This is a genomic window from Brachybacterium sp. sponge, from assembly GCF_001613775.1.
GTDB classification, from domain to species: Bacteria; Actinomycetota; Actinomycetes; order Actinomycetales; family Dermabacteraceae; genus Brachybacterium; species Brachybacterium conglomeratum.
The window spans coordinates 509936-566692 of record NZ_LRMP01000002.1 but is presented as its reverse complement, the minus strand read 5'-3'; the positions used below and the strand labels follow the sequence as shown (position 1 = coordinate 566692).

52 protein-coding genes and 1 pseudogene (2 of these 53 only partly in view) are annotated in these 56757 nt (G+C 73.7%); 28 read left to right on the top strand and 25 right to left on the bottom strand.

Features of this window, described 5'->3' with window-relative positions; translation table 11 throughout:
- The 3 genes and pseudogenes from A4A78_RS10590 to A4A78_RS18270 all read right to left on the bottom strand — a co-directional run.
- Window positions 1-381 carry the 5' portion of a VOC family protein gene (locus A4A78_RS10590; protein ID WP_062949034.1) on the bottom strand. It extends 51 nt beyond the left edge of the window, so only the first 381 of its 432 coding nucleotides appear in the window; the start codon lies at window positions 379-381; the stop codon falls past the left edge of the window.
- 10 nt (window positions 382-391) lie between these two features.
- Window positions 392-856, bottom strand: a complete 465-nt coding sequence (locus A4A78_RS17530) for a helix-turn-helix transcriptional regulator (protein WP_369816762.1) — start codon at window positions 854-856, stop codon at window positions 392-394.
- 276 nt (window positions 857-1132) lie between these two features.
- Window positions 1133-1441: pseudogene (locus A4A78_RS18270) on the bottom strand (methyltransferase domain-containing protein); the annotation flags it as partial.
- A 284-nt stretch (window positions 1442-1725) separates the two neighbouring features.
- Here A4A78_RS18270 and A4A78_RS10580 point away from each other — a divergent pair.
- Complete coding sequence (locus A4A78_RS10580; protein WP_062949032.1) at window positions 1726-2934, top strand: PLP-dependent aminotransferase family protein; 1209 nt, start codon at window positions 1726-1728, stop codon at window positions 2932-2934.
- A gap of 111 nt (window positions 2935-3045) precedes the next feature.
- Here the strand turns inward: A4A78_RS10580 and A4A78_RS10575 are convergent, their stop codons facing one another.
- From A4A78_RS10575 to A4A78_RS10565, 3 genes are read right to left on the bottom strand one after another with little or no spacing between them, the layout of a single operon-like run.
- On the bottom strand, window positions 3046-3744 hold the full coding sequence (locus tag A4A78_RS10575; RefSeq protein WP_062949030.1) for a bifunctional 2-polyprenyl-6-hydroxyphenol methylase/3-demethylubiquinol 3-O-methyltransferase UbiG: 699 nt from the start codon (window positions 3742-3744) through the stop codon (window positions 3046-3048).
- A gap of 13 nt (window positions 3745-3757) precedes the next feature.
- Complete coding sequence (locus A4A78_RS10570; protein ID WP_062949028.1) at window positions 3758-5290, bottom strand: hypothetical protein; 1533 nt, start codon at window positions 5288-5290, stop codon at window positions 3758-3760.
- The gene (locus A4A78_RS10565) at window positions 5287-5964 is read right to left on the bottom strand and encodes an ABC transporter ATP-binding protein (protein WP_062949026.1); all 678 of its coding nucleotides are present in this window, start codon (window positions 5962-5964) and stop codon (window positions 5287-5289) included. Before A4A78_RS10565 ends, A4A78_RS10570 begins: the two co-directional genes overlap by 4 nt.
- A gap of 379 nt (window positions 5965-6343) precedes the next feature.
- On the opposite strand from A4A78_RS10565, the gene A4A78_RS10560 reads away from it, so the two are divergent.
- Entirely contained in the window at window positions 6344-6880 is a 537-nt protein-coding gene (locus A4A78_RS10560) for a CarD family transcriptional regulator (protein ID WP_062949024.1), read from the top strand.
- Between the two features lie 52 nt (window positions 6881-6932).
- On the opposite strand, the gene A4A78_RS10555 is transcribed toward A4A78_RS10560, so the two are convergent.
- Both A4A78_RS10555 and A4A78_RS10550 read right to left on the bottom strand, forming a co-directional pair.
- Window positions 6933-8246, bottom strand: a complete 1314-nt coding sequence (locus A4A78_RS10555; RefSeq protein WP_231881014.1) for an MFS transporter — start codon at window positions 8244-8246, stop codon at window positions 6933-6935.
- Between the two features lie 70 nt (window positions 8247-8316).
- Window positions 8317-8988, bottom strand: a complete 672-nt coding sequence (locus A4A78_RS10550) for an SRPBCC domain-containing protein (protein WP_062949020.1) — start codon at window positions 8986-8988, stop codon at window positions 8317-8319.
- Window positions 8989-9079: 91 nt separating this feature from the next.
- On the opposite strand from A4A78_RS10550, the gene A4A78_RS10545 reads away from it, so the two are divergent.
- The 8 genes from A4A78_RS10545 to A4A78_RS10510 all read left to right on the top strand — a co-directional run bounded on the left by A4A78_RS10545 (window position 9080) and on the right by A4A78_RS10510 (window position 17140).
- A complete protein-coding gene (locus A4A78_RS10545; RefSeq protein WP_062949018.1) occupies window positions 9080-9826 on the top strand; it encodes an HAD family phosphatase in 747 nt (248 codons plus the stop codon).
- Entirely contained in the window at window positions 9823-12369 is a 2547-nt protein-coding gene (locus tag A4A78_RS10540) for a glycoside hydrolase family 65 protein (protein ID WP_062949016.1), read from the top strand. Before A4A78_RS10545 ends, A4A78_RS10540 begins: the two co-directional genes overlap by 4 nt.
- Window positions 12370-12517: 148 nt before the next feature.
- Window positions 12518-13699 (top strand): YihY/virulence factor BrkB family protein, encoded by a 1182-nt coding sequence (locus A4A78_RS10535; RefSeq protein WP_062949014.1) that lies wholly within the window; start codon window positions 12518-12520, stop codon window positions 13697-13699.
- A complete protein-coding gene (gene def / locus A4A78_RS10530) occupies window positions 13696-14262 on the top strand; it encodes a peptide deformylase (RefSeq protein WP_062949012.1) in 567 nt (188 codons plus the stop codon). Before A4A78_RS10535 ends, def begins: the two co-directional genes overlap by 4 nt.
- Window positions 14263-14400: 138 nt before the next feature.
- Window positions 14401-14826 carry a ubiquinol-cytochrome c reductase iron-sulfur subunit gene (locus A4A78_RS10525; protein ID WP_062949010.1) on the top strand — a complete coding sequence of 142 codons (426 nt, stop codon included), beginning with the start codon at window positions 14401-14403 and terminating at the stop codon, window positions 14824-14826.
- A gap of 7 nt (window positions 14827-14833) precedes the next feature.
- Window positions 14834-15649 carry a tRNA (guanosine(46)-N7)-methyltransferase TrmB gene (trmB, locus tag A4A78_RS10520; protein ID WP_062949008.1) on the top strand — a complete coding sequence of 272 codons (816 nt, stop codon included), beginning with the start codon at window positions 14834-14836 and terminating at the stop codon, window positions 15647-15649.
- 34 nt (window positions 15650-15683) lie between these two features.
- Window positions 15684-16727, top strand: a complete 1044-nt coding sequence (locus A4A78_RS10515; protein WP_062949006.1) for an LCP family protein — start codon at window positions 15684-15686, stop codon at window positions 16725-16727.
- 47 nt (window positions 16728-16774) lie between these two features.
- On the top strand, window positions 16775-17140 hold the full coding sequence (locus A4A78_RS10510; RefSeq protein WP_062949004.1) for a DUF4235 domain-containing protein: 366 nt from the start codon (window positions 16775-16777) through the stop codon (window positions 17138-17140).
- A gap of 185 nt (window positions 17141-17325) precedes the next feature.
- On the opposite strand, the gene phoU is transcribed toward A4A78_RS10510, so the two are convergent.
- Window positions 17326-18006: a phosphate signaling complex protein PhoU gene (phoU, locus tag A4A78_RS10505; RefSeq protein ID WP_062949002.1), complete on the bottom strand. Its 681-nt coding sequence runs from the start codon at window positions 18004-18006 to the stop codon at window positions 17326-17328.
- Window positions 18007-18178: 172 nt separating this feature from the next.
- Between phoU and A4A78_RS10500 the strand changes: the two genes are divergently transcribed.
- A complete protein-coding gene (locus tag A4A78_RS10500; RefSeq protein ID WP_062949000.1) occupies window positions 18179-19444 on the top strand; it encodes a cell wall metabolism sensor histidine kinase WalK in 1266 nt (421 codons plus the stop codon).
- Window position 19445: 1 nt separating this feature from the next.
- Entirely contained in the window at window positions 19446-20135 is a 690-nt protein-coding gene (locus tag A4A78_RS10495) for a response regulator transcription factor (RefSeq protein WP_010551262.1), read from the top strand.
- A gap of 90 nt (window positions 20136-20225) precedes the next feature.
- Here the strand turns inward: A4A78_RS10495 and A4A78_RS10490 are convergent, their stop codons facing one another.
- A complete protein-coding gene (locus A4A78_RS10490) occupies window positions 20226-20723 on the bottom strand; it encodes a hypothetical protein (RefSeq protein WP_062948998.1) in 498 nt (165 codons plus the stop codon).
- Window positions 20724-20999: 276 nt separating this feature from the next.
- Between A4A78_RS10490 and A4A78_RS10485 the strand changes: the two genes are divergently transcribed.
- Window positions 21000-21482, top strand: a complete 483-nt coding sequence (locus tag A4A78_RS10485) for a CarD family transcriptional regulator (RefSeq protein WP_010551260.1) — start codon at window positions 21000-21002, stop codon at window positions 21480-21482.
- 8 nt (window positions 21483-21490) lie between these two features.
- Window positions 21491-22228 carry a 2-C-methyl-D-erythritol 4-phosphate cytidylyltransferase gene (locus A4A78_RS10480; protein WP_062948996.1) on the top strand — a complete coding sequence of 246 codons (738 nt, stop codon included), beginning with the start codon at window positions 21491-21493 and terminating at the stop codon, window positions 22226-22228.
- Window positions 22229-22236: 8 nt separating this feature from the next.
- On the opposite strand, the gene A4A78_RS10475 is transcribed toward A4A78_RS10480, so the two are convergent.
- Window positions 22237-22548 carry a hypothetical protein gene (locus A4A78_RS10475; protein ID WP_053918011.1) on the bottom strand — a complete coding sequence of 104 codons (312 nt, stop codon included), beginning with the start codon at window positions 22546-22548 and terminating at the stop codon, window positions 22237-22239.
- Between the two features lie 10 nt (window positions 22549-22558).
- Window positions 22559-23335 carry a 2-C-methyl-D-erythritol 4-phosphate cytidylyltransferase gene (locus tag A4A78_RS10470; protein WP_062948994.1) on the bottom strand — a complete coding sequence of 259 codons (777 nt, stop codon included), beginning with the start codon at window positions 23333-23335 and terminating at the stop codon, window positions 22559-22561.
- Between the two features lie 162 nt (window positions 23336-23497).
- On the opposite strand from A4A78_RS10470, the gene A4A78_RS10465 reads away from it, so the two are divergent.
- The 3 genes from A4A78_RS10465 to ilvA are packed head-to-tail and all read left to right on the top strand — an operon-like array spanning window position 23498 to window position 25646.
- Complete coding sequence (locus tag A4A78_RS10465) at window positions 23498-23797, top strand: PTS sugar transporter subunit IIB (RefSeq protein WP_062948992.1); 300 nt, start codon at window positions 23498-23500, stop codon at window positions 23795-23797.
- Window positions 23794-24342, top strand: a complete 549-nt coding sequence (gene ispF / locus A4A78_RS10460; RefSeq protein WP_062948988.1) for a 2-C-methyl-D-erythritol 2,4-cyclodiphosphate synthase — start codon at window positions 23794-23796, stop codon at window positions 24340-24342. The genes A4A78_RS10465 and ispF overlap by 4 nt, the downstream gene beginning before the upstream one ends.
- A complete protein-coding gene (gene ilvA / locus A4A78_RS10455) occupies window positions 24339-25646 on the top strand; it encodes a threonine ammonia-lyase IlvA (protein WP_062948986.1) in 1308 nt (435 codons plus the stop codon). Before ispF ends, ilvA begins: the two co-directional genes overlap by 4 nt.
- A gap of 155 nt (window positions 25647-25801) precedes the next feature.
- On the opposite strand, the gene galE is transcribed toward ilvA, so the two are convergent.
- Both galE and A4A78_RS10445 read right to left on the bottom strand, forming a co-directional pair.
- Window positions 25802-26800, bottom strand: coding sequence for a UDP-glucose 4-epimerase GalE (galE, locus tag A4A78_RS10450; protein WP_062948984.1), 999 nt, complete (start codon window positions 26798-26800; stop codon window positions 25802-25804).
- A gap of 123 nt (window positions 26801-26923) precedes the next feature.
- Complete coding sequence (locus A4A78_RS10445; protein ID WP_062949833.1) at window positions 26924-28384, bottom strand: GuaB1 family IMP dehydrogenase-related protein; 1461 nt, start codon at window positions 28382-28384, stop codon at window positions 26924-26926.
- 121 nt (window positions 28385-28505) lie between these two features.
- On the opposite strand from A4A78_RS10445, the gene A4A78_RS10440 reads away from it, so the two are divergent.
- The gene (locus A4A78_RS10440) at window positions 28506-31547 is read left to right on the top strand and encodes an LCP family protein (RefSeq protein ID WP_062948982.1); all 3042 of its coding nucleotides are present in this window, start codon (window positions 28506-28508) and stop codon (window positions 31545-31547) included.
- A 121-nt stretch (window positions 31548-31668) separates the two neighbouring features.
- Here the strand turns inward: A4A78_RS10440 and A4A78_RS10435 are convergent, their stop codons facing one another.
- On the bottom strand, window positions 31669-33096 hold the full coding sequence (locus A4A78_RS10435; protein ID WP_062948980.1) for a mycothione reductase: 1428 nt from the start codon (window positions 33094-33096) through the stop codon (window positions 31669-31671).
- 352 nt (window positions 33097-33448) lie between these two features.
- Between A4A78_RS10435 and A4A78_RS10430 the strand changes: the two genes are divergently transcribed.
- The 5 genes from A4A78_RS10430 (at window position 33449) to A4A78_RS10410 (ending at window position 39687) form a co-directional block, all read left to right on the top strand.
- Window positions 33449-34318: a C40 family peptidase gene (locus A4A78_RS10430; protein ID WP_062948978.1), complete on the top strand. Its 870-nt coding sequence runs from the start codon at window positions 33449-33451 to the stop codon at window positions 34316-34318.
- Between the two features lie 260 nt (window positions 34319-34578).
- A complete protein-coding gene (locus tag A4A78_RS10425) occupies window positions 34579-36966 on the top strand; it encodes an excinuclease ABC subunit UvrA (RefSeq protein ID WP_062948976.1) in 2388 nt (795 codons plus the stop codon).
- Window positions 36967-37020: 54 nt separating this feature from the next.
- Window positions 37021-37809 carry an MBL fold metallo-hydrolase gene (locus tag A4A78_RS10420; protein WP_062948974.1) on the top strand — a complete coding sequence of 263 codons (789 nt, stop codon included), beginning with the start codon at window positions 37021-37023 and terminating at the stop codon, window positions 37807-37809.
- An 83-nt stretch (window positions 37810-37892) separates the two neighbouring features.
- Window positions 37893-38765: a putative RNA methyltransferase gene (locus tag A4A78_RS10415; protein ID WP_062948972.1), complete on the top strand. Its 873-nt coding sequence runs from the start codon at window positions 37893-37895 to the stop codon at window positions 38763-38765.
- 79 nt (window positions 38766-38844) lie between these two features.
- A complete protein-coding gene (locus A4A78_RS10410) occupies window positions 38845-39687 on the top strand; it encodes an HAD family hydrolase (protein WP_062948967.1) in 843 nt (280 codons plus the stop codon).
- Here A4A78_RS10410 and A4A78_RS10405 read toward each other — a convergent pair.
- From A4A78_RS10405 to sucC, 6 genes are all read right to left on the bottom strand, one after another.
- The gene (locus A4A78_RS10405; RefSeq protein ID WP_062948965.1) at window positions 39684-40511 is read right to left on the bottom strand and encodes a hypothetical protein; all 828 of its coding nucleotides are present in this window, start codon (window positions 40509-40511) and stop codon (window positions 39684-39686) included. The two genes, A4A78_RS10410 and A4A78_RS10405, sit on opposite strands and share 4 nt — an antisense overlap.
- A 113-nt stretch (window positions 40512-40624) precedes the next feature.
- A complete protein-coding gene (locus A4A78_RS18265) occupies window positions 40625-41578 on the bottom strand; it encodes a C40 family peptidase (RefSeq protein ID WP_062948963.1) in 954 nt (317 codons plus the stop codon).
- 189 nt (window positions 41579-41767) lie between these two features.
- A complete protein-coding gene (locus A4A78_RS10395; RefSeq protein ID WP_062948961.1) occupies window positions 41768-42487 on the bottom strand; it encodes a metal-dependent transcriptional regulator in 720 nt (239 codons plus the stop codon).
- Window positions 42488-42626: 139 nt separating this feature from the next.
- Window positions 42627-43577: a CPBP family intramembrane glutamic endopeptidase gene (locus A4A78_RS10390; RefSeq protein ID WP_062948959.1), complete on the bottom strand. Its 951-nt coding sequence runs from the start codon at window positions 43575-43577 to the stop codon at window positions 42627-42629.
- 250 nt (window positions 43578-43827) lie between these two features.
- Window positions 43828-44718, bottom strand: a complete 891-nt coding sequence (sucD, locus tag A4A78_RS10385) for a succinate--CoA ligase subunit alpha (RefSeq protein WP_062948957.1) — start codon at window positions 44716-44718, stop codon at window positions 43828-43830.
- A gap of 12 nt (window positions 44719-44730) precedes the next feature.
- Window positions 44731-45900 carry an ADP-forming succinate--CoA ligase subunit beta gene (gene sucC / locus A4A78_RS10380; RefSeq protein ID WP_010551240.1) on the bottom strand — a complete coding sequence of 390 codons (1170 nt, stop codon included), beginning with the start codon at window positions 45898-45900 and terminating at the stop codon, window positions 44731-44733.
- Between the two features lie 188 nt (window positions 45901-46088).
- Here sucC and A4A78_RS10375 point away from each other — a divergent pair, with 188 nt between their 5' ends.
- The 4 genes from A4A78_RS10375 to A4A78_RS10360 all read left to right on the top strand — a co-directional run bounded on the left by A4A78_RS10375 (window position 46089) and on the right by A4A78_RS10360 (window position 51022).
- Complete coding sequence (locus A4A78_RS10375) at window positions 46089-46412, top strand: hypothetical protein (RefSeq protein ID WP_062948955.1); 324 nt, start codon at window positions 46089-46091, stop codon at window positions 46410-46412.
- Between the two features lie 13 nt (window positions 46413-46425).
- Window positions 46426-47262 carry a hypothetical protein gene (locus A4A78_RS10370; RefSeq protein WP_062948953.1) on the top strand — a complete coding sequence of 279 codons (837 nt, stop codon included), beginning with the start codon at window positions 46426-46428 and terminating at the stop codon, window positions 47260-47262.
- Between the two features lie 389 nt (window positions 47263-47651).
- On the top strand, window positions 47652-50480 hold the full coding sequence (locus A4A78_RS10365; RefSeq protein ID WP_062948951.1) for a multicopper oxidase domain-containing protein: 2829 nt from the start codon (window positions 47652-47654) through the stop codon (window positions 50478-50480).
- Window positions 50481-50605: 125 nt separating this feature from the next.
- A complete protein-coding gene (locus A4A78_RS10360) occupies window positions 50606-51022 on the top strand; it encodes a VOC family protein (RefSeq protein WP_062948949.1) in 417 nt (138 codons plus the stop codon).
- Between the two features lie 53 nt (window positions 51023-51075).
- Here the strand turns inward: A4A78_RS10360 and A4A78_RS10355 are convergent, their stop codons facing one another.
- Window positions 51076-53883: a UvrD-helicase domain-containing protein gene (locus A4A78_RS10355; RefSeq protein ID WP_062948947.1), complete on the bottom strand. Its 2808-nt coding sequence runs from the start codon at window positions 53881-53883 to the stop codon at window positions 51076-51078.
- A gap of 151 nt (window positions 53884-54034) precedes the next feature.
- Window positions 54035-54370, bottom strand: coding sequence for a hypothetical protein (locus tag A4A78_RS10350; protein ID WP_062948945.1), 336 nt, complete (start codon window positions 54368-54370; stop codon window positions 54035-54037).
- 60 nt (window positions 54371-54430) lie between these two features.
- On the opposite strand from A4A78_RS10350, the gene A4A78_RS10345 reads away from it, so the two are divergent.
- Window positions 54431-55576, top strand: a complete 1146-nt coding sequence (locus A4A78_RS10345; protein WP_231881013.1) for a lysylphosphatidylglycerol synthase domain-containing protein — start codon at window positions 54431-54433, stop codon at window positions 55574-55576.
- A 71-nt stretch (window positions 55577-55647) separates the two neighbouring features.
- On the opposite strand, the gene A4A78_RS10340 is transcribed toward A4A78_RS10345, so the two are convergent.
- Both A4A78_RS10340 and A4A78_RS10335 read right to left on the bottom strand, forming a co-directional pair.
- Window positions 55648-56151, bottom strand: a complete 504-nt coding sequence (locus A4A78_RS10340) for a hypothetical protein (protein WP_062948941.1) — start codon at window positions 56149-56151, stop codon at window positions 55648-55650.
- Window positions 56152-56182: 31 nt separating this feature from the next.
- A protein-coding gene (locus tag A4A78_RS10335; RefSeq protein ID WP_062948939.1) for an alpha/beta hydrolase crosses the window boundary here: on the bottom strand, window positions 56183-56757 show its 3' portion. Its footprint extends 442 nt past the window's final position; the window shows 575 of its 1017 coding nt (coding positions 443-1017); its start codon lies beyond the right edge, outside the window — the gene reads right to left on this strand; its stop codon occupies window positions 56183-56185.

Below are 56757 nucleotides of genomic sequence, written 5' to 3'. Positions count from 1 at the left end.
GGCGCAGTCGCGGATCCCGTAGTCCTGGTCGACGGGCTCCTGGACGATCTCGGCCCCGGCGGCCTCGAGCGCGGCGTAGGTCGCGTCGAGGTCGGTCGCGGCGAGGTTCGCGCCGAAGTAGGCGCCCTTGGCGATCACGGAGCGCAGCGCGGCGTGCTCCTCCGCGGTGATCCCGTTGCCCTCCAGCAGGGGGTGGAGCACGAAGGCGGTGTCGGGCTGGTCGGCCGGGCCCACGGTGATCCAGCGCATCGGGCCGCCGCCGACGTCGAGGCGCACCTCGAAGCCGAGCACGTCGCGGTAGAAGGCGAGGGAGGCCTCGGGGTCGGTGTGGGGCAGGAAGCTGGAGTGGATGGCGAGGGCGGGCCTGGGCGTTGTGGTCATGGGCAGAACGCTATGACGCGGAGGTGCCGGGCGCTTCTCGATTCCTGACCGGTCTGGAGACCCGGCGGGCGATGCAGGGCGGCATCCCCTCGAGCACCTCGGCGCCCTCGCTGCGGTAGGTGCTCGGCGGCACGCCCACCAGCTCCTTGAAGCGGGTGCTGAACGTGCCGAGCGAGCTGAAGCCGACGTCCAGGCAGATGTCGGTAACGCTGCGGTCGGTGCTGCGCAGCAGCGTCATCGCCCGTTCGATGCGGCGGGTCATGAGATAGGAGTAGGGCGACTCCCCGAACTCTTCCCGGAATCGGCGGCTGAGGTGACCGGCGGAGAGATGCACCCCGGCGGCGAGAGCCTCGACGTCCAGCGGGCGGTCGTGCTCGCGGTCCATCCGGTCGCGGACCCGTCGCAGCAGCACGAGGTCGGAGGGCGTCTCCCGCGGCGCGGTGGAGGGGGCGGGGCCGTCGGGCAGCGCCCGCACGCGGAGCACGGCGGTGCTGCCGTCCTCGCCGCGCACCTGGTACACCGCCCCGAGCCGCCCGGTGGCGCGGGCGGCCGCGGCCGCGGCGCGGCACTGTCCGCGATGCAGCTCGAGGAGCAGCACGCCGCCGGGGGCGAGGTGGTCGGCGGCCCCGGCGAGCAGCGTGCGCACGTGGTCGAGCCCGTCCTCCCCGCCCAGCAGTGCGGCCCTCGGCTCGTGCTCGCGCGCCTCCCGGGGCATCAGGGCGAGACTCTCCCGCGGGACGTAGGGCGGGACCGCGGCGATCACGTCGAACCGCTCGCCCGGAGGGAGCGGCGCCCAGCCGTCGCCGTGGTGGAGGCCGGCGCCCGGCGGAAGATTCTCCCGGGCCGCGGCGAGCGCCGCGGCGTCGACGTCGGCGGCGTGGACGCGCGCGCCGGGCACGCGCCGGGCCACGAGCGCGGCGACGGGCGCGGCGCCCGCGCACATCTCGAGCACCCGCGGCGCGCGCCGGGCGCGGGCCTCCCGCACCGCCTCGGCGATCAGCAGGGCCGTGCGCCGACGCGGCACGAACACCCCGGGCGCGACCGCGAGCTGCTCCCCCATCACCTCGACCCGCCCCACCACGTGCTCGAGGAACTCCCCCGCCTCGCGCCGACGGGTCATCGCCTCGAGCTCGGCGCCGTCGCGGGCGGCCGCGCGCAGCACCTCGGCCTCCTCCTCGGCGAAGACGCTGCCCGCGCTGCGCAGCCGCGTCGCCGTCGTGCCCTGACCGCCCGGATCCATCCCCCCAGTGTCCTCGCCGCGGCCCGGCGGGGCCAGGGAGGCGAAGGGCGGATCTCACGGCGGCGCTGCCCGCTCCCGTGCAGCCTGCGTGACACGATGGGGCGATGACCGCGCCCCCGAGCTCCGCACCGTTCCGCTTCCCCGTCGCCGCGCGCTACGCGGGGATGGAGTCCTCCCCGCTCAAGGACATCTTCGCCCTCGCCGCCCGCGAGGACGTGGTCTCCTTCGCCGGCGGCATCCCGGATCCGGAGCTGTTCGCGCTCGAGGAGGTCACCGCCTGCTACGACTGGGTGCTCTCCGAGCAGGGTCATCGCGCGCTGCAGTACGGGGTCAGCGAGGGCGAGCTCGAGCTGCGCGAGCAGGCCGCGCGCCGCGTCTCGCGCGACCTCCCCACCGACACCTCGCAGATCCGCGTCACGTCCGGCTCCCAGGAGGGGCTGTTCGTCGTCGCCCAGGCCCTGCTCGAGCCGGGTGACGTGGTGCTGGTGGAGTCACCGACCTATCTCGCCGCGGTCCAGGCCTTCTCGGTGCACGGCGCGCGGATGATCGGGGTGGACACCGACGACGACGGCGTGATCCCCGAGGCGCTCGAGGAGGCGATCCGCACCCACCACCCGCGGATGGTGTACCTGATCCCCACGTTCCAGAACCCGACCGGGCGCACGATGCCGCTCGAGCGACGCCAGGCGGTCGCCGAGGTGCTGCAGCGCACGGACGTGCCGCTGATCGAGGACGATCCCTACGGCGCCCTGAGCTTCACCGGCAGCACCTGGGCGCCGATCGCGGCGCTGCCCGGCATGGGCGAGCGGACGATCCTGCTGAACTCGATGAGCAAGCTGATGAGCCCCGGCGTGCGCATCGGCTGGATGCGCGCGGAGGGCCCGGTGCTGGACACCCTCGCCGTGGCGAAGGCCGCGATCTCGATGCAGTCCTCCGTGGTGGACCAGCTGATGGTCGCCCGCTATCTCGAGACCGTGGACCTCGACGCCCACGTCGCGCGGGTCAGCGCCGTCTACCGCGAGCGGCGCGACGCGATGTCCGCGGCGATCGCCCCGGTGCTGCCGGACGGAGCGCACGTGACCCGTCCCGAGGGCGGGATGTTCCTGTGGGCCGCGCTCGGCGAGGGCTACGACGCGCAGGAGATGCTCGCCGACGCCGTCGAGGCCGGGGTCGCCTATCTGCCCGGCTGGTCCTTCTACGCCGACCATGCGGACCGCTCCACGATGCGGCTCAGCTTCGTCACCCACTCCCCCGCCGTGATCGAGGACGCCGTCGCCCGCCTCGGCGAAGTCATCGCCGCGCACCGCGCCTGAGCCGGCGCCCGGGCCGGCACCTGGGCCGACGCCCGACGGCCCGTCCTCCGACGCGCGGTGTCGCGCCGCACCGTGCGCCGGCACGTCGGGCGCGGCGACAGGGCAGAGGCGTCAGATCGGCTTCTGCCACCGCAGCGTCGAGCGGAAGCCCTCGCGCCGGTGCAGCACCGCGCCGGGGAGGATCTCACGGGCCCGCTCGCGGAGCTCCTCGTGCGACCAGGCCGGGTCCCGGACCGGGATCCTCGGCCCCGGGACGGGATCCCGCACGGGGCGCGGATGCTTCACGAACCCGATCAGCGGGTTCGACAGCACATTGCCGATGTCCCACAGCAGTCCGAGCCGCGTGCGGGGAACGGTGAGGGTGACCACGAGCAGCCGCCCGCCGGGACGCAGCAGGTCGCGGGCCCGGGTGAGGGCCGGGTCGAGCTCCATGTGATGGAGAGAGGCGATCATGGTCAGCGCGTCGTAGTGCCCTCCCGTCCCCTCGGCTCGCAGCGTCCCGGCATGCGCCTCGAATTCGCGGCGCCGGATCGTGACTCCGTCGAGGTCACGGCACCGCTCGGCGGCGACGAGCGCCATCTCGGGGTCGGGGTCGATGCCGTCGACCTGCGCGACGCGCCCGGCGAGGGCGCGCACGAGGTCGCCGCGTCCGCAGCCGACGTCGAGGACCCGCGCCGCCCCCGGCGGGAGCGAGCGCAGGATCCAGCGGTGGAAGTGGGCGTTGTGGTCCCAGGGATGGCGCGCGTTCAGGCGGTGCATAACCCGTTCCGCCCAGCGGATCACGGGGTTCGGCGTCGTGCGGATGTCCACCTCTCGCCTCCTCTCATGCCTGCAGCTCCCGCAGGCGTCGTCGGGTCAGCAGCACGAGCAGGCCGACGAGCGCGGCCGCGGCGAGGAGCACGGCCCCGGCTCCGGCGGGGAGCACGAGCAGCAGCGCCGCGGCGCCCAGCAGCGGCACGACGACCGCGTCGGCCTGCCAGGCCAGCATGACCAGCACCGACAGGTCCCCCTGAGGGGTCGGGATCGGGGTGGCGAGCGCGAGCGGCATGGTGCCCTTCGCCGCCTCCCAGGCCTGTGCGGCGAGGACCGTGGCGGCCACGGCGACGGGCAGCAGCACGGAATCGCTCGCTGCCCCACCGCCGCCGACGACGACCGCTGCGAGCGTCCCGCCGAGCGCGCCGAGCGTCACCAGCAGCAGCCCGGGCGCGGCGGAGTGGAGCAGCAGCTGCGTCCCCGCGCGCTGACCGAGCAGGGGCGGGGCGCCGAGGGTGTGCACCCCGTGACGGATCCCGTCGACGAAGGCTCCCGACCCGGTCCGCAGCGCGAGGGCGCCCAGCAGCAGCGCCGTCCAGGCCGCCGGCCCCGGCAGCAGCGGCGCCGTGCCCAAGACGGCGGCGCCGAGCAGCACCGCGAGCGCGCCGCCCGCGCACCGGTCGGGCGTGCGCAGCCAGGCGACCGCGTCCCGTCGCGCGTACAGCAGCACCGTCGGGCCCCCGCCGATCGCCCGCAGACGACGGCCCGCCGCGGGCAGGGCGCGGAAGGCGCCGGCCGCCCCGGCGAGGTCCGTCGCCGTAGCACTGGTGGTCGCGGCCTCCCAGCGCGCCGCCTGCGCGGCCAGCTCGGTCCCCCGCAGCCGACCGAGCAGGGCCGTGCACAGCGCGACGCCGGCCGCTCCCGCCGCCACGAGGCCCACCGCCCAGGCCGCGACCTGTCCGTCCGACGGCGCGACGCTCTGGGACCACATGCCGCGGGCGAGCTCCCGGACGGCCATCAGTGGGGGCGCGGCCGCGACCGCCGCTCCGAGCCCGACCAGGAGGACCAGGAGGCGCCGGGGCGCCGGCCGCAGCAGCTGTCCCGCGGACCAGGCGACTCCCCACAGCAGACCCAGCCCGACCCCGGCGAGCGCCAGGAGCGCCGACGTGCCCGGCCCCGTCCGGTCTGCCGCCATCAGCGTCGCGGCCACGAGCACGGCGGGCAGCGCGGCGGCGAGTAGCGGCAGCAGCAGCGCCCGTGCGAAGGGGCGTCGCAGCACCCGGCCGCGTGGGAGCGGTCCGCCGGCCAGGGTCGCGGTGAAGAAGGGCGGGAGCAGGGCGGGGCCCCGCACCCCGCCGAGGCCGACGAGGCCCGCAGCGACCGCGAGGGACAGCGCGAGCGCCGTGGACGGCGCCCCGGCGCTCAGCAGGAGGGCGAGCACGTCCCCTCGTGCCAGCGCCCGGCCCGCCGACAGCAGCACCGGCAGCCCGAGCACGACGGCTCCCATCGCGACGACGTAGAGCAGATAGAGCAGGTCGCCGCGGGTGCGGGCGCGGGACCGCTGCGCCCACACCTCGCGGACGGGGCCGAGGGAGGCGCTCACCACGGCTCCTCGAGCGCGAGCCGGCCGTCGGCGAGCTGCTCGACCAGGCGCGGGCTGTGGCTCGCGAGCACGATCGCGGTCCCGGCCCGGGCCCTGGCGCGCAGCGCGTCGATCACCAGATCGAGCCGGTCGGGGTCCAGGCGCTGCTCGGGCTCGTCCAGGACCAGCACGGCGCTGGGGCGGGCGAGGGCGAGCGCGAGGGAGACGAGCTGGGACTGGCCGCTGGAGAGCTCGTGGGGGAAGCGGTCCGCGAGCGGGAGGATCCGCAGCTCCTCGAGGAGCTCTCGGCCCCGCGCACGGGCGGCCGAGGCGTCGCTCCCCCAGGTCGCGCCCACGAACTGGAGGTGCTCGAGGACGGTGAGGTCCCGTGCGGTCTGTGCCGGTCCGATGAGCGCCGCGAGCGCCTCGCGGAAGACGCGGTCGCGGTCGTCGGGGCGCCTGCCCGCCACGCGCACCCGTCCGGCCGTCGGTGCGAGGAGGCCGGCGAGGACCTTCAGCAGGGTCGTCTTGCCGCTGCCGTTGGGGCCGGTGACGGCCAGGACCTCGCCCGCGTCGACGCGGCCGCTCGCCTCCAGCAGCAGCACGCTCTCCTCCCGCAGCACGCCGACCCCCTCGAAGGCCACGACCTCCGGCGGGATCGAGGGCGGCGGGGTCGTCGAGGGAGGGACCGGCATGGCCCCATTCCACCGCATCGTCCCGCCGCCCGCCCCCGACGATCGTCGGCACTCCGTCGCACCTCCGGGCAGGAGCGTCCTGAACGGAGCCGCACGGCAGCGGCCGTGCGGTCACAGCCGTCCGATCGGAGCGGCCCGGCACGGATGTGACCCACGCGGAAACGTCAGGGCCTGGATTAATTGTCAGATCCGTGAGACCATGGTGAGGCGCTGTCGTAGGCCTCGCCACCCTGTTCCTGCAGGTCGAGCGGGGCTCGAGCCGCCCCCGTTCCCCTCGAGAACCGGCCCCACAGGGCCGGTCGGAGGTCGCGGACGGCCGCCTCGACCCCACCAGGGCCGCGGTACCGCCGGCGCACAGGTCCACCGAGGAGGAACCCCCTTGTCCGTTGCCACTGCGTCCGACTCCACCGCGTCGAAGGTCGGCAAGGTGCTCACGCACCCCGTCCACGGTCCGGTGCGCATCGTCTCGACCCTGACCCGCACCGTCAGGGGCGAGCAGCGCGAGTACGTGGACCTGGAGGTCATCGGCGACGAGATGCAGATCTCCGTGCCCGCCGACGGCAAGGACGTCGTCGGTCTGCGCCCCGTGCTCGGGACGAAGGAGATCGACGAGCTGATCACCCAGCTCGGCGAGCCCATCGAGCCCCCGGCGAAGAAGGCGTCCTGGGCCCACCGCATCAAGTCCCTGCAGATGCAGCTCCAGTCCGGCCGTCTCACCGACCGCATCGAGGTCATCCGCTCGATCGTGCGCGACTCCGGCGGCACCCCGTCCTCCCTTGCCGAGCGGAACCTGCTCAAGCAGGCCATCGACCCGCTGGCGTCGGAGATTGCGATCGCCCGCTCCGTGACCCGCGAGTCGGCCGCGGAGCTGCTGCAGAGCACCGCCGAGGCCGCCCTCGTCGACGCCGCGGCCTGACCGCCGCTCCCGGCGCGCTCCCCGAGCCGCCGCACCGCCCCGCTGCCCCGTGTCAGCGCCCCCGGGTCCCCCCGGAGGGCGTGACGCGGGGCAGCGTGCGTGAGAGCCACAGTCCGCCCGCGACGCAGAGCGCCCCGGTGGCGGCGCCCGCGACGGCGACGGGGGCGAGCAGGGTGATCGCGGTGACCAACAGCGGGGCGGAGAGTCGTCCGGCACCGAGCATCGTGTTCCACCAGGAGAGATAGCGGGTGCGCCCGTGGACCGGGGAGACGTCGATCCCGAGGGTCATCACGATCCCGGAGCCGAGTCCGTTGCCGAGTCCGATCAGCAGGCTGGGCAGGAGCAGCGCGAGCACGGCGGCGGTGCCGCTCCCGCCCGCCCAGACGGTGCCGAGCAGCGCCAGCAGGAGGAATCCCGCTCCCATCACGAGCGCGCAGGGCACCGCGACCGCGGCGCGGCCGCACCTGTCCATGAGCGTCCCCGCCGGGATCACCAGCAGGATCTCGAGCGCCGCGGAGATCCCGAAGACCACCGAGATCCACACCGGGTCCAGGCCCAGCGCATCGCCCAGCAGCGGGACGATCACGGGCCGGTTCACCCGCGCCATCATCACCGGCGCGATCCCGACGCCGACGGCCACCATCCGCCGCAGCACCGCCCGGTCCAGCGCGACGCGGGCCGTGGTGCGCGGGGCTCGGCCCCGTCGGCCCTGCGCGCCGTCGGCCCGCGCCTCCCCCGGCGGGAGGAACACGGCCACCATCACGGTGCCGGCCGCGGCGGTGACCGCGAACAGCAGGAACACCCAGGCCATCGACCCGGCCGCCATCACGACCGCGCCGAGCAGCGGCCCGATGACCTCCCCCACCCGGATCACCCCGCCGAAGAGGGTCATGCCCCGCGCCCGCATCGTCGCGGGCAGGGCGGTGCCGAGATACGCCTGCCGTCCCAGCTGCCACACCTGGGTGCTCGCGGCCATCACCAGCAGCAGGACCACCAGGGCGGTCCGGTGCAGGAGGTCGCCCCCGCCGCCGAGCGCGGGCGCGATCAGCACGAAGGCCAGGAGGTTCGAGGCCATCAGCAGGCATCCCGTGATCACCAGCGCCGCGCGCGCCCCGATCCGGGAGATGAGGCGTCCGGCGGGGATCGGGCCGAGGAAGGAGGTGAGGCCGAAGATGGTCGACAGCGCCGCGGCCTGCGGGACGCTGAAGCCGAGGTCGCGCGCCAGCAGGGGGATCACCGGCATCAGCGCGGCCAGGCCCACGAACTCCAGCAGGCTCGGCGCGTAGACCGAGGGGACCAGCCCGCGCAGCACCGTCGCGGGTGAGCGCCCGTCCCTCGAGGCGGGGCCGGGGGCAGGGGTGGTCACCGCCCGAGTGTGCCACCGGGTCGTGAGCCGGGGCAAAGACCTCCCGGGGAGCGGACGCCGTCCCGCCTGCTCAGGCCTCCTGCGGGGAGGCCAGGCGGGAGCGGAGCGCCTCCGCCTCGACGCGTCGTGCGACGCCCTCGTCCACCCCGGCCGCGACCGCCTCGGCGGCCCAGCGCACGGACCAGGCGCGCAGGTAGCGACGCCCCTCCTCGCCCCGCATCCACTCGCGGGTGGGGACGGGCGCCTCGGCGAGGCAGCCGTGGCGCCAGCCGTCGGTGTGCGCGACGAGCGCGAGCAGCGCGAGCTCCCAGCCGAGCGCCACCTCGCCGGGGCCGCCCCGGTCGAAGCGCTCGCGGGGCACGAGGACGGTGTGGCGCAGCCGCAGCAGCGTCGTGCCGTCGTCCTCCGGGTCCAGCCGGATCTGGAGCGGGTCCTCCTCCCCGATCTGCTCCCACAGCAGGGAGAGGCGGTGGGGCTCCTCGACCTCGAGCACGGTCCCGCTCGCGCCGCGCGGCGCGGTGAAGCGCCCGCCCTCGTGCAGCTCGCCCCGGACGGTGCCGTACCAGGCCGCGAGCTCCTCGGGGCGGGTCAGCAGGGGCCACAGCTGCGCCGGGGCCAGGTCCAGGTTGGTGGTGAGGGTGAGCATCGCCCGCACCTGCGGGTGGCCGCCAGGGGCCTGCTCGTCGATCTCGAGCTCGCGCCGCACCGCCTCCAGGGCGGGCAGCGACTCGGTGGCAGTCATCGTCTCCTCGGAAGGTCTCGAGCCGTTCCGGGCCGGCGCACGGGCGCGGGCACGGACCCCCGAAGCGTAGCCCACAGCCGAGGCCCGTAGCATTGCCGATGTGACTTCAGCGCGAACCTTCCGACCAGCAGATCTCACGGCTCATCTCTTCGATCTCGACGGGGTCGTGACCCCGACGGCCGAGGTGCACATGCGCGCCTGGGCGACGATGTTCGAGGAGTTCCTCTCCTCCCGCGGCGTCGAGGCGCCGTACACGGAGGCGGACTACTTCGAGCACGTCGACGGCCGCCCCCGCTACGACGGCGTCCGTGCGGTCCTCGCCTCCCGCGGCCTCGAGCTGCCCGAGGGCGAGGACTCCGACCCCGGCGAGCAGAGCGCCGGGGAGGAGACCGTGCGCGGCCTCGGCAACCGCAAGAACGAGCTCGTGCTCGAGCTGCTGCGCCGCGACGGCGTGGCGCCCTATCCGGGCACCGTCGCCTATCTGGACTCGCTGGGCCAGGGAGCGCGCCTGGCGATCGTCTCCTCCTCCCGCAACGCGGAGGAGGTGCTGCGCTCGGCCGGGCTCCGGGAGCGCTTCGAGCACGTGGTCGACGGGAACGTCGCCGCCCGCGAGGGCCTGCCGGGCAAGCCCGCCCCGGACACCTTCCTCCGCGCCGCCGCGCTGCTGGGCGTCGAGCCCGCCGACGCGGTGGTCTACGAGGACGCCGTCTCCGGCGTCGCCGCCGGCGCCGCAGGGCGCTTCGGCGCCGTCGTCGGCGTGGACCGCGGAGCGGGGCGCGAGGAGCTGACCGCCGCCGGAGCTACCCTCGTCGTCGCCGATCTGGAGGAGCTGGCATGACCCGTCTGCGCTCGCTGCCCGAGGACCCCGTGGACCGCACCCGCCTGCCGGTCGACGAATGGCGCCTGGTCGAGTCACGGCCGGACGGGGACCTGGGCCTGATGGAGACTCTGTTCGCGACCGCGAACGGCTATCTCGGCATGCGCGGCACGCCCGAGGAGGGCCGGGACGCCCACAGCCACGGCACCTTCCTCAACGGCTTCCACGAGACCTGGGACATCAACCACGCCGAGTCCGCCTTCGGCTTCGCCCGCACCGGGCAGACGATGATCTCGGTGCCGGACTCCTCCACGCTCAAGCTGTACGTGGACGACGAGCCGCTGCTGCTGTCGATCGCGGACCTCGAGGAGTACGAGCGCTGGATCGACTTCCGCGAGGGCGTGCTGCGGCGCGAGCTGATCTGGCGCACGCCCGCCGGGAAGCGCGTGAAGGTCTCCACCGCGCGGATGATCTCCTTCTCCCAGCGCCACCTCGCGCTGATGACGATGCGGGTGGAGATGCTGGAGGGCTCCGCCCCGATCGCGATCTCCTCCCAGATCGTGAACCGGCAGGACTACCGCGACGACTTCGGCAAGGGCGTGGACGGCGGCCCCGTCACCGACAAGGCCGATCCGCGCCAGACCACCGCCTTCACCCACCGGGTGCTCGAGCCGATGCAGGACTGGCACAGCGAGCGGCGGATGCTGCTGGGCTACCGGGTGGCGCGCTCGGGCATGACCCTCGCCGTCGGCGCGGACCACGTGATCGAGTCCGACGCCGAGACCGAGCACCTCATGGACACCTCGGCCGACTTCGGCCGACAGGTCACCCGTGCCCATCTCGAGGAGGGCTCGGTGCTGACGGTGCGCAAGTCGGTGGCCTACCACTCCTCGCGCTCGGTGCCCCATCGCGAGCTCTTCGACCGCTGCCGCCGCACCCTGGACCGGGTGCGTCGTGACGGCTTCGAGGCGCATCTCGCGGCGCAGCGGGAGTACCTCGCGGACTTCTGGCAGAGCTCGGACGTGCAGCTGCCGGGCCAGCCCGAGGCGCAGCAGGCGACGCGCTGGTGCCTGTTCCAGCTCGCCCAGGCCACGGCCCGCTCCGACCAGTGGGGCATCCCCGCCAAGGGCGTGACCGGCTCGGGCTACGAGGGCCACTACTTCTGGGACAGCGAGATCTACGTCGTCCCCTTCCTCACCTTCACCCAGCCGCGCTGGGCCCGCAACGCGCTGCGCTTCCGCACGACCATGCTGCCCAAGGCGCGCGAGCGGGCACGGGAGCTGAACCAGCGCGGGGCCCTGTTCCCCTGGCGCACGATCAACGGCGACGAGGCCTCCGCCTACTACGCGGCCGGCACCGCGCAGTACCACATCGACGCGGACGTCTCCTACGCCTTCTGCCAGTACGCGGATGTGACCGGCGACGTCGACTTCGAGCGCCGCGACGGGGTGCAGGTGCTGGTGGAGACCGCCCGGATGTGGGCGGACCTCGGGTTCTGGCGGGTCACCGCCGCGGGCGTCTCGAGCTTCCACATCAACGGCGTGACCGGTCCGGACGAGTACACGACGGTCGTGAACAACAACCTGTTCACGAACGTGATGGCGCGCTACAACCTGCGCCGCGCGGCCCACGCCGTGCGGGACCTGCGCGCGGCCGACGAGGCAGCCTACGAGGCGCTGCGCGTCGAGCTCGAGCTGGACGAGATGGAGCTGGACCAGTGGGTGGCCTGCGCGGACGGCATGTTCGTGGCGAAGGACGACTCCCTCGGCATCCACCTCCAGGAGGACCGCTTCCTGGAGCGGGAGATCTGGGACGTGGCGAACACTCCGGAGGAGGCGTTCCCGCTGCTGCTGAACTTCCACCCGCTGGTGATCTACCGCTTCCAGGTGCTCAAGCAGGCCGATGTGGTGCTGGCCCAGTTCCTGCGCGGCAGCGAGTTCACCGCGGAGGAGAAGCGCGCCGACTTCGAGTACTACGACCCGATCACCACCGGGGACTCCTCGCTCTCCGCCGTGGTCCAGTCGATCATGGCCGCCGAGGTGGGCCATCAGGAGGCGGCGCTGGACTACTTCCGGGCCGGGCTCTTCGTGGACCTCGGGAACCTCCACGGCAACACCTCCGACGGAGTGCACATCGCCTCGGCGGGCGGGGTGTGGAACGCGCTCGTGCACGGCTTCGGCGGGATGCGCCACGACGAGGGCCGGATCAGCTTCGACCCGCGGCTGCCGGCGCAGTGGCCCGAACTCTCCTTCCCCCTGACGGTGCGCGGCTCCCGCTTCCGGGTGCGCCTGGTGCGCGAGGAGATCTCCTTCACGCTCGAGACCGGCGAGGAGATCGAGATCTCCGTGCGCGGCGAGATCGTGCGGGTGACCGCCGACGGCGTCTCCGTCCCGCTCGCGGACCAGGGCCCGCTGCTGGACGATGCGGTGCTGTCCAGGCCCGTCGGCCTGGGCGATGCCCGCGCGGACGGCTCGATCATGACCTCCTTCGTGCCGGGCGATCCCGAGGACCCGTGGGAGTACCCGGTCGCCTCCGACCCCGACGACATCGTCGACGAGGGCTGAGAGTTCATCGACGGAGGCTGACCGGCGCGTCCACGAGGGCGGGGCCCTGCGGTGCGGTGGACTAGGCTCCACAGCGCCCGCACGGCCCCCATCCCGCCGTCCCGACCTCCCGGTCCGGGACCCGACACCCCTCCGGAGCAGCTCCACGGTGACCACCTCCCGTCCGCGTCGGCCACGGCCGCAGGTCGAGCTCGCCCGACCCCGGCTGAGCATCCTGCACGTCCTGAACCGGGTGCGGATGCGGCTGCTGGACATCCAGGTGTGGGACGTGGCCGGGACGATGACCTTCTACCTGCTGCTGTCGCTGTTCCCCGGCGCGGTGGCCGTCGTGTCGATGATGTCGCTGATCGGGATCGAGTCGGAGACGCTCTCCGCGCTCTCCGGGCTGATCACCGAGATCTTCCCGACCCTGGATCCGCGTCCCTATCTCGGGGCGATCCAGGCCGTCTCCAGCACCGGCGGCGGCCTGCTGGGCCTGCTGCTGGGCACGCTCGGCTCGCTGGTCTCCGCGTCCAACGGCGTCGCCGCCTTCCACCGCGCGCTGCACAGGGTCTACGACACCCGCGAGGGGCGGCCCTTCTTGTGGTTCCGCACGATCGTGTTCGGCGAGACGGCGCTCATCACCGCGGTGGTGCTGCTCGCGATCGGCATGATCATCCTGGGCGGCGAGGCGAGCCAGCGCATCGGTGAGTTCATCGGGATCCCGCTGTTCGCCTTCCACGCCTGGAACATCGTGAAGTGGCCGGTCCTGCTGGTCATCCTGATCATCGGGGTGTCGCTGGCCTACTACCTGTTCCCCAACGTGCGACTGCCGCGCTACCGGCTGATGACGCTGGGCTCGACCCTCAGCGTGCTCACCCTGTTCGGGACCGCGCTGGTGGCCGGGCAGCTGCTCGTCTACGCGACCCGCTTCGCGGAGGTCCTCACCGCCCTCAACGGCCTGATCGCGATCCTGCTGCTGATGTGGATCGCGAACATCGTGGTGATCACCGGCGCGGCGCTGGACGCCGAGTTCCTGCGCGCCCGCCAGCTCGCCACCGGCCTGGAGGCCTGGCACAAGCTCGAGCTCGCGCCGCATGCGACCCATACCCTGGACTTCCTCGCCCGTGACGCCGACGAGGCGGAGGAGCTGGGCCGCGCGGTCGCCGAGTCCGTCCGCAGCGGGGAGCCCCTGCGCCGGGAGCGGGGCGCCTGGATCGTCGAGTCGACCAGCCTTCTCGCGGTGAACCCGCCGCGCCGTCACCGGGTCACCAGCGACCCCCTCCCCGAGGAGAGCACCGACACGGAGCGCTCCGCCGACCCGCCGAGCCAAGGAGGCTCCCCCGCATGACCGTCCGCCCGATCACCATCGCCGGCCATCGCGCGCTCTCGCAGCGCACCCGCCGCGTCCGAGAGGTCACCGACGAGCTGCGCACGCTCGTCGCGGACATGTTCGAGACGATGGACGCGGCAGGCGGCGTCGGCCTGGCCGCACCGCAGGTGGGCTCCCGCTGGCGGCTGTTCGTGTACTCCTGCCCCGACGTGAGCGACACGCTGCGACGCGGGGTGGTGCTCAACCCGGTCCTCGAGCGCTTCGGCGGGATCGCCCTGGACGAGGAGACCCTCGAGGGATGCCTCTCCGTGCCGGGCGAGGGGTTCCCCACCGCACGGCACCGCGGCGCCCGGGTGACGGGCACGGATCTCGACGGGGCCGAGGTCGTGCTGGAGGACGAGGGCGGGGTGCTCGCCCGCGCGCTCCAGCACGAGGTCGACCATCTCGAGGGGTCCCTCTACCTCGACCGGCTCACCCCGGCGAGGAAGCGGGAGGCGCTGGACGCGGTGCGCGACCGGGGCTGGCGCGCGGGCGGCATCCTCACCTGGGACCCGAGCGAGATGGAGGCCGCGGAGGTGTGAGCCGCGGGCGCGGCGGCGACCCTGCACGTGACCCGGCGCGCCCCCGGGGGATCGCGGGACGATCACGAGGCGGTCGCGGCGGTCACACCCGCTCCCCGCCGCGCCCCGACGCCCAGCGACCCTGACTATCCTGGCGGCATGGAACGTCCCTGCCTCTCCCGCCGCCACGCCTTCCTGCTGCCCGCCTCCGCGGCCGGTCTGGGAGGCCTCGCGGCCTGCGCCCCGGAGGACCAGGGCTTCGGCACGGCCGAGCCGCTGCGCGCGGAGGAGGGCTCGATCCCGCTGGCGGACGTGCCCGAGAACGCCTCGACGCTGGTGAACTTCGGCGGCCAGCAGCCCTTCGTGCTCCTGGTCCGCGGGACCGGGGAGGACGTCTCCGCGTACTCCGGCTACTGCACCCACAACGGCTGCGCCCTCCGCCAGGAGGAGACCGAGCTGGACTGCCCCTGCCACGGCTCGCGCTTCGACGCGACCAGCGGCGAGGTGCTGGTCGGCCCCGCGACCCGTCACCTGCCGAGCGTGGAGATCGTCGTCGAGGGCGATCAGATCCGTCGCGCGTCCTGAGGCAGCCGTGACCCCGCCCACCACTCCTCCGCCCCTGCATCCCGCCCGCCGCGATGCCGGCACCACCCGCCGCGACGTCGTCTCCTTCGTGCGCCGCGGCGAACGGCTGACGCCCTCGCGCCGCGACTCCTGGGACCGGCTGTCCCCCGAGTACGTGCTGGACCCGCCGCGCGGCGAGCGCGACACGCTCCCGGCCGACGGGGCCCGGCTGGACCTCGAGGAGGTCTTCGGCCGCCGCGCGGAGCTGGTCGTCGAGGTCGGCAGCGGCCTGGGCGAGAACATCGTCGCGGCCGCGACCGCGCATCCCGAGCGCGACCACCTGGGCGTCGAGGTGTACCTCCCCGGACTCGCCCAGACGCTCAGCCGCGTCGAGAAGGCGGAGCACCCCCGGAACCTGCGACTGCTGCCCCTGGACGCCCAGAGGGCGCTTCCCGCGATGCTGCCCGAGGCCTCGATCTCGGAGCTGTGGGTGTACTTCGCCGATCCGTGGCCGAAGGCCAGGCACCACAAGCGGCGGCTGATCAACCCGTCCTTCCTCGATGCGGTGCTGCCGCTGCTCGCCCCCGGCGGGCAGCTGCGCCTGGCCACCGACTGGGCGCAGTACGCCCACCACATGCGCCGGCAGCTCGATACGAGGCCGGAGCTGGAGCTCGTGCATCCGGACGGCCCGCGCCCCGAGGGGGTCAGCTCCGACTCCGTCCCCGAGGGGATGGCGACCACCGGCTGGGCGCCGCGGTACGGAGGTCGTGTGAAGACCAGCTTCGAGGCCAAGGGGATGCAGGCCGGACGCCTAATATGGGATCTCGCCTACCGCAGGCTGTGACCGCCCCGGCGGCACCGGACGAGGGGACCGATCCATGAACCGCAACGACGACGTCGAGCTGCCCGCCGACTGGGACGACGACTCGGACGCCGGCACGGAGCGCCGACGAGGCCGCCGCGCGGCGCTCATCGCGTTCGGCCTCGTGGCCGTGCTGGTGATCGGCGTCGGCATCGTGGTCGGCAGCTATCTCAACGGGCTGCGGAACTCCTACGAGAAGCGCTCCGTCGTGGACATCACCCGCGCCGAGGGTGAGCGCCCCGAGGCGGAGGAGGGCACCGGTCAGAACATCCTCCTGCTCGGCTCGGACAAGCGCTCCGAGGAGGCCGCGGCCGCGGAGGGCGTCACCGGCCAGCGCTCTGACGTGATGATGCTCGTCCACATCGCCGACGACGGCGAGAGCGTGTACATCACCTCCTTCCCCCGCGACCTCTACGTCGACATCCCCGGCCACGGCAAGGACCGCATCAACGCGGCCCTCGCCTTCGGCGGCCCCTCCCTGGCGGTGACGACGGTGGAGGACTACACCGGGGTGCCGATCGACCATGTGGCCCTGATCGACTTCGAGGGCATCGAGGGGCTCGTGGACACGCTCGGCGGCGTCGACGTGCAGGTCCCGATGGACTTCGAGGCGGACGGCATCGAGTACACCGCCGGCACGCAGTCGATGGACGGCCACGAGGCGCTGGTCTTCGTGCGCCAGCGCAAGCAGTTCGCCGACGGTGACTTCCAGCGCAACCGCAACCAGCAGGCGGTCCTCAAGGGCATCGCCGACAAGCTCATCAGCGCCGACACCCTCACCGATCCGCGCAAGCTCGCCGACACGATCGAGGAGGTCTCCCCGTACCTGACCACCGACGAGGGCCTCACCGCCGGCGAGATGACGAAGCTCGGGCTGTCGCTCCGCTCGATCCGCGGGGGCGACCTCTACTTCCTCTCCGTCCCCCATGGCGGCCCCACCACGACCAGCGGCGGCGCGAGCGTGGTGGCGACCGACGAGGAGGCGATGGACGTGCTGCGCGAGGCACTGCGCACGGACGACATGGGAACCTATTACGCTCAGTACGCCGGGGCCTACTGAGCCCCTTCGCAGGAGAGAACCCGCGAACCCGACGCCTGGAGGAAACCGTGGCCAATCCGCTCGTGAGCATCATCGTCCCCGTCGCGGGGATCATCGCCGCCTCCGTGGGCAAGAAGGCGGCCGAGACCGGCTGGGGGGTCGTGTTCGGCGAGGACGCCCCGACCACCAAGTCCCAGAAGGCCGCCAAGAAGGACGTCGCCGCACGGCGCAAGCAGGCGAAGAAGGACGGCGCCTCGAAGGCGGAGATCCAGGCGATCAGGGATCCCGACGACGACCAGCCGGTCTGGAAGCTGATGCTGTGGACGCTGGTCTCCGGCGTGCTGCTGCAGGGCCTGCGGACGGCGGCCCGACGCGGGGCTAAGAAGGGCGCGGAGCGGCTGACCACCAGGCGGCCCCGCCCGAACCGCGGCTGACCCGAGCGGACGACGGCCTGTCGGCCTGACGCCGAAGGGGCGCCCCGCAGACTCTGCAGGGCGCCCCTTCGTCGTGCTCGGACTCCGTCGAGCTCGGGCTCCGTGGTGCGCGCACTCCGTCATGCTCGGCCGTCCGCGGACCCGTCGGGCCCGCGGACGGCCTGCCCGGATCTCCGGGACCCGGCTCAGAACTCCGGGACGTCGACGCCCTCGGAGAGGGTGTCCATCGCGTCGCCGGTGACGAGGAACCCGACGCGGCGCACGAGGGAGACCGCGTGATCGCCCATCCGCTCGTAGAAGCGGATCAGCAGCGTCATGTCGATGACCTGGCCGGCGGTGAAGGTGCCGGGCGCGGCCGAGGAGATCTCGCGGGAGACCTGGAGCATGAGCTCGTCCAGCTCGTCGTCGCCCTTCTCGACCGCGGCGGCCAGGGCCAGGTCGCGGTTGGCGATCACCTCGGAGGCGCCCTTGAGGGACTCCAGGCCCACCTCGGACATCCGTGCGATCTTCTCGCGGAACTGCTCGGGGACCGCAGCCTCCGGGTGCGTGCGGCGCGCGATCAGCGCGATGTGCGCGGCGAGGTCGCCCATGCGCTCGAGGGAGGAGCTCATGCGCAGTGTGGCGACCAGGAGGCGCAGGTCCGTGGCGACCGGGGCCTGTCGGGCGAGGAGCTCCACGGCCTTCGCGTCGAGCTCGAGGTGACGGTCGTCGATGTGAGGGTCGGCGGTGATGACCCGCTCGGCGAGGGCCAGGTCGCCCTCGAGAAGGGCCCTGGTCGCGTCTGCCAGGGCCGTGCTCACCAGCTCGGCCATGTCCAGCAGGTCGTCGACGATGTGCCGCAGATCGCTCTGATAGGCCTCGCGCATGTTCTCGCTCCTCTGTCTGATGGGGAATTCTCCCCGATCCTCGCAATGCCGGATGAACGTGCATCGCCGTTGGGTGAACTCGAAGCGTAGTCCCCGTGAACTCCTCCCCTCGTTCGTCCCGCCCTGCGACAGGTGGCGGGAGCGCGGAGCGCACGGGGCCTAGGCTGTCCTGGTGCCCCAGTCTGCCCTGCTCCTGCTCGCCGCGGCGATCGGACTCGTGATCGGAGTCGTTGCCACGTCGGCGCTGCGCCGCTCCGAGAGCCGCCGCGCCGAGCAGCCGGCGGCGCGGGACGAGGTGGTCCCCGAGGCCGCCGCGGAGGTGCTCGCGATCCTCTCCTCCGCCTATGTGGTGCTGGACTCCGTCGGCGACGTCCTGCGCGCCTCCCCCATGGCGTACTCCTACGGGATCGTGCGCGCCGCCGAGGGGGACTACCCGCGCCTGGCGAGCACGCAGCTGATGGAGCTGGCGTCGGACGTCGGCCGCAACGGCGGGTTCCGCGACGAGCGACTGACGGTGCGACGCTCCGCCCAGGGCGACACCGACGCGGTGATCGACGTGCGGATCGGGGCGCTCGGCGAGCACGGGGTGCTGCTGCTGGCCGACGACCTCACGCGCGCGGTGCGGGTGGAGGAGACGCGGCGCGACTTCGTCGCGAACGTGTCCCACGAGCTGAAGACCCCCGTCGGCGCGATCACGCTGCTCGCCGAGACGATGGAGGACGCCGCGGAGGACCCCGACGCGGTGCGCCGCTTCGCCGAGCGGATGCAGACGGAGACCCGCCGCCTCTCCCACCTGGTGCAGGAGATCATCGAGCTCTCGCGCGTGCAGGGCGGCTCCGCCCTCACCGACGCCGAGCCGGTCGAGATCGACGAAGTGGTCGAGGAGGCGGTGGCGCTGAACCGCAACTTCGCGCTCGGCTCGAACATCGAGGTCGCCGTCGGCGGCAGCAGCGGGCTGCGCGTCTTCGGCTCCTCCTCGATGCTGACCACGGCGCTGTCCAACCTGATCTCCAACGCGATCACCTACTCCGACCCGCGCACCCGGGTCGGGATCTCGGTGCGGCGCGACGGCGGCATGGTCGAGGTGTCCGTGAAGGACCAGGGCATCGGCATCGCGAAGGACCACCTCGAGCGGGTCTTCGAGCGGTTCTTCCGCGTGGACCGGGCCCGCTCGCGCACCACCGGCGGCTCCGGCCTGGGCCTCGCGATCGTCAAGCACATCGCGACCGACCACGGCGGCGAGGTGACCGCCTGGTCGATGAAGGGCCAGGGATCGACCTTCACGCTCAGACTGCCGGAGATGGGCCGCACCGAGACGATCACCGTCGGCTCCCGCACGCTCGAGGTCTCCGCGAACCCGCGCGCGACCGCCTCGACCGACCCTCCCGACGACGAGCGCCCCCGCCCCTCCGACCGACCCTCTGGAAAGGGAAGTTGAGATGACACGCATCCTGATCGTGGAGGACGAGGAATCGTTCTCGGACCCGCTCTCCTACTCGCTGCGGAAGGAGGGCTACGAGGTCGCCGTCGCGGACACCGGGACCGACGGTCTGCGCATCTTCTCCGCCCACGGCGCCGACCTGGTGCTCCTGGACCTCATGCTCCCGGGGATGAGCGGCACCGAGGTGTGCCGGGAGATCCGCCGCACCTCCTCGGTCCCGGTCATCATGCTCACCGCGAAGGACGACGAGTTCGACAAGGTGCTGGGCCTCGAGCTGGGCGCCGACGACTACGTCACCAAGCCCTACTCCTCCCGCGAGCTGCTCGCCCGGATCAAGGCCGTGCTGCGGCGCGGCCAGGACACGGCCGAGGCGGAGGAGGACACGACCCTCACCGCGGGCGGCATCATGATGGACGTCGAGCGTCACGTGGTGCAGGTCCACGGCACCGAGGTCGCCCTCCCGCTGAAGGAGTTCGAGCTGCTGGAGATGCTGCTGCGCAACGTCGACCGGGTGCTCACCCGCGGCCAGCTCATCGACCGCGTCTGGGGCGCGAACTACGTCGGCGACACCAAGACCCTCGACGTCCACGTCAAGCGCCTGCGCGCGAAGATCGAGGACGACCCGAAGAACCCCGTCCACCTCGTGACCGTGCGCGGGCTGGGCTACAAGTTCGAGTCCGGGGCCTGAGCGAGGGCCGGCGACGTCCCGGAACGCGCGAGCGCCCCGCAGCCTGGCTGCGGGGCGCTCGTCGTCAGGGGGCTCGGCGCGGAGCCGGGCTCAGCCGGCGGCGGGCTCGCTCTCCCCGTAGTGGCTGAGGGTGGTCTCGAGCGTGGGCAGCGAGATGGTGGTGGAGAGGTCGCCGGAGGTGACCGCGAGATCGAGGATCGTCCCCGGGAGCACGTCGAGCGTGCCGACCTGGACGGCCTGCTGCCCCTCCTCGGGGCCGAGCTCGACGGTGCCCTGCGCCGGGACCTGCACGCGCGTGGAGAACACGGCGGCGCCCTCGTCCTGGCCCTCGAGCTCGACGACGAGGTCCTCGTCGGAGTAGTTCACGACGGTCGCGGAGAAGGTCGGGGCCCCGGTCTCGTCCATCACCAGCACGGCGTTGCGCACGCCGACGTGGAAGGCGCCGTCGACCTCGAGGTTCGCGTTGGTGCCGTCGCCCGCCTGGTAGAACTCGTGGGTCTGCACCGGGCTCATGAAGGTGCAGCCGGACGCCGCGAGGGCGAGGCCCAGGGCGGCGACGGAGAGTGCGAGACGGCGGGGACGGCGCACGGAGGACTCCTGTTCGATGCCGCGGAGCGGCGGGGACGATCGGGGACAGCCCTCACAGGGTACCCCACCGCGGCACCTCGGACGGACCGCACCGCAGGTCCGGCGACGGGCTCCTCGGCGCTCGCCGCGCCGCGCCGGACGCTGCGGGCCGCCCGGCGACTCCCCCGCTCAGCACCGCTTTCCGCACCGGCGACGAGAGCGGGTCGGCGCTGGTCGGCGGGCATTTTACCATCCGACCCGGATGGTAGGATGAACGCCGGAAAGGGGACCCACCACATGAACTTCGCTGTCGGCGAGACCGTCGTCTACCCGCACCACGGTGCCGCGCTCATCGAGGAGGTCAAGACCCGCACCATCAAGGGCGAGGACCGCACCTACCTCAAGCTCAAGGTCGCCCAGGGCGATCTCACGATCGAGGTCCCCGCCGACAACGTCGACCTCGTCGGCGTCCGCGACGTCGTGGACAAGGAAGGCCTCGACGAGGTCTTCGAGGTGCTCCGCCAGCCGTACACGGAGGAGCCGACGAACTGGTCCCGCCGCTACAAGGCCAACGTCGAGAAGCTCGCCTCGGGCAACGTCAAGAAGGTCGCCGAGGTCGTGCGCGACCTGTGGCGCCGCGACCAGGACCGCGGCCTGTCCGCCGGGGAGAAGCGGATGCTGGCCAAGGCGCGCCAGATCCTCGTCTCCGAGCTCGCCCTCGCCGAGAAGACCGACGAGGCCGAGGCCGAGACCATCCTCGACGAGGTCCTCGCCTCCTGAGCGCCCCGGTGACGTCCTCGTCCGCCCCGGGGCAGGTCCGACCGCTCGTGCTCGCCCTGGCGCCGCCCGCGCCGGGGATCTCGCACGACGCCGAGACGCCGTCCCTCGAGACGCTCGGCGGCTCGCGCCTGATCGAGCGGCTCCTGGGCACCCTCCATGCGCTGGGCCTGCCCGCCCCGGTCGTCGTCGCCCGCTCCGAGGCGGCGGGACACCTGCGGGCGCTGCTCGACCCGCGCCTGAGGGTCCTCGCGGCCGACGGGGACCGCCGACGGGCGCTGCACGCCGCGCTCGAGGTCTGCGACGACCCGCTCCTGCTCGTCCACGACGCCGAGCGCGCCCTGACCCCGCAGACCGTGATCGCCGAGGTCCTCGCCTCCTTGCACGGAGGCCTGGACGCGGTGGTGCCGGTGGTCGCGATGACCGACTCGGTCAAGGAGGTGCTGCCGGGCGGGCTGCGCAACGTGGACCGCTCCACCCTCGCCGGCCTCCAGAGCCCCCGCCTGCTGCGGCGCGAGGTGCTCGAGACGGCCCTCGACCCGGCGCAGACCCCCGCGGAGCAGGCACCTCCGGGCGGGCGCTTCGACGAGATCCACGCCGCCCTGGCCGCCGGCGCCCGGGTGGGGACCGTCCAGGGATCGCACTCGGGCTTCGCGGTGCTGGACCGGCTCACCCTGTGGCAGGCGCAGATCTCGCTGGGCCTTGCCCGAGACACCTCGCACCGACGGGGACTGGCCCGCCGCGGCTGAGCCCGCGCTCAGCCGTCCTGGCGGCTGCGCCAGACGGTGCGGAACTCCTGCGCCATCCGCAGCGGCTTGGACAGCGTGCGCTCGGGGAGGCTGGTCGCGAGCTCGCCCGGGTCGCGGCGCAGCCGCCGCATGAGCCGGCGCGGCTTGCTGGAGATGCGCTGACGCAGGTCCGGGAGGTAGTCCTCCGAGACGTCCAGCCGGGTCACCGCGCCGCAGCCGGTGCAGCGGATCTGGGACACGAAGCGCCCGGCGTAGACCACCTCGTGCTCCGCGTCCTGCTCGCACGCGGTGCACCGCAGGAAGCTCTCCTCGACGCTCATCGTCTCCTCCTCACGAAGACCTCAAACCTAGCGCGCTGACCACGTCCTGGGCCAGGAGGAGGTCCTGGGCGTAGGTGATCTTGAAGTTGGTCTCCTCGCCGCGCACCCAGGTGACCGGGATGTCGGTGTACTCCTCGGCGCAGGAGGCGGTGTCGGTGCCGACGAAGCCGTCGCGCGCGGCCGCCTCGTAGGCGTCCAGGATGGTCGCGGCGTGGAAGCCCTGCGGGGTCTGCACGCGCACGAGCGGTCCGGCACCCGGATCCCCCGCTCCGGTGCGCTGCTCCCCCGGGCCGGCGAGCCGCTCCCCCGGCGCGACCGGGGCGATGTCCACGGCGGGGATCCCGGGGACGGCGCCGCCGTGCTCGCGCGCGGCGTGCAGCACCGCGGAGGCCAGTCCGTGGGAGACCAGCGGGCGGGCCGCGTCGTGGATCAGCACGGTGTCCACCGCGCCGCTGTCGATCCGGTCGGCGAGATGGCGCAGGGCCGCCAGCTCGGACTCCTGGCGGGTGTCCCCGCCGGGGATGATCTCCAGCGGCACATCGGTCTCGCGCGCCTCGACGAAGCGGGCGTGCTCGAGGTCCTCGGGACGCACCACGAACACCAGGATCCCCACCCCTTCGACGCTGGCCAGGGTGTTCAGGCCCCATGCGGCGATGCTCCGCCCGGACAGCTGCAGGAAGGCCTTGTTGATGCCGGCCCCGACCCGGGTGCCGGAGCCTCCGGCGAGCACGACGCCGGCAGCCCGTCCGACGGGACGGGCCGGGCGCGAGCGGCGGGGCTGGGTCACGCAGGCATCGTAGACGGTGGCGGGGCGCGGACCGTCCGGGGAGGGACCTCTGCCTGCCCGGTGCGGACCGGACGTGACAGAATCGACCCCGTCGGCGGACCGTCGGCGCCTCCGTCGCGCCCCGGGACGCCCGCCCCCACTTCCCCTGCACCAGGAGTTCGAATGCTGACCATCGCCATCGTGTGCGGCGCCGGGATCGCGACCTCCGCGCTGGTCGCCGAGCAGGTGCGCGAGCACATCGCCGCCCGAGGCCGCCGCGTCACCGTCGTGCAGGCCACGGTGATGGACCTGCTCTCCTCGGACTTCCACGCGGACCTCGTGGTCTCCACCGTGGACCTCCCCGACGCCCTCGGCATCCCCCGCGTCTCCGGGATGCCCCTCCTGCTGGGCACGAACCCGAAGGTCACCTTCGACGACATCGACCGCCTGCTGGAGCGCATCGACCCCGACGGGGCCCGATGACGGCCGCAGCGCCCAGGATCGGCATCGGCGTGGACGTGCACGCCGCCGCCCCCGAGGACTCCCCGCGCGATCTGTGGATCGCGGGCCTGCGCTGGGAGGGCCAGCGGGCTCTGGAGGGGCACTCCGATGCCGACGTCGCCTGCCATGCCGCCTGCGACGCCCTGTTCTCCGCCGCCGGGATCGGCGACCTCGGCACGCACTTCGGCGTCGGCCGCCCCGAGTGGGAGGGCGCCTCGGGCTCCCGGCTGCTCGGGGAGGCCGCGCGCCTGGTCCGCGAGGCGGGCTACGAGATCGGGAACATCTCGGTGCAGGTGATCGGGAACTGGCCGCGGCTGTCCCGCCGCCGCGAGGAGGCCTGCGCGGCGATGACCGCCGCCGCCGGCGCCCCTGTCGCCGTCTCCGGCACCACCACCGACGCGCTCGGGCTGACCGGCCGGGGCGAGGGCCTGGCCGCGATGGCGACCGCGCTGCTCGTGCCCGCGGACGGTGGCGCTGGGACCGGCCGCGCATCCGAGCAGACCCGCCGCGAGGAGGACCGCGCATGACCACCACCTCCCGCTCCGAGCAGTCCCCGTTGCCCGTCCGCGCCCCGGACGTCGAGCAGGCCGCGGAGCGCCTCGGCGCGACGGTGCGCCGCACCCCGCTCGAGCACAGCGAGCGCCTGAGCGGCCTGGTCGGGGTGGACATCTGGCTCAAGCGCGAGGACCTCCAGCCCGTGCGCTCCTACAAGCTGCGCGGCGCCCACCTCTTCCTCGACTCCCTCGACGCCGACCAGGGCGAGGCGGGGGTGGTCGCGGCGAGCGCGGGCAACCACGCCCAGGGCGTGGCCCAGGCCTGCCGCACCCTCGGGGTGTCCGGCCGTATCTACGTCCCCAGCACCACGCCGCGGCAGAAGCGCGAGCGGATCACCTCGATCGGCGGGGACCTGGTCGAGCTGGTGCTGATCGGGGACACCTTCGACGACGCGGCGGAGGCCGCGGCCGACGACGCCGAGCGCACCGGCGCAGTGCAGGTCCCGCCCTTCGACCACCCCACGATCATGGCCGGCCAGGGCACCGTCGCGCTCGAGGCCGCCGAGCAGCTGCGCGAGGAGCACGGCCGGGAGCTGGGCACGATGGTGCTGCCCGTCGGTGGCGGCGGGCTGCTGGGCGGCTGCGGCGCCTGGCTGCGCGAGCGCTGCCCCTCCACCCGGATCGTCGGCGTCGAGCCCGCCGGCGCGGTCTCGATGGCCGCGGCGGTGCGTGCGGGCCGGCCCGTCGCGCTCCACGAGATGGACCGCTTCGTCGACGGCGCGGCGGTGCGCCGTGTGGGCGCGGGCCCGCTGCGGATGGTGCAGGCGATCGGTCCCGAGCTCGTCGCGGTGGACGAAGGCGCGGTGTGCACCCAGATGCTCGAGCTGTACCAGGTCGAGGGGATCATCGCCGAGCCGGCCGGGGCGCTCGCCGCGACCGCGGTGGCGACCGGCGTGATCGAGGGCCTGGCCCGCGCCGACGAGGACGGCGGGGACGTGGTGGTCGTCGTCTCCGGCGGCAACAACGACGTCTCCCGCTACACCGAGGTGGTCGAGCGCTCCCTCGTGCACGAGGGGCTCAAGCACTACTTCCTGGTGACCTTTCCGCAGGAGCCGGGCGCGCTGCGCCGCTTCCTGGACCGGGTGCTGGGTCCGGACGACGACATCGTGCTGTTCGACTACATCAAGCGCAACAACCGCGAGGAGGGCCCGGCGCTGGTGGGCCTCGAGATCGGGCACCGCGAGGACCTCGAGCCGCTGATGGCGCGCATGGCGGCCTCGAACATGGAGATCGAGCGGATCGACCCGCACGACCCGATCTACCGCTATCTCACCTGAGCGACCGCTCTCTCACCTGGGCGAGGGCGCGCCCGCCGGGGCGCTCCCACCAGCGGTGAGGGCACGCCCGGGACGACCCACGCAGAGAGCCACGCAGAACGGCGCCCCCGCTCCTCGTGGAGCAGGGGCGCCGTGGCATCGGGCGGCAGGAGGTCTCAGGCCTCGGGATACGCCTCGACGTCGGGCGTGATCCCCGCCGAGCGGGCCTCGACCGCGGAGCGCACGATGTCGTCCAGGCCGTGCTCCGACTTCCAGCCGAGGGTCTTCGCGATGCGGTCGGCGGAGCAGATCAGTCGGGCCGGGTCGCCGGCGCGGCGCTCCCCGATCTCGGGGGTGATCTCGATGCCCTTCGCGCGGGCGATCGCCTCGATCACCTCGAGCACGCTCGAGCCCTCGCCGGTGCCGACGTTGAAGGTGCGGTGGGGCCGCTCCTCGCCGCGCAGGTAGTCCAGCGCCGCGATGTGGGCGTGGGCGAGGTCGAGAACGTGCACGTAGTCGCGGATGCAGGTGCCGTCGGGCGTGTCGTAGTCGTCACCGAAGACGATCGGGGCCTTCCCCTGCTCGAGACGGTCGAGCACGATCGGGACCAGGTTCATCACGGCCGTGTCCGCGAGCTCGGGCCAGCCGGCGCCGGCGACGTTGAAGTAGCGCAGGGCGACGGTGCGCATGCCGTGGGCGCGCTCGGCATCGGCCAGCATCCACTCCCCCACGTACTTGGTCGCGCCGTAGGGGTTGATCGGCTGCGGGGCGAGGTCCTCGGTGACCAGGTCCACGTCCGGCACGCCGTAGACGGCGGCGGAGGAGGAGAAGACCACGTCCCGCACCCCGGCGCTCGCACAGGCCGCGAGCACGTTGGCCAGGCCCGCGATGTTGTCGTGCCAGTACATCTCCGGGTTCTCGACGGACTCCCCGACCTGCTTGTGGGCGGCGAAGTGGATGACCGAGTCCGCGCCGGAGGCCCGCAGGTGGAAGGCGAGCTTCTCGCGCGCGTCGGGGAGGGTGACGTCGAGCTCGATGAGCTCGGCCCCCTCCGTCCGGCTGCGCAGGCCGGTCGAGAGGTCGTCGACCACGACCACCTGCTGCCCCTGCTCCAGGAGGAGTCGCACCACGTGCGACCCGATGTATCCGGCACCACCGATCACGAGAGTCGTCATGGTCGGAAGCCTACCGGCCGATGCCGTGCGCCCAGACCTCCCCACGCCCGGCCGGTGCGCGAACGGCGGCCGTCCGGGCATGCCGCTCCGGTCGGGAGGCTCCGCCCGGTCGCCCGGCGCCGGTCAGCTCCAGGAGCTCGCGACCGGACGGCCCTCGGCGTAGCCGGCGGCGCTCTGCAGCCCGATCACGGCCCGCTCGCGGAACTCCTCGGTGCTGGCCGCGCCCGCGTAGGTGAAGGAGGAGCGCACCCCGGCGGTGATCTCGTCGAGGAGGTCCTCGACGCCGCCGCGGCTGTCGGCGAGGTACATCCGGGAGGTGGAGATGCCCTCCTCGAACAGGCCCTTGCGGGCCCGGGCGAAGGCGTCCTCGTGGGCGGTGCGGTGGGAGACGGCCCGCTTGGAGGCCATGCCGAAGGACTCCTTGTAGCGTCGGCCGGACTCGTCGGTGCGCATCTGGCCGGGCGACTCGTAGGTGCCCGCGAACCAGGAGCCGATCATCACGTTCGAGGCGCCGGCGGCGAGCGCGAGGGCGACGTCGCGGGGATGGCGCACTCCGCCGTCGGCCCAGACGCTGCCGCCCAGGCGGCGGGCCTCGGCCGCGCACTCGAGCACGGCGGAGAACTGGGGGCGTCCGACGCCGGTCATCATGCGGGTGGTGCACATGGCGCCCGGGCCCACGCCGACCTTGACGATGTCGGCGCCGGCCTCGATCAGCTCGCGGGTGCCCTCGGCGGTGACGATGTTGCCCGCGGCCAGGCGCACGGCCGTCCCCTCGCGGGGGCCGAGCTCGGCCCGTGCGGTGCGGATCGCCTCGATCATCTTGTCCTGGTGGCCGTGGGCGGTGTCCAGCACGATCACGTCCGCGCCGACGTCGACGAGGTCGCGGACCCGGCCTGCGACGTCGGCGTTGATCCCGACGGCGACGGCGATGCGCAGGCGGCCCTCGGCGTCGGTGGCGGGGCGGTAGATGGTCGAGCGCAGCACGCCGGTGGCGGTGAGCACGCCGCGCAGCGCGCCCTCCGCGTCCACGACCACGGCGGCGTCGTGGTGGGTCGCGGCGATGCGGGCGTGCAGGCGCGCGGGCTCGACCTCGAGGTCCTCGGGGGTCAGGATCGGCACGTCGGTGCTGAGCTCGTCGCCGACCTGGGCGAAGGAGTCCCGCCCGGCGATCTCCTCGGCGGAGATGGTGCCGAGGGGGCGGCGCTGCTCGTCGATCACGACGACGATGCCGTGGGGGCGCTTGGGCAGCAGGTCCGCGGCCTGGCCGAGGGTGCCGTCGACGGTCAGGGTGAGCGGGTGGTCCACAAGCAGGTCCCGGGACTTCACGGAGCGGACGATCGAGTCGATGCGCTCGGGGGCGAGGTCCTGCGGGAGGACGGCGAGGCCGCCGCGGCGCGCCATGACCTCGGCCATGCGACGCCCTGTGACAGCGGTCATGTTCGCGGCGATCAGCGGGATCGTGGTGCCGGTGCCGTCGTCGCTGCCGAGGTCGACGTCGAAGCGGGAGGTGATCGCGGAACGACCGGGCAGGAAGAAGCAGTCGTCGTAGGTCAGGTCGGTCGTCGGAGTGTGGATCAGGCGCATGGGCACCATGCTACGTACGGTCCGCGAGAGCGGTCCCGCGCTGTACCCGTGAGTAGACCTCCACGAGGTCCACACAGCGATCTGTGCGTCCTGTCGCGGGCATATCCCTAGGATGTGGCGTATGACGGACCCCTTCTCGGCCCCGCGCCGCAGCCGCCGTCGGTCCGGACGGCACAGGCAGCAACCGGTCCGACGCACGGAATCCACGCCGCTCCCCAAGGAGCAGGCTCGACGGAACCGTGACGCGGCCTTCGGCGCCCCGAACCCCAAGCGCACCTGGATCGACACCCCGGCGGCGCCCGCCTCCGCGCCCTCGGCCCCCGAGGCCCCGGCCGACGAGCAGACCGCCGACGCCCGGCTCGGCGACGCGCGCTCCTCGGACATCGATCCCGCCGGCACCCGCCCCGCCGACGCGCGGCACACCGACTCCGGGCCCGACGAAGCGCGTCCGGCGGAGACCTCCGCTCCCCGCGCCACGACTCCCACGAGCTCCTCGCGCACCGTCCGAGGCGCACGGTCCTCGTCCCGGGCATCCTCGACCGGCTCCCTGCCGCACACCGCCGAACGCCGCTCCTTCCCGGGCGCCGCACCTCGCCCGGACGAGACTGCCGCAGCGGCCTCTGCGACGAGCGGCACCGCGGCCGCCCCGAGCGGGGCTGCGGGAGCCGCCGCCGCGACCGGCGCTTCCCCGAGCGACGCGGCGAGCTCTGCGACGGAGCGCGGGGCCGGGACGGACGCCGCGGCCGAGGCGCCGCGCACCGCGCCGTCCTTCTCGGGTGCGGCCCAGCCCGGTGCGTCCGAGCCGCAGGGGCCCGAGCGGGCCGTCCCGCGCCGGCCCCGTGGGCGGCGCGCCGCCTTCCCCCTCGAGCAGCTCGAGACCTCCGCCGACGGCGGCCCGGGCGCGTCGGCGCCCTCCCCGGCCCCGCGGGGACGACGCGCAGCAGGCGTCCCGAGCCCGGCCGACGAGGCGACGCCGGCGAGCTCCGCACCCTCCGCGGGCGGGCCCGCCGCTGCCGCCTCGGGCACCGCAGCCGCCTCCGGCACCGCTGCGACTGCTGGCACCGCGGCGGCGGGCTCCGCGAGCTCCTCCCCGCAGGACGCCTGGACCACGTCCGAGCAGACGCCCGCGACGACCGAGGCGCCCCTCGCCCCCGATCACGAGGTCGCCCCCGTCGTCCCCTCCCCCGCGGAGCCCGAGGACGACGCGGAGCACGCCTCCCCCCAGGACGAGGAGAACGCCCTCGCGCACGACCGCGCCGCACGCGGCACCGACGAGCCCGGCTCCTCCCCCGCGTCCGCGGCCCCCGCCGGGGACCACGGCGCACCGCGGGACGAGGACCGCGAGGGAGACCTGGACCGTCCGGCCGCCGTCGCCGCGGCCGCTCTCGGCGCGGGAGCCGGAGCCTCCGCCGCCGCGAGCACCGGTGCCGCAGCCTTCGACGCCGGTGCCTCCGGTGCCGCGCGCAGCGATGCCGCCGGCGGCGCGAGCCTCCAGGGCGACAGCACCGGTCGGGGCGGAGACGTCTCCGGCGGAGGCGGCAGCCGCTCGGGCGGCTCCGATGGCTCACGCACCGGCGGGGACCGTCCCTCGTCGGACGACGGCTCCCTCGCCAAGGTCGCCGGCTGGACCGTGCTGACCTCCGCGCTGCCGGGCTCCGGCCTCGTCACCACGCGGATGCGGCAGATCGGCGTGATCATGCTCGCCGTGCTCCTCCTCGCGGTCGCGACGATCGCGGCGATCCTCGTGATCGGCGACCCGCTGCGGATCGCGGCGACGCTGGGCACCCACCGCGGGGTGCTGATCGGCGCGCTCGTCGTGGTGGTCGTCGTCGGCCTCGTGTGGTGCCTGCAGATCGTGCTGGCGAACCTCGCCCAGACCACGAAGGAGCGGCTCGAGGGCGCCAAGCGATATCTCGCGCTCGCCCTGGCCGCCGTGATGGTCATCGCGGTCGCAGTGCCCTTCGGCCGCGGCGTGCAGTCGCTCTGGGCGCTGCAGGGCCTGTTCGGCTCCACGAGCGTGTTCGGCGGCGACGGCGAAGGGCTCGCCGAGGGCCCGGACCCGTGGGCGGACACCCCGCGCCTGAACATCATGCTCCTGGGCCAGGACGCCGGCGCCGACCGCACCGGCACCCGTCCGGACACCATCATGGTCGCCTCGATCGACACGAAGACCGGCCAGACCGCCCTGTTCTCGATCCCCCGCAACCTCGAGAACGTCGAGTTCCCCGAGGGGACGGTCGCCGCGGAGGAGTTCCCCGACGGCTTCGACTACTACGGGAAGAACGAGAACCTCATCAACGCCGTGTGGGCGTGGGCAGAGGAGAACAAGGACCTGTTCCCGGGCGATCCCGAGCCGGGCCTGACCGCGACCCGCTGGGCCGTCGAGGAGACCCTCGGGATCTCCACCGACTACTACGCGATGGTGAACCTCAAGGGCTTCGAGGACCTCGTCAACGCCCTGGGCGGCGTGGACCTCGTCGTCGAGCGGCGGATCCCGATCGGCGGCGGCGCGAGCGAGGTCGAGGGCTACATCGAGCCGGGCGAGCAGAAGCTCGACGGCTACCACGCGCTGTGGTACGCCCGCTCCCGCGAGGGCTCCGACGACTTCAACCGCATGTGCCGCCAGCAGCGCATCGTGCGCGCCGTGAGCGAGGAGGCGGACCCCACCTCCCTCGCCCTGTCGATCCCGCGCCTGGTGACCGCGACCGAGGAGAACATCCAGACCGACATCCCCGTCGGCAACGTCGACGCCTTCGTGGAGCTCGCTCTGCGCATCAAGGACGGCGGCTTCACCTCGTACCCGATCACGCAGGACGTCACCTTCTCCGGGAACCCGGACTGGGAGTACCTCGAGGAGTGGGTGGACGCCTCCATCCAGGACTCGATGAAGAAGGACCCGCCGGAGTCGGTGCAGGGCGAGACCGAGCCCGGCTCGACCGAGCCCGCGGAGACCGGCGCCCCGCCGGAGGAGGACACCGCCACCACCGAGGAGCCGACCTCCGAGGCGACCACCACGGAGGAGACCACCGAGGAGGCGACCACCACCGAGGAGGAGTCCTCGAGCGCGACGACCTCGGCGCCCACCGAGGAGGCGACCCCGACGGACGCGCCGGAGATCGAGCAGGACCCGCTGAAGTCCTGCCTGCCGGGCGCTGCGGGCTGAGGCCCTCCCTCGACGCGGAGAACGGGGGCGGCCCGGGGCAGATGCCCCGGGCCGCCCCCGTTCCGTGCGCCGGGAGGCCGACGGCGGTCGGTCCACGAGCCGGATCAGTCCACGCGCCGGATCAGTCCACGAGCTGGAGCAGCGCGTTCTCGATCAGCTCGGGCATCGCCGGGTGGATCCAGTACTGGGTGGCGGCGATGTCGCGAGCGGTCTGCCCCGTGCTCATCGCCTGGATCAGCAGCTGGATCAGCGACGTCGCCTCGGGGCCGATCAGGTGGGCGCCGAGGATCTCGGTGGTCTCCGCGTCCGCGATGATCTTCGCGAATCCGGTGGTGTCCTCCAGCGCCCAGCCGTAGGCGATCGAGGCGTACTCCTGCACCGCCACGCGCACCTCCCGGCCGCTCGCGCGCGCGGTCTCCTCGTCCATCCCCACCCAGGCGACGTGGGGATGGGTGAACACGCCGCTCGGGACCGGCATCGTGTCGGAGCGCCGCAGCTGCTCGGGGTGCAGCACGTTGTGCCGCACGATCCGCTGCTCGTGGTTCGCGACGTGCTTGAGCTGGTGGGGGCTGGAGAGGTCGCCGAAGGCGAAGACGCCCTCGCGCACCTCTCCCCCGGCGAGGACGCGCTGGTACTCGTCGACCTCGACCCGTCCGTCCTCGGCGACGTCGATCCCCGCGGCCCGCACGTCCAGCAGGTCGGAGTTGGGGCGGCGGCCGACGGCGACCAGCAGCTCCTCGGCCCGCAGCGTCTCCTCGCGGCCCTCTCGCGTGCCCCGCAGCTCGACCCCGTCGGCCGTGCGCCGGGCGGAGGTGGTGTCGAAGCCGGTCACCAGGCGCACCCGCTCGCCGAGGATCTCGGTGAGGCGCGCGGAGACGTCGGCGTCGGCGGCGCGCAGCACCCGCTGCGAGCGGGCGATCAGGGTGACCTCGACACCGAGCGCGGAGAGCACGTGCGCCATCTCGACGGCGACCACCCCGGAGCCGAGGATCGCGAGGGAGGCGGGCAGCTCCTCCACGCGCATGATCGTGTCGGAGGTGTGCGGGGCGAGGTCCTCGAGCCCGTCGATCGGCGGGAGGACGGGGCGGGAGCCGGCGCCGAGCACGATGGTGTCGGCGGTGATCCGCTGCCGGCTGCCGTCGTTGCCGTCGACGAGCAGCTCCTTCTCCCCCACGAAGCGGGCGGTGCCGCGCAGCAGGGTCAGGTTCGCGTTGTCCTCGTGGTCACGGCGGTAGGCCTCGCCGCCGGCGGTGATCGGGTCGATGCGCCCGAAGATGCGGTCGCGGATCGCCGGCCAGTCCACGTGCTGCAGCTGCTCGGTCAGGCCGAAGCGGGCCGCGTCCGCGGGGGTCGCCGCGAGATCCGCGGTGTGCACGAACATCTTCGTGGGGATGCAGCCCAGGTTCAGGCAGGTCCCGCCGAACACACGGTCGGGGCCGACGCCCCGATCGATCTGCACGATGGTGCGGTCGGCGAGGTCGGGGCCCGGGAAGGAGTTCGCCGAGCCGGAGCCGATGAGGGCGATGTCGTAATGGGTCGTCTCAATCACCGCCTCAGGCTAGCCCCGCGCCGATGCCGATGATGTGGCCCAGATCCCCCATGGACCGTCAAGTCACACCAAGTCGCACCATGCTCGCCCGGCGCGGGCAAAACCTCGTTCAAAACAAGGGGGCGGCCCTTTCAACTCGGTGTTCCTCCCCGGAGCCCGGCTCCTACCGTGGATGCCACGTCCACAGCCCATCGGCCCGGCACCCGCCCCGCGGCGCGGCCGCGCGGCACGGGAACGGCCTCCCCGCCCGGGGAGCCGGGCACGATCCCCCTCCCCGAGGGTCGTCACCGCAGGACGCACGGACCAGCAGGACACTCGCCTCGCCCCGAGGCCGTTAGGAACACACCGCATCATGGCTCTGAACAACTCGCACCGCGCGCTCGGCCGCGCCCGCACCCCTCTTCTCCCCGCTCGCCGCGCCGCGGCCGGGGCGGGCGGCGCCGCCGTCCTCGGCTCTGTGCTGCTCGGCACCGCCTTCACCGGCGGCGCCGCCCACGCGAACGATGTGGCGCTGATGGAGGACTCCTCCTCGCAGTCCACCTCCGCCGAGCAGGTCCCGGCCGCCGAGACCGCCTCCTCCTCGGACGAGACCTCGGCCGAGACGCTGCGCCGCGGCGACTCCGGCGCCTCCATCGAGCAGCTCCAGTCCGCGCTCAACGACCGCGGCGCCGACCTGCCCGTCACCGGCTTCTTCGGCTCGATGACCGAGGACGCGGTCCAGGACGTCCAGTCCTCCGCCGGCATCGCCGTGGACGGCGTGGTCGGCTCCGACACCCGCGCCGCCCTCGAGGGCGGGAGCGGCTCGGTCGACTCCGGCTCCGAGGCCACCATCTCGACCACCTCCGCCCCCGCCGGCGGCGCGTCGGTCAGCACCGCCTCGACCTCCACCTCCGGCAGCGCGATCGTCGACACGGCCCGCACCGCACTCGGCACCCCCTACTCCTGGGGCAGCTCCTCGCTCAGCGGCATGGACTGCTCGGGCCTGGTGGCCTACGCCTACGGTCAGGCAGGCATCGACGTGCCCCGCACCAGCAGCCAGCAGGCCGCCGCGGGCACCAGCATCTCGCAGTCCGAGCTGCAGCCCGGCGACCTCGTGGTGTGGCCCGGCCACATCGCGATCTACTCCGGCGACGGCAAGATCATCGACGCCTCCGGATCCAAGCAGCAGGTCGTCGAGCGCGAGATCTGGGGCAACCCGACCGACTTCGTCACCTACCGCTGAGCCGCCGGCTCACCCGCTGAGCGCGGCTCCCTCGCGGAGACGCTCGGCACCACCGCGCCGCAGGCCCGGTCCCGTTCCACGGGGCCGGGCCTGCGGCATGTCCGGGGTGGGCGGAGGAGGCCGATCGGCGGCGGGCCCGGTGGCATCACGGCGGGCCGGGCGGCATCACGGCGGGGCGCGTGGCATCACGGCGAGGCGGCATAGAGGCGGGGTGGCAGTATTGCCTCCGGTCCGTGTCCCGCCCGATCCGAGGAGCCCTCATGTCGACATCCCGTCACCCCGCCGATGCGCACGACGTGATCCGCGTGCGCGGCGCCCGGGAGAACAACCTCCGCGACCTCTCCCTGGACCTGCCCAAGCGGCGGCTGACCGTGTTCACCGGTGTCTCCGGCTCCGGGAAGAGCTCGCTGGTGTTCGGGACGATCGCCGCCGAGTCCCAGCGGATGATCAACGAGACCTACTCCTCCTTCGTGCAGGGCTTCATGCCGCAGCTGGCCCGGCCCGAGGTGGACGACCTCCAGGGCCTGACCACGGCGATCATCGTGGACCAGGAGCGGATGGGCGAGAACGTCCGCTCCACCGTCGGCACCGTCACCGACGCGAACGCGTACCTGCGCACCCTCTACTCCGAGCTCGCCGAGCCGCATGTGGGCGGGCCCGGCGCCTTCTCCTTCAACGTCCCCTCGGTCACCGCCGCGGGCGCGATGACGGTCCAGAAGGGCGCGAGGACCATCGCCGAGAAGACCACCTTCTCCCGCGTGGGCGGGATGTGCCCGCGCTGCGAGGGCATGGGGAAGATCTCCGACGTCGACCTCGCCGAGCTCTACGACGAGGACAAGACCCTCGAGGAGGGCCCCTTCACCATCCCCGGCTACGTGCCCGGCGGCTGGTACGTGAAGATCTTCGCGTCCTCCGGCTTCTACCCCGCCGACAAGCCGATCCGGACGTTCACGAAGCGTCAGATGCACGACTTCCTGTACAAGGAGCCCACCAAGATCTCGATCGACGGGATGAACATGACCTATGAGGGTCTGATCCCGAAGATCCAGAAGTCGATGCTGAACAAGGACCGCGACGCGATGCAGCCGCACGTGCGCACCTTCGTGGACCGGGCCGTAAAGTTCATCACCTGCCCCGACTGCGAGGGGACGCGCCTGGCCGAGCACGCCCGCACCGCCCAGATCGACGGGGTCTCGATCGCCGAGGCGACCTCCTGGCAGATCACCGACCTCGCGAGCTGGGTGGAGCGGCTGCGGGAGCAGCACACCTCCGCGTCCGTCGCCCCGCTGCTGGGGAACCTCTCCGCGCTGCTGGCCTCCTTCGTGCGGATCGGGCTCGGCTATCTCTCCCTGGACCGCCCCTCCGGCACCCTCTCCGGCGGCGAGTCCCAGCGCACCCGCATGATCCGCCACCTCGGCTCGGCCCTGACCGACGTCACCTACGTCTTCGACGAGCCGACGATCGGCCTGCACCCGCACGACATCGCGAGCATGAACGCGCTGCTGCTGTCGCTGCGGGACAAGGGCAACACCGTCCTGGTCGTCGAGCACAAGCCCGAGACCATCGCGATCGCCGACCACGTCGTCGACCTCGGCCCGCGCGCCGGCTCCCACGGCGGGCAGCTGCAGTACGAGGGCGATCTCGCCGGACTCCTCGCCTCCGGCACCCTCACCGGGCAGCACCTCGAGCGGCGCGTGCAGCTGAAGGACCGGGTGCGCGAGCGCACCGGAGCCCTCGAGATCCGAGGCGCCGACTCCCACAACCTCCGCCAGGTGGACGTCGACGTGCCGCTCGGGGTGCTGACCGTGGTCACGGGCGTGGCCGGCTCCGGCAAGAGCTCCCTGATCCACGGCTCCCTCCCCGCCGGGGAGGAGGTCGTGGTGGTGGACCAGAGCGCGATCCGCGGCTCGCGCCGCTCGAACCCCGCCACCTACACGGGCCTGCTCGACCCGGTCCGGAAGGCCTTCGCGAAGGCGAACGGGGTCAAGCCCGCCCTGTTCTCCAACAACTCCGAGGGCGCCTGCCCGGTGTGCAAGGGAGCCGGCGTCATCTACACCGACCTCGGCTTCATGGAGACGGTCTCCACCCCGTGCGAGGAGTGCGAGGGCCGGCGCTTCCAGGCCTCCGTGCTCGAGCACACCCTCGGCGAGGGCGAGCAGGCGCGCAGCATCGCCGACGTGCTCGAGATGTCGGTCGAGCAGGCGCGGGAGTTCTTCTCCTCCGCCGGCGCGAAGGTGCCCGCGGCCGCGAAGCTGCTGGGGCACATGGAGGACGTCGGACTCGGCTATCTCACCATCGGCCAGCCCCTGACCACCCTCTCCGGCGGCGAGCGGCAGCGCCTGCGGCTCGCCACCCACATGGGCGACAAGGGCGGGATCGTGGTGCTCGACGAGCCGACGACGGGCCTGCACCTGGCCGACGTCGACCAGCTCCTGGCCCTCCTGGACCGCCTCGTCGACTCCGGCAAGACCCTGATCGTCATCGAGCACCACCAGGCCGTGATGGCCCATGCGGACTGGATCATCGACCTGGGGCCCGGGGCGGGCGCCGACGGCGGCCGCGTCGTCTTCGAGGGCACGCCCGCGCAGCTGGTCGAGGACGCCTCGACCCTCACCGGGAAGCACCTGCGGGAGTACGTCGGCGGCTGACCGCCCCCGCTCCGTCCGAGACCCACCCCTGCCCATCACCCCGAGGAGAGCCCGATGCGCATCCACCACCTCGACTGCGGCACCCTGCGCACCCCCGTCGGCCGGATGGTCTGCCACGTCCTGCTGCTGGAGGTCGAGGAGCGGCTGGTCCTGGTCGACACCGGCTTCGGCACCGCGGACGTGCGCGACCCGCGTCGCCTCGGCCCCGTGCGGCACGTGCTCTTCCCCGACCTCGACCTCGCCCGCACGGCCGTGGGACGGATCCGCGCGCTCGGCCGCGACCCCTCCGAGGCCAGCGACGTGGTCCTCACCCATGGGGACCTCGACCACGCCGGCGGCATCCCGGACCTCCCCCACGCCAGGATCCATCTGCTGGCCGCGGAGGCCGCGGCGATCCGGACGGGGCGAGGGCCCCGCATCCGGCAGCGGTACCGGACCGGGCACTGGGGCCATGACCCGCACGTGATCGCGCACCCGCCCGGCACCCGGACCTGGAAGGGTCTGGAGGGCGCGGTCGAGCTCGAGGACGTCGCCCCGGGCCTGCTGCTGGTGCCGCTGCCCGGCCACACCGCCGGCCACGCCGGGGTGGCGGTCCCGACGCGCGAGGGCTGGCTGCTGCACGTCGGGGACGCGGCGCTGGACGCCCGCTCGCTGCGCACCGGACGGCTCCGCCTCGACGTGCGCCTGCGCCAGACCCTGATCGCGCAGGACCCGCTGACGATGCAGCGCACGCAGCGCCGTCTGCGGACCCTCGCCCTCGACCCGGAGGTGCGGATCGTGAACTCCCACGACCTCTCCCTGTTCGAGGAGGCCAGGGCGGCCGGCGGCGACGCAGGCCCGTAGGCCGACTGACGAGCCCGGCGGCGACGCAGGGGCACGTCGGCCGCCTGCAGGGCTCGGCGACGACGCGACGTACGCTGTCCGTCGTGTCCCGTCCCGTCCCCGCCGCCCTGCTCCCCTGGCTCGACGCGCTGCGGTGCCCGCACTGCCGGGAGCCGTTCGCGCTCGAGGGCCGCACCCTGCGCTGCCCCCGCGGCCACAGCTTCGACCTGGCCCGCGCCGGGTACGTCTCGCTGCTGCCCGGCAGCGCCCCCATCAGCGGGGACGACGACGACATGGCCCGGGCTCGGGACTCCTTCCTCTCCACCGGCGCGTACGACGCCCTGCGGGAGCTCGTCGCGGACCTCGCCGCCCGGGCGCTCGAGGGCTCAGGCGACCCGCGCGTGCTCGACATCGGCTGCGGCACCGGCCACTATCTCTCCTCGGTGCTGGACCGCGTCCCCGGGGCGCAGGGCCTCGGCGTGGACACCGCACCGCGGGCCCTGCGCTTCGCCGCCCGCGCCCACGACCGGGCCGCCGCGGCCGGCTGGGACGTGTTCTCGCCCTTCCCCCTGCGGGATGCCGGCGTCGACCTCGTGATGGACGTGTTCGCGCCCCGGAACCCGGCGGAGTTCGCGCGGGTGCTGCGACCGGACGGGCACCTGCTCGTGGTGAGGCCCGCGGCCGAGCACCTGGCCGAGCTGCGCGAGCGCGTCCCCGGGATGGTCCGGCCCGACCCGCGCAAGGAGGAGCGGCTCGCCGAGGCCCTCGCCCCTCACTTCACCACCGAGGACTCCCGACCGCTGCGCGTCACCGTCGCCCTCGACGAGGCGAAGGCCCGGGACCTGGTCGCGATGACCCCCAGCGCCCGACACGTCGACCCCGCCGCCCTCGCCGCCCTCGACGGCCCCGGCGGCCCCGGGGAGGCGCTCCGCGAGGTGACCGTCTCGGTGCTCGCCAGCCTGCACCGTCCGCGCTGAGCGCTCGCCGCTCCCGCCCAGGCTCGACGCCGCCCCTCGCCTAGGCTGAGGGTCCCGTCCGTCCCACCCCAGGAGCGTCGTGTCCTCGTCCGCCCCCTTCCGCCGCCGTGCCGCCTTCCTCGACTTCGACGGCACCCTCGCCGAGAGCGGGATCGTCCCGCGTGCCCAGGCCGAGGCGGTGCTCGCCGCCCGCGAGGCCGGTCATGCGGTCCTGCTGAGCACCGGCCGTCCCGCCTCGATCGTCGCCGCCGACGTCGCCGCGCTGTTCGACGGCATGATCACCTCGGCGGGCGGGCACCTCCGGATCGGTGACGAGCTGCTGCGCGATGTGCGCTTCCCCGCCGCGCTCGCCCGTCGCACGGTCGAGGTGCTCGAGGCGCACGGCGCCGCCTATGCGCTCGAGGCGCCCGAGGCGCTGTGGTGCTCGGCCTCGTCGGCCGATCGGCTCGAGCGTCGCCGCCGCGGGGCGCCCGTCCCCGCCGCCGGCGAGCTGGGACGGGGCTTCGCCGACATCCTCGAGGCGATCTCGGTGCCCGAGGATCCGGCCTCCGTCTCCTTCGCGAAGATCTCGGTGTGGAGCTCGCCGGTGCCGATCGAGCAGCTCGCCGCGGAGGTCGGCCCCGAGGTCGGGGCTCTGCCGAACTCGATCTCGGAGGACGGCCGCGGCTCCGGGGAGCTGCACCTCGCCGAGGTCGACAAGGCCGACGGGCTGCGCCTGGCGGCCGATCACCTGGGGCTGGGCATCGAGGACACGGTCGCGGTGGGCGACGGGCCGAACGATCTGGGGATGCTGCGGGCCGCGGGCACGGCAGTCGCCATCCGCGGCTCCCGTCCCGAGGTGCTCGCCGCGGCGGACATGGAGGTCGCTCCCCCGTCCGAGCACGGCGTGGAGGAGGCGTTCGCCCGCCTCGGCATGCTCTAGCTGCTGCGGCGCAGCCCGATCAGCACGAGCCCCGCGGCGGCGACCAGCGCCCCGGCCCCGAGCATGATGACGCCCTCGGGCATCACCTCGGCGGCGAAGCGCTGCTCGAAGACCTGCACGATCGGGCCGAGGAACACCGCCTGGTCGACGGCATCGGGGACGAGGCCCTCGATGCGAGTGGTGAGCAGCCAGGTCGCGAGCCCGGCGAGCACGGCGCCGACCCCGGCGAGGGTGAGCATGAGGCGACGGTGCCCGGCGACAAGGACGGCGAGCACGGCCAGTCCCAGGGCGATCGGCCCGGCCCGGTGCGCCCAGGGGTCCAGCACGGTGGCGCGGTGCAGCAGCGGCACGTCGGGGATGCTGGCGAGGGTCACGGTCGCCTCCCCCGGGCGGGGCAGGTCGTCTATCAGCGGCAGGGTGTTCTCGACCCCGGTGAGCAGGGAGTCGATGAGCGGCAGCAGGTCCACGTCCAGGGGCGAGGCGCCGGGGGTGAACAGCGCACCGTGCAGCTCGACCATCGCCCGGTCCCACACCTCCGTGTAGGCCTCGGTGCCGGTGACCTTCGAGGCCTGCTCCTGGAGCAGCGGCGTGGCCCGATCGGCGACGACCCCGGGGACGAGCTCGTGGTCCAGCGCCTCGTCCACGGCGCTATCGGTGAGAGAGCGCTGCAGGGCGGCGTCCTCGGCGAGGGGCTGGGTGATCGCGAGGAACCCCTCCTGGTCCACGACGTTGCGCTCGATCCAGGCCCCGGGCAGCCAGAGGGCGCCGAGCAGCGTCGCCGCGGTCAGCAGCAGGACGGAGAGCAGATCACGCAGGGAGGACACCAGGACACGGTACCGCCGTGACCCTCGCCCGTCGCCGTGTCCTCCCCCACGCACGACGACGGCCCCGTCGCGCCCGGGAGGGGCGCGGCGGGGCCGTCGAAGGGCAGGGTCGTTCAGCCGCCGACGCGGATGAAGGTCCAGCTGCCGGAGTAGATGTTGCGCTCAGAGGTGTCCACGCGGCTGTTGCCGGCGTCGACGAACTGGTTGCCGCCGGCGTAGATGCCGATGTGGCCGGGCTTGTAGACGAGGTCGCCGGGGCGGGCCTCGGAGCGCGGGATGACGGTGCCGGCGGCGGCCTGGTCGCCCGCGCCGCGGGGAAGGCTGATGCCGTGCTGGGCGTAGACCCACTGCACGAAGCCGGAGCAGTCCCAGCCCGACGGGGAGGTGCCGCCGTAGACGTAGGGGGTGCCGATGCCGGAGCGGGCGGTGGCGAGGATGGAGCTGCCCTTGGCGGCGGAGGGGGCCGGGGCGGACTCCTCCTGCTCCTCGGAGGAGCTGCTCTCGGAGCGCTCGGAGCTGCGGGACTCGTCCGCGCTGCTCTCCTGCTGCTCGTCCTCGGCCGGCTCCTCGCGCTCGTTGGAGCGGGAGGAGGTCTCCGCGGAGTCGTCCTCGCGGGTCTCGGTCTGCTCGTCGGCGGACTCGGTCTCCTGCGCCTCGGCCTGCTCCTGCTCGGCCTGCTCCTGCTCGGCCTCCTCCTGCGCGGCCTGCTCAGCGGCCTCGCGCTCGGCGGCCTCGGCGGCGGCGATCTCCTCGGCGGTCGGGCCGACCTCGACGGAGAAGGCGGTGCCGGCGGCGGGAGCCAGGGCGGCGACGCCGGCCTCGTCCTCGGCCTCGTCAGCGCCGCCCGCGGCGGGGATGCCGACGGCGGGGGCGGCGACGGCGGGCAGCACCGCGGCGCCGGCATCGGCGCGGGGGGCCTCGGCCTGCGGCTCGGCGGTCGCGGCGGCGGCGCCACCGAACAGCATCGCCGCGGCCATCGCAGCTCCGGCCCCGGCGCGACCGGCGCGGGAGACGGGGGTGACGGTGCGCATGGCGCGGCGGTGGGTGTGGTGCACGGTGTTCGACACGAATCGCTCCCAGCCCCGGGCTCAGCCCCCGCGCGTGGTCACGTCTCGCACCCTGTTCTCCGGTGCGCGGTGGGGCTTCCGGAAGGGATGTCGCGAACCTCGGCGCCGCGACACGCCCTCGAGACTAAGGGCTGGTCGCGCCATCGTCAGGATGACTGGAAGCTTCTGGGGAAGGGCTTGACGGAGACTTTACCCGGCGGCGATCGGGGTCACGTGGAGCTGGTCGGCGTCGAGGTCGCCGAGCGCCACCTCCCCGCCCTCGGGGCCGCGGATGACGACGCTCGCCCCCACCCGCTCCACTGCGAGCCGTGCCCCGGGAAGGATGCCGTGACGTGCGAGTTCGCCGAGCAGCTCGACATCGCTCTGGAGCCGCTCGCCGATGCGCTCGAGACGGAGCTCGCGGCTCTGGCCGTCCTCGACCGCGCCGCGCAGCTCCTGGACCGCGGAGGTCTCGTCTTTACCCTCGTCCGTGGCCTGGGTCTCCTCGATCCCGAGGGCCGCGAGGCCGGGGATGGGGTTGCCGTAGGGGTCGACGTAGGGCGGGGTGATCTGGCGGGCGAGGCGCTTCTCGACCTCGAGGCTCATCACGTGCTCCCAGCGGCAGGCCTCCTCGTGGACGTGGGCGTAGTCCAGCCCGATCACGTCCAGCAGGTGCCGTTCAGCGAGGCGGTGCTTGCGCATGACGTCGGTGGCGACCTCGGTGCCCTCGGCGGTGAGGCGGATGCGCCGCTGGTCGTCGAGGTGGAGCAGCCCGTCGCGCTCCATCCGGGCGACGGTCTGGGAGACGGTGGGTCCGGAGTGCCCGAGCCGTTCGGCGATGCGGGCACGCATCGGGGCGATGCCGGCCTCGTGGAGCTCGAACACCGTCTTCAGGTACATCTCGGTGGTGTCGATGAGATCTCCGGACACAGGCCCCTCCTCGGTCAGCGCGACTGGCGACGTCCAGCTTATCGGGCGCGCCGACGTCGGGCGCCCCGTTCGCCCCGGGCCGAGCGGGGGCGGCGTCGGCTCGGGCCGACGGATCCCCTGGCCGCCGCTCCCCGCACCCTCACCCCAGCAGCCCCACGAGGTGGAGCAGCACCCCGAAGCCGTTGAGCAGGACGTGCGCGAGGACGCACACCCACAGCCGCCGCCAGCGCCTCCACATCAGGCCCAGCGCGATGCCGGTGGTGCCCTGCAGCGCGATCACCTGCGCGGCGCTCTCCCACCAGGTCCCTCCGCCGTGGCTGAGGACGTGCATGAGGCCGAACAGCAGCGAGGCGAGCAGCAGCCCGGTCCACGGACCGAGCAGCGCCTCGAGGCGGGTCTGCAGGAAGCGGCGGTAGATGAGCTCCTCGCCGAGACCGGCGGTGATCGCGGTCGCCGTCGCCGCGATCAGCAGGACCTCGAGGGGCGGCCAGGTCGTGGGGCCGCCCGAGGAGAAGGGGCCGACGGTCGAGAGCACGCCCAGCACGAGGGCGGGCAGTGCGATCACCGCCGCGCCGACCTCGGGGCGTCGGATCATGAGCGAGGCGCCTCTGCGCCGGGCGGACAGCGCGAGCACGACCGACGGGACCAGCAGGAACAGCGCGGCCTTCACCAGCACGTAGTCCTCGTCCGTGGGCAGCAGCGGCACGAGCAGCGGGAAGGCGAGGACCAGGCCCAGCAGCACCGCCGTCTCGGCGCGCAGGGCGGAACCTCGCCGCACGCTCAGCTCCGCCGCGCCGCGCCCCCGCGGCAGCAGCGCGGTGAGCGCCATCGCAGCCAGTGCCGGGACGAGCAGGAGCAGGACCGGCATCGGGGCGTAGCCGGGATCCCGGGAGACCACCACCCCGCCCGGATGCCGCCAGATCGTCACCGTGATCGCGAGGGCGAACAGCGCCAGCAGGATGCCGACGACGACGGGGCGGTCCGCAGGGGCGGGCCGACCGCTGGCCGCAGGATCAGCGACAGGGACAGCGCGATCCGCACCGGGTCCGCGAACGGAGGAGGCGGGACGTCGAGCGGCAGCAGCGGTCATGCCCTGATGCTGCCCCGCGGCTGCCCGGCGCTGCCTCCTCCGCCCGGAGGAGATCCGCGTGCCGCTCCTGCGGTCCGGAGCGGATCAGCTGCTGCTGAGCCGCTCTCCTTCGGGCCGCACCGCTCCCCCGGGACGACGACGTGCCCCGGGACCCGTGCGGGTCCGGGGCACGTCGGCCTCGCGTTGGGCGGGAGGGATCAGGCGAGCCGTCCGCCTGATCTCCTGCCGCTCGTGCCTCGCAGCACGTCGGTCAGGAGAGGCCCTTGATGATCTCGCGCATGAGATCGGCGGTCTCGGTGGGGGTCTTGCCCACCTTGACACCGGCGGCCTCGAGGGCCTCCTTCTTCGCCTGCGCGGTGCCGGCGGAGCCGGACACGATCGCGCCGGCGTGGCCCATCGTCTTGCCCTCGGGGGCGGTGAAGCCCGCGACGTACCCGACGACCGGCTTGGTGACGTTGGCCTTGATGTACTCGGCCGCGCGCTCCTCGGCGTCGCCGCCGATCTCGCCGATCATGACGATGCCGGCGGTGTCGGGGTCGGCCTCGAAGGCCTTCAGCGCATCGATGTGGGTGGTGCCGATGACCGGGTCGCCGCCGATGCCGATGGCGGTGGTGAAGCCGATGTCGGCCAGCTCGTACATCATCTGGTAGGTCAGGGTGCCGGACTTGGAGACCAGGCCCAGCTTGCCCGCACCGGTGATGTTCGAGGGGGTGATGCCCGCGTTGGACTTGCCGGGGCTGATCAGACCGGGGCAGTTCGGCCCGATGATGCGGGTCGTGCCCTTGGCCTGCGAGTAGTTGAAGAACTCGGCGGAGTCCTTGACCGGGATGCCCTCGGTGATGATGACGAGGAGCGGGATCTCGGCGTCGATCGCCTCGATCGCGGCGGACTTGGCGAACTTCGGCGGCACGAAGACTACCGAGACGTTCGCGCCGGTGGCCTCCATGGCCTCCGCCACGGTGCCGAAGACGGGCACCTCGGCGCCGCCCTCGAAAGACACGGACTGGCCGGCCTTGCGCGGGTTCACGCCGCCGACGATGTTCGTGCCGGAGTCGAGCATGCGCTGGGAGTGCTTCATGCCCTCCGAGCCCGTCATGCCCTGGACGATGACCTTGCTGTTCTCATCAAGGAAGATAGACATGTCGGGTGCTGCTCACTTTCCTGCGGCGGCGGCCTCGGCGACCTTCGCGGCGCCGCCGTCCATGGTGTCGGCCTGGGTGACGAGGGGGTGGGCGAAGTCCGCGAGGATCTTGCGACCCTCCTCGACGTTGTTGCCGTCGAGGCGGACGACGAGCGGCTTGGTCGCCGCGTCGCCGAGCTTCTTCAGAGCGCCGACGATGCCGTTGGCGACCGCGTCGCACGCGGTGATGCCGCCGAAGACGTTGACGAACACGGCCGAGACCTGCTCGTCGCCGAGGATGACGTCGAGGCCGTTGGCCATGACCTCGGCGCTCGCGCCGCCGCCGATGTCCAGGAAGTTCGCGGGCTTGACGCCGTGCTTCTCGCCGGCGTAGGCGACGACGTCGAGGGTGGACATGACCAGCCCCGCGCCGTTGCCGATGATGCCGACCTCGCCGTCGAGCTTGACGTAGTTGAGGTCCAGGGCCTTCGCCTTGGTCTCCAGCGGGTCCTCGGAGGTGACGTCGACGAGCTCGGCGTGGGCCTCGTGGCGGAACTCGGCGTTGTCGTCCAGGGTGATCTTGCCGTCCAGCGCGACGATGTCGCCGGCGCCGGTCTTGACCAGCGGGTTGACCTCGACGAGGGTCGCGTCCTCCTCGCGGTAGACGTCCCACAGCTTCTGCAGCACGGGGGCGACCTTCGCGCCGGTCTCGGCGTCGAACTTCGCGGCCTCGACGATCTCCTTCGCCTTGGCCTCGTCGATCCCGACGTTGGGGTCGACGGCCACGCGGGCCAGGGCCTCGGGCCGCTCGACGGCGAGCTGCTCGATCTCCATGCCGCCCTCGACCGAGCACATGGCCAGGTAGTTGCGGTTGGCGCGGTCCAGCAGGAGCGAGAAGTAGTACTCCTCGGCGATGTCCGCACCGGCCGCGATCATCACTCGGTGCACGGTGTGGCCCTTGATGTCCATGCCGAGGATCTCGGAGGCCTTCTGCTCCGCCTCCTCGGGGGACTTGGCGACCTTCACACCGCCGGCCTTGCCACGGCCACCGGTCTTCACCTGGGCCTTGACGACGACGACCGGGGTGCCGAGCTTCTCTGCGCCGGCCTTGGCGGCTGCGGGGTCCTCCGCGACGACTCCTCCGAGCACGGGCACGCCGTGCTTCTCGAAGAGATCGCGGGCCTGGTACTCATACAGGTCCACGGGGTGCTTTTCCTCTCGATGTCGGCAGTGGGCGGCAGGCCGCACTGGCCTCGATGCCACCCCTGGGAACACCGCCAGGGTAACGCGTCCGCAGGCCCCGCCGGACCCGGGCCCGGTGCAGGAGGGGACTGTGGCACGACTCTCATCCCGTCCGGCTCGCGTCCAGGCGCCGCGTCTACGATGGGACGATGAGCCGCCGTTCCCGCAGCCTCGTCCAGCGAGTGCGAGACCACCTCGGATTCAGCATCGTCGCCATCGGGGTGCTGTTCATCGTGCTGCGCCTGCTGGGCATGCGCTCGACCCTGGGCGGCTTCGTGCTGTCCGTGGGCATCACCCTCGCGCTGAACGTCGGCCTGTCGTACTACTACGAGCGCCGCGCCCGGAACCCGCGACCGCGGCGGGAGCCCCGTGGCGGCGGGGACATCCGCTTCCGCGAGGAGCACCGGCGCCCCCGGGACGACCGGCGCTTCGAGCACCTGGACCCGCGGGACCGCGGCGACTGGCACCGCTGAGGCGAGGAGAGCCATGGCCGACTGGAAGACCTACGTGAAGGCGGCGCGGAACACCGCCCGCAAGCAGGCCCCTGCCGCGAAGGACGCCGCCCGGCGGGCCGGCGACCGTGCCGGCGGCTATGTGCGCGCCGCGGGCCGCGCGGTCGACGAGGGCTGGCGCGAGGACGAGCCGCGCGCGTCGGCCGGAGCCGACGAGCGCGACGAGCGCCGGGAGCCGAGGAACGAGCGGACCCGCGAGAACTCTTCGGCCGACGGCCGTCCCGCCGCCGCCGAGGGTCCGGCAACCGACGGTCGTCCCGCGGCCGGTGATCGTCCCGCGGACGACGTCCGGGAGTACGACCCTCGCGGCGACCGACCCCGCGGGCACGACGCGGACGCCGACGGCGTCGAGCGGGACCGAGGCCGCACCCAGGACCGGGATGCCCGTCGGGAGCGGGAGGACGAGCACCGCTCCTCCGCTCCGGCGGATCGGCGCAGTCCCTCGGAGAGGGAGGACCGGCGCCGCCCCTCGGACCGGGACGGCGGAACGCGCACCGCGCAGCGTCCCCGCCCCTCCGGCGAGGAGCTGCGTCGCGAGGCCGCCGCGTACTACGCCGTCGCGAGCCGGCACGTCGAGCGCGCGAACATCTTCCCGCGCATCATGCGCGCCCTGCGCGACGCCCTGCTGATCGGCCTCTCGTTGGTGGTGATCTGGGCGGTGCTCGCCGCCGCCGGGATCCCGATCCCCTTCACCACCGTGCTGATCGCCGTGGGGCTGATCGTGGTGGTGAGCTTCGGCGCGGGCCTGTACGCGCAGTGGAAGCGCAGCAAGGAGCGGCTCGACCAGGCCGAGGATCCCCGCGACCGCTGAGCGCGCGTCGAGCGCTGCGCGCAGGGCTCCCGAACGAGCATCGGTCCGCCCCGCTGGGGACGCGTGACGACGAGACCGTGACGCGGCGGCCCGAGCGGCCGAGCGTCGTGGCCTGACGTCGGGACCATGGCCGGACGGAGCGTCCTCGGCCGGTCCTAGCCTGGAACGGTCCCTGCCCGTTCCCGACCGGTCGCCTGCCGCCCCGACCGGGATCACGACCGAGGTGGTCCTGCACCGTGCCGTCCTCCCCTGTGCCGTCTCCTCCCGAGCCGTCGGCTCCTGAGCCGTCGTCCTCCGAGCCGTCCTCCCCCGCTCCTGGGGCTCGTCCCGCCGGGCGCTCCCCCGCCACCGGGCGCGGTGCCTGGCATCGACGTGCCGCCCGCCCCGTGATGGGCTGGATGCTCGCTCTGGTCGTGGTGGTCCTGGTGCACCAGTGGCTGCCGCAGGCTCGCTGGCTGATGGTCCACATGGTCACGCTGGGACTGATCACCACCTCGATCATGGTCTGGGGGCAGCACTTCGCCGAGGCGCTGCTGAAGACCCGCCTGGGCGAGGAGTCCCGCCCGCGCCAGCTGGCGAGGCTGCGGCTGCTCACCGCCGGGGTGGGGGCGACGATCGCCGGGATGCTGCCGGGATGGCCGTGGCTGGTGGTGCTCGGCGCGCTGGCCGTCTCCGCGGCGCTGCTCTGGTACGCCGCCGCGCTCGGCGCGCAGATCCGGGCCGCGCTCGCGCCGCGCTTCGCGTTCACGGTGAGGGCCTACATCACTGCGGCCTGTCTGCTCCCCGTCGGTGCGCTGCTCGGCGCGGTGATGGCGTTCAGCCCGGGCGAGCCCTGGCAGGGACGGCTGATGCTCGCCCACCAGATCGTGAACGTGCTGGGGTTCGTGGGCCTGACCGTGACCGGCACGCTGCTGACCCTGTGGCCCACCGTGCTGCGCACGCGCATCGAGCTCGCCGCGGCGACCCGGGCCGCGGGCGGGCTGCTGGGCATGTTCCTGGCCGTCCTCGGCGCTGTCGCCGGGGCGCTGATCGGCTCGACCCTGCTGGGCTGCGCGGCGCTGCTCGCCTATCTCGGCTCCTTCGCCTGGGTCGCGGCGACGCTCGTGCGGGTCGGGGTGCGGGGCGTGCGCCAGGAGCGCCGGGTGCCGCTCGCCCCGTTCCCGATCCTGTCGATCGCCGCCGGGACGGGCTGGTTCGCCCTGACCACCGCAGGCCTGCTGGTGATGTGGTGGCGCTCTGCCGATGAGCAGATGGCGAGCTCCCTCGTCGCCGCCGACGTGCAGCAGCTCACCGTCCCCTTCGTCGCCGGCTTCCTGCTGCAGGTGCTGCTGGGGGCGATGAGCCATCTGCTGCCGGTGACCCTGGGCGGCGGTCCCCGCGCGACGACGGCGGCGCTGGCGGTGATGAGCCGCGGCGCGGTGCTGCGCGTGGTGGCGTACAACCTCGTCGTGGCCCTGTTCGTGCTCGCCGAACGGGGCACGGCCGGCTCCCGGGCGCTGTTCTCCGCCCTCACGCTCGGCACCGCGGACGCCCAGGACTTCGGCTCGCTCTCCCGGGTGCTCCTCTCCCTGCTCGGCTTCGCGGTGCTGGTGAGCTTCGTGGTGCTGCTGGTCCTCGCGGTGCGGACGAGCTCGCGCCTGCGCGGCGCCACGGTGCCGCTGCCGACGCCGGGCCGCCCCGAGGCCGCTGCATCGGCCTCCCCCGCGCGCAGCGAGCTGCCGTCGCCGTCGGTCGGCCCGTCGCCCTCCGTCGGCCCTCCGACGGGGTCCCGGTCCGGGCCCGCTCCCGTCGCCGCAGCGCCCATGGACCGACGGGCGCTGACCGGCGCGCTGCTGGGCCTCGGCTCCGTGCTCGGGGCGACCGCGCTCGGCGGCTCCCTGGACCGCTCCCAGGGCTCGATCCCCGACGCCGCCGGCACCGCGGGCGCCGCCGCGACCACCGCCGCGGTGACGCCCACCGGGGAGACCACCACGATCGCGGTCTCGACGGCGGAGATGCGGTTCAGCCCCGACCGGCTCGAGGTCCCCGCCGGGAACAGCCTGGTCATCGAGCTGAGCAACGACGATCCGCATGACGTGCACGACCTCGTGCTCGCCACCGGCGCGACCTCGGGGCGCCTGCAGCCGGGCGAGTCGACGGTCCTCGACGGCGGCGTGGTCGCCCATGACATGGAGGGATGGTGCTCGATCGTCGGCCATCGCGCGATGGGCATGACGCTGAGCATCGTCGCGACCGGTTCCGCGGCGGACACGGCCGCCGACGGGGGCGCCGTGGCCGCGGGGTCCGGGGCCGACGAGCTCGCCCGCGTGGGCGCCGACATGGCGGCGGCCCCCGGACCGGAGGTCTCCGTGCGCGACGCCCGCCTCCCCGCCGCGACAGGTCCGCAGCAGCGGGTCCCCCTGGAGGTCGTCGAGGTCGCCGCCGAGATCGCACCGGCCGTGACCATGGACGCGATGACCTACGGCGGCGCCGTCGTCGGGCCGGTGCTGCGCTCCGAGCTCGGGGCGCGCCTGACCGTCGACCTGGTCAACAACGGGTCGATGGGGCACTCCCTCGACCTGCACGCGGGCCGCGTCTCCCCCGACGAGGCGATGCGCACGATTCCGCCGGGCGAGCAGCTCGAGTACGCGATCACCACCGACCACGCCGGGATCTGGCTGTACCACTGCTCGACCATGCCGATGTCGGTGCATCTGTCCGCCGGGATGGTCGGCGCGCTCGTGGTCCCGCCGCCGGAGCTCGCTCTCGCCGACCGGGAGTACGTGCTGGTGCAGTCGGAGCACTATCTCGTGCCCGTCGGCGCCCCCGGCTCCGAGACGGCGACGCACGAGGGCGCCCTGCCGGTCAGCCCCGCGAAGATCGCCGCCGAGCGCCCCGACCTCACGGTCTTCAACGGCCACGCCACCCAGTACGTCCACTCCCCGCTCGAGGCGCGGGTGGGCGAGCGGGTGCGGCTGTGGGTGCTCGCCGCGGGCCCGTCGCGCGGGATCTCTTTCCACGTCGTCGGCGGGGTGTTCGACACCGTGTTCAAGGAGGGCGCCTATCTGCTGCGTCCCGAGGACGGCGAGGGCGGCGGGGCGCAGGCGCTCGATCTCGCCGCGGCGCAGGGCGGATTCGTGGAGCTGGTCTTCGACGAGCCCGGCACCTACACCGCCGTGAACCACTCCTTCGTGGAGATGGAGCGGGGCGCCCGGGCCCTGATCCGCGTCACGGCCTGAGGAGCCCCCGCGAGGCGCGCACGATCTGTGACCGGACATCGCCCGTGCGCTGCCGGATGCCCGCTCGCTCTCGGAGAGTCGGGACCGCTCCGAGGCGCCCGGGGCGTCGGGATACCGTCGGCCCCATGAACGCCACGCCTCTCTCCTCCGGCCTGCACCACCTCGAGCTCTGGACCAGGGACCTCGCCGTCTCGGAGCCGGCCTGGCACTGGCTGATGACCACGCTGGGCTGGCGGGCCGAGCGCGTCGAGGGATGGGAGCTCGGGCGGATCTGGCGCCACGGCGACGGCTGCTACATCGTCCTCGAGCAGTCCGAGGGCGTGCTCGGCGACCGCGCCGAGCGGCGCGCGCCGGGCATGAACCATCTCGCGCTGAGGGCGCGGGACCGCGAGCTGCTGGACCGGGTCCGACGGGAAGGACCCGGGCACGGCTGGCGGGAGCTGTTCGCGGAGCACTACCCGCACGCGGGCGGCGAGGACCACACCGCCTGGTACGCGGAGGACCCGCACGGCATCGAGGTCGAGCTGGTCACCGGCCCCTGACCGCCGCGGCTCGCCCCTGCGGCGCGCGAGGATCGGCCCGCGCACGCCGCTGCTCAGAGCTTGGTCAGCGGGGCGTAGCGCAGGAGCAGGCGCTTGCGGCCGTGAGGGTCGCGGAACTGGACCTCGACCTGCGTCTTGTCGCCCTGCCCGGAGACCTCCGCGACCGTGCCCATCCCGAAGGAGTCGTGGGTGACGCGGTCGCCGACGGCGAGCTGCGGGAGCTTCTCCGTGGGCGTGGCGGTGCGGCCCGAGCCGAAGCTGGGGCGCTTCACGTCGGCGCGGCCGCCGCCGACCCCGCCGCTGAAGGACGGCCCCCGGCCCCCGCCGCGACCGCCGCCGAAGCCGGAGCCGCCGGAGAAGCCTCCGCCGCCGAACCCGGCGCCGCCGAGGGTGGAGCCGGCGCGGGCCACGTCCAGGACCTCCTCCGGCACCTCGTCGAGGAAGCGGCTGGCGGGCATGTACTGGGACTGGCCCCACATCGAGCGCATCTGCGCGCGGGTGAGGTAGAGCTTCTCGCGGGCGCGGGTGATGCCCACGTAGGCCAGTCGCCGCTCCTCCTCGAGCTCGTCGGGATCCTGGAGCGTGCGGTTGTGGGGGAAGGTGCCGTCCTCCATGCCGGTGAGGAACACGACCGGGAACTCGAGACCCTTGGCGGTGTGCAGGGTCATGAGGGTGACGAACTGGTCCTCCTCCCCCGGCAGCTGGTCGGCGTCCGCGACGAGGGAGACCTTCTCCAGGAAGCGGTCCACGAGGCTCGCCTCGGGATCGTCCGGCGCGGTCAGCGCCGCATCCGGGGCGATGTCGGCGCCGACGGGGTCGGAGGCGGGGGCCGCACCGGCGACGACGGCGCCGTCCGCGTCGTCCTCGGCCTCGGCGGTGCCCTGCACGCCCCCGGCCGCGGCGGCGTCGCCCTCCTCGTCCTCCATCTCGCTGGCGAGCGCGTCGAGCTCCTCCATCTGCGCCTCGAACTCCGCGGCGACGCTGATCAGCTCGGCGAGGTTCTCCAGGCGGGACTCGTCCTGCGGGTCGTCGCTGCCCTGCAGCTCGGCGTAGTAGCCGGAGCGGGTGAGGATCGCCTCGAGCAGCTCGGCGGGGCCGTCGCCGCGCTCGGCCATCTCCTGGAGGTCCTCAAGCATCGCCACGAAGGTGCGCACGGCGTTCAGCGAGCGGGTCGCGATGCCCGGTGCCTCCTCCGCACGGCGCAGCGCCTCCCCGAAGCCGATCCGGTCCCGCTCGGCGAGCATGGCGATCGCGGCCTCGGCCCGGTCGCCGATCCCGCGCTTGGGGACGTTGAGGATGCGGCGCAGGTTGATCTCGTCGGCGGGGTTGGCGAGCACCTGCAGGTAGGCGATCGCGTCCTTGATCTCGCGCCGCTCGTAGAAGCGCGTGCCGCCCACGACGCGGTACGGCAGGCCCACGCGGATCAGTTGGTCCTCGAGCGCCCGGGACTGGGCGTTGGCGCGGTAGAAGATCGCGATGTCCCCGGCGCGGCGGCCGTCGTCCACGAGCGCGTCGATCTGGCGGCCGATGTAGCGGGCCTCGGACTGCTCGTCGTCGGCGACGTAGAGGGTGATCTGGTCCCCCTCGCCCTGGTCGGTCCAGAGGTTCTTCTTGCGGCGGCCCTGGTTCTCCTCGATCACCGCGTTCGCGGCGGTGAGGATGTTCTGGGTCGAGCGGTAGTTCTGCTCCAGCACGATAGTGCGCGCGGAGGGGAAGTCCTGCTCGAACTCGATGATGTTGCGGATCGTCGCGCCGCGGAAGGCGTAGATCGACTGGTCGGAGTCGCCGACGACGGTGAGATCGGCCCTCGGGTCCTCCCCCACCAGCTCCCGCACCAGCTGGTACTGGGCGGTGTTGGTGTCTTGGTACTCGTCCACCAGCAAGTGGCGGAAGCGGCGCCGGTAGCCCTCGCGGATCGCGGGGTTCTCGCGCAGCAGCGCGACGGTCAGGCCGATCAGGTCGTCGAAGTCGACGGCGTTGGCCTGGCGCAGGCGCTCGGTGTAGTTCGTGAAGATCTTCGCGAGCGTCTTCTCGAACGGGTTCTTCGCGCTCTCGGCCTGATCGGCGAAGTCGATCGGGTCCACGAGGTCGTTCTTCAGCGTCGAGATGCGGGAGGCGAGCGCGCGGGGGGCGTGCTTTTTGGTGTCGAGCTGGAGGTCCTTGGCGATCGTGGTGATCAGGCGCAGCGAGTCGGCGCTGTCGTAGATCGTGAAGGAGCTCTTCAGCCCGGCCGCCGCGGCGTCGCGGCGCAGGATGCGCACGCAGGCGCTGTGGAAGGTGGAGACCCACATGGAGCGGGCGGCGGGGCCGATCAGCTCCTCGACGCGCTCACGCATCTCGGCGGCTGCCTTGTTGGTGAAGGTGATCGCGAGGATCTCGCCGGGCAGCGCCTCGCCGGCGCGCAGCAGGTGGGCGATGCGGCGGGTGAGCACGCGGGTCTTGCCGGAGCCGGCGCCGGCGACGATCAGCAGCGGGCTGCCCCGGTGCTCGACCGCCTCGCGCTGGGCGGGGTTCAGGCCGTCGACGAGCTCCGCGAGGGCGGGTGAGTCCGCCGGGACCCGCCGACGGACCGGCGCCGGGGCGGGCGGGGCGGCGACGGGCGCCGGCTCCTCCCGCGGCGGCTCGTCCTCGAAGGGCGGCTCCTCCTCGTACGGGGGCTCCTCGCTCTCGGGCGGCGGCTCGCGGTCGAGCAGGTCCGGGCCCTCCGCCTCGTGGCGCGGCTCCTCGCCGTCGGTGCGTCCGTCGGCGCGCGCGTCGTCGTCGGCCGCGGCCCGGGAGGGCGGGGTCGAGGGCGTCACCTGCACGCCGTCCAGGCGGCGGAAGGCGTCGGGCAGCGAGAGGTCGTCGAAGAGTGAGCTCATGAGGCCTCCAGGATAGGCGCGGGGCCCGACAGCTTGTGTGCTGCCGGGCCCCATGGGGACGGAGGTCGCGGTGGAGGGGAGGTGGGCTCCCGTCGCCGCGCGCACCGCCCGCGGCTCCGTCGCTCCGCGGGGGCTCCCCGCGGGGAGCGGATCAGACGAAGACCGCCACGACGATGTTCACGATGATCGCGGTGGGGATGCCGAACCAGACGGCCGAGGGGGTCTCGGCCTGCTTCTTGTTCGCGATGTAGGCGAGGACGGTGGCGACGATCGCCAGGAGCAGCTTGATGCCGAGCTTCATGTGGTTCGGGTCGCCGCCGATGGAGACGAGGGCGGCCAGGACGATGCCGAACACGAGCGCGCCCGCGGTGGCATGGGCCATGCCCTTGTTCGGGACGCGGGTGCGGGCGGAGGCGACCCAGGTGCCGAGCGCCACGGCCCAGCAGATCATGTGCAGCACGACGAAGAGCGAGATCAGGAAGGACATGACACCATGTTAGATCCCGGGCCTGGGAACTCCAGGGGCCCGGCGTGCGAGAATCGCCGCATGTCAGAGGCACCTCCCGGCCCCCAGGACCCCGCAGCGCAGCCCCCCGAGAGCGCAGAGCGGGCGGGGAGCACGGAGCGGCCGATGCGGGCGGACCACAGCCCGGAGCGGCTCGCGCTGCTCACCGAGGACCTCGGCTCCGCCCCGCCGGAGCGTCCCGGCGCCGGGCGCCTGCTCGCCGCGGCCGCCTCGGGCCCGCTGGTGATCGCCCTGCTGGTCTGGGGCCTGCCGTGGGCCACCGGCGCGAGCTGGGGCGAGATCGTCACCAGCCTCGGCGCGCTGCCGTGGTGGTCGGTGCCCGCGATGCTCGTGCTCGGCGCGGGCGCGCTGCTGCTGGAGGCGATGACGGTCCGCGCCGCGGTGCCCGGCTCCCGGCCCTCCCCCGTGCTGCAGGGCCACGTCGCCTCCCAGGGCGCCGCGCTCGCCCTGCCGGGCGGGTCCGTGCTGGGCCTGGGGCTGCTGGCCTGGGTCCTGCGTCGCAGCGGGATCGGCCTGCCCGTGGTGCTCACCGGCATCCTCGCCGCCTCGCTGGTCGAGATGGCGATCACCTCGGTGCTGGTGCCGCTGCTGGGCGCCGGCTCCTACCTGCTCGGCTCCGCCCTCACCCCGGTCGGCACGCTCGCCGCCGGCTGGCTGTGGGCCGCGGCCGTCGCCGCGGCCGGCGCCGTGATCGCCCTCGTCCTCAGCGCGGTGCTGCTGCGCCGCGGAGTGCTCACGGCGCTACTCGCACAGGCCGACGGGACGCTCCCCGCCGGGGCGTCGGAGGAGATCCTCCATCAGCGGGAGGAGCTGGTGGGGATGGTGCGGAGTCGGCTCCCCGCCCTCGCGCTGCCCACGCTCGCGGCGCGGGCGCTCCAGCTCGCCGCCCTGTGGCTCGCGATCGAGGCGGTCGGCGCCGAGGTGCCCGCCCTGTTCGTCCTCGCCGTCTTCGCGCTGGGCAGGGTGCTCGCGCTGGTGCCGCTGACGCCGGGCGGCGCGGGGATCTCCGAGACCGTCAGCGGGGCGGCGCTGGTCGGCCTCGGGGTGGCCTCGGCCGATGCCGCCGCGGCGATGCTCCTGCTGCTGGTCGCGATGCTGGTGGTGCCGCTGCTGGCCGGGGCGGTCGCGGTGCCCGCGGCGCTCACGCGGGCTCCCGCGCGGCGCTGACGCGTCCCACGGCGGCGGCGCGGGCGTCCCGCCGCCACCCGGCCGGGCGCCGGCCCGGGCCGCACCGCCGCTCAGCCCTCGTCGTCCTCGTCGAAGTCGGGGGTCTCGATGCCGAGGGCGGAGGAGGGATGCGCGAGGAAACCCTCCTGGACGCTCGGCTGCAGCGGGAAGCCGCCGATGCTCGCCCCGTGCTCGGTGCCGACGAAGGCGGGCTCGGCGGCGACGACCGCGGCGACCTCGTGCACGTGACGGCTCGCCTCCCTGCCGCGCCCCAGGAAGCCGGCGCCGGTGTAGCCGCCCATGCGGCGGCCGCTGAGCCGCTCCGCCCGGACGGCCTCCTGGTCGAGCTGCTTCGCGGCCGCGCGCAGGCCCGTGGCCAGGCGTCCCAGCTCCGGATGCTCCTCGCGGGTCCAGCGCTCGTGGACCTGGTCCCCGATCTCGCGGACCCCGGGCTCCTCGGCGCGACCGGCCTCGGCCAGCGTGTTCGCCAGGCGCAGGCGCAGGAGGGTGAGCCGATCCGCTCCCCGGCGCTGGGCATCGGCGAGGGCTCTGAGGCCATGGGGGTCCGCGGTCATCGCTCTCCTCCTTGTCACGAGGTCTCGGGGGTCACGAGGTCCCGGTCTCGGAGGCGTCGGGTCCCGCGGTGCGGCCTGTCCCGGTCATCGTAGGCGCTGCGAGCAGATCCATGGCCAACCAGTCGTCGAGGATCTCGATCGCCGTCGCCCGCACCGGCGGGTCGGAGAGGAAGACGTCGTGTCGCGCCCCGTCGACGGGCACGATCCGCACCCGGGGGCCGAGCCGGCGCGCGGCGGCGGCGAGGGAGCGCACGTCCAGGACGGAGTCGGCGTGGAGGGGACGCTCGCCCCGTCTCGAGGTGATCGCGGTGCGGTCCGAGTGCATGACCAGCGCCGGTGCGGCGAGCGGGCCGGCGGCGGCCAGACGCCGGTGCCCGTCGAGCATCGCCCGGAGGGTGCTGGCGGGGAAGCGGTGGCCCCCGGGCGGCTTCAGCTCGAGGTCGTAGTCGTAGTCCCCGCCCAGGTCGCGGTGGGTGGCGCGGGCGTAGGCGTCGTCCCCGACGGGGAGGATGGGCCGGCTCCTCAGCCGGCGGGCCAGCAGGTGCACCGGGCCCTCGAGCAGCTTCCGCGTGCCCGGCCCGAGGTGCATCTCGAGCCACGGGGAGT

Coding starts and splice junctions, on each gene's coding strand:
- A4A78_RS10440 (WP_062948982.1), top strand. CDS start 28,506: ATGACGGACCCCTTCTCGGCCCCGCGCCGCAGCCGCCGTCGGTCCGGA.
- A4A78_RS10350 (WP_062948945.1), bottom strand. CDS start 54,370: ATGTCCTTCCTGATCTCGCTCTTCGTCGTGCTGCACATGATCTGCTGG.
- def (WP_062949012.1), top strand. CDS start 13,696: ATGACCGTCCGCCCGATCACCATCGCCGGCCATCGCGCGCTCTCGCAG.
- A4A78_RS10430 (WP_062948978.1), top strand. CDS start 33,449: ATGGCTCTGAACAACTCGCACCGCGCGCTCGGCCGCGCCCGCACCCCT.
- A4A78_RS10365 (WP_062948951.1), top strand. CDS start 47,652: ATGGGCTGGATGCTCGCTCTGGTCGTGGTGGTCCTGGTGCACCAGTGG.
- A4A78_RS10485 (WP_010551260.1), top strand. CDS start 21,000: ATGAACTTCGCTGTCGGCGAGACCGTCGTCTACCCGCACCACGGTGCC.
- A4A78_RS10360 (WP_062948949.1), top strand. CDS start 50,606: ATGAACGCCACGCCTCTCTCCTCCGGCCTGCACCACCTCGAGCTCTGG.
- A4A78_RS10580 (WP_062949032.1), top strand. CDS start 1,726: ATGACCGCGCCCCCGAGCTCCGCACCGTTCCGCTTCCCCGTCGCCGCG.
- A4A78_RS10465 (WP_062948992.1), top strand. CDS start 23,498: ATGCTGACCATCGCCATCGTGTGCGGCGCCGGGATCGCGACCTCCGCG.
- ilvA (WP_062948986.1), top strand. CDS start 24,339: ATGACCACCACCTCCCGCTCCGAGCAGTCCCCGTTGCCCGTCCGCGCC.
- A4A78_RS10345 (WP_231881013.1), top strand. CDS start 54,431: ATGTCAGAGGCACCTCCCGGCCCCCAGGACCCCGCAGCGCAGCCCCCC.
- A4A78_RS10375 (WP_062948955.1), top strand. CDS start 46,089: ATGAGCCGCCGTTCCCGCAGCCTCGTCCAGCGAGTGCGAGACCACCTC.
- A4A78_RS10525 (WP_062949010.1), top strand. CDS start 14,401: ATGGAACGTCCCTGCCTCTCCCGCCGCCACGCCTTCCTGCTGCCCGCC.
- A4A78_RS10550 (WP_062949020.1), bottom strand. CDS start 8,988: ATGACTGCCACCGAGTCGCTGCCCGCCCTGGAGGCGGTGCGGCGCGAG.
- A4A78_RS10495 (WP_010551262.1), top strand. CDS start 19,446: ATGACACGCATCCTGATCGTGGAGGACGAGGAATCGTTCTCGGACCCG.
- A4A78_RS10515 (WP_062949006.1), top strand. CDS start 15,684: ATGAACCGCAACGACGACGTCGAGCTGCCCGCCGACTGGGACGACGAC.
- A4A78_RS10475 (WP_053918011.1), bottom strand. CDS start 22,548: ATGAGCGTCGAGGAGAGCTTCCTGCGGTGCACCGCGTGCGAGCAGGAC.
- galE (WP_062948984.1), bottom strand. CDS start 26,800: ATGACGACTCTCGTGATCGGTGGTGCCGGATACATCGGGTCGCACGTG.
- A4A78_RS10445 (WP_062949833.1), bottom strand. CDS start 28,384: ATGCGCCTGATCCACACTCCGACGACCGACCTGACCTACGACGACTGC.
- ispF (WP_062948988.1), top strand. CDS start 23,794: ATGACGGCCGCAGCGCCCAGGATCGGCATCGGCGTGGACGTGCACGCC.
- A4A78_RS10340 (WP_062948941.1), bottom strand. CDS start 56,151: ATGACCGCGGACCCCCATGGCCTCAGAGCCCTCGCCGATGCCCAGCGC.
- A4A78_RS10370 (WP_062948953.1), top strand. CDS start 46,426: ATGGCCGACTGGAAGACCTACGTGAAGGCGGCGCGGAACACCGCCCGC.
- A4A78_RS10565 (WP_062949026.1), bottom strand. CDS start 5,964: ATGCCGGTCCCTCCCTCGACGACCCCGCCGCCCTCGATCCCGCCGGAG.
- A4A78_RS10355 (WP_062948947.1), bottom strand. CDS start 53,883: ATGAGCTCACTCTTCGACGACCTCTCGCTGCCCGACGCCTTCCGCCGC.
- A4A78_RS10540 (WP_062949016.1), top strand. CDS start 9,823: ATGACCCGTCTGCGCTCGCTGCCCGAGGACCCCGTGGACCGCACCCGC.
- phoU (WP_062949002.1), bottom strand. CDS start 18,006: ATGCGCGAGGCCTATCAGAGCGATCTGCGGCACATCGTCGACGACCTG.
- sucD (WP_062948957.1), bottom strand. CDS start 44,718: ATGTCTATCTTCCTTGATGAGAACAGCAAGGTCATCGTCCAGGGCATG.
- A4A78_RS10420 (WP_062948974.1), top strand. CDS start 37,021: ATGCGCATCCACCACCTCGACTGCGGCACCCTGCGCACCCCCGTCGGC.
- A4A78_RS10425 (WP_062948976.1), top strand. CDS start 34,579: ATGTCGACATCCCGTCACCCCGCCGATGCGCACGACGTGATCCGCGTG.
- A4A78_RS10390 (WP_062948959.1), bottom strand. CDS start 43,577: ATGACCGCTGCTGCCGCTCGACGTCCCGCCTCCTCCGTTCGCGGACCC.